Consider the following 57,671-nt stretch of genomic DNA (forward strand, 5'->3'; position numbering starts at 1 on the left):
CTCGCGCACGTCACCTGATCCGCACCCGGGCCGGCGACACCGACGATGGACACGACGGGGCCGAACCGCACCTGATCCGCAGCCGGCACTACAAGAACGCCACCGACGAGGACGGCAACCACCTGTCCGCCGGCGTCGAACGCGACGTCCCCTGGGTCGCCATCGCACCCGTGGTCCATGCAATCCGCATCCTGGAACGGATCGTCCCCGACGGCCACCTTCTGTTCGACCTCAACGACCACCAGTTCCAGTCCAAGCACCGCAAGACCGGCTCCCTGAAGGCACCGGCGATGCGCATCCGGATCGAGGACTTCGTGGCCTGGGCCAACACCGAGGCACTCGCGCAGGGGCTGCCCGACGAGGTCGTCCCGCCCGACCCCCACGGCAAGATCGGCACCGCCCGGTTCCGCAGATCCCTGGCCTGGCACATCGCTCGCCGCCCCGGCGGCCTGGTCGCCCTCGCCATCCAGTACGGCCACATACGCACTGCCCTGGCCACCGAGGTCTCCGAGGGATACGCCTCCCGCAGCCGAGGCGGCATCCACCGCATCATCGACATCGAGACCGCACTGGCCGTCGCGGAAACAGCCGCCGACCTGCGTGAGCACTTCGAAGCCGGCGGCGGTCTCTCCGGTCCCGCCGCCCGACGCGCACTCACCCAGGCCGCGAGCACCCCGCGGTTCGAAGGACGCGAGGTCAAAGCCGACTTCGCCCGCAAGTTCCTCGCCCGCGACGGCGCCGTCCTCTACGACAACCCCCACGCACTCCTGCTCTGCCTCTACAAGCGCGACCGAGCTCTGTGCGCCAAGGGCGAGGCCAGGGAGGCGCCCACCCTGGACCAGTGCGTCGCCGGCTGCGGCAACATCGTCCGCACCGACCACCACGCCGCCCAGCTCCGCGAGCACGCCGACATCCTCGACAAGAAGGCCGCCCACACACCCCAGCCCGTCGGCGACCGCCTACGCGCGAACGCGACCCGGCTTCGCTCCTACGCCGACAACCACGACCGCACCCGCATCACCCGCCAGGAGACCTCGGCATGAGCCCCGCCCCCGACGAACGCGACCGCATCCGCGCCGCGATGGACCGCATCCTCGCCGACACCCCGCACAACTCCGACGGAGCCCTCACCATCGTCGCTCTCGCCCACGAAGCCGGCGTTCCCAGAAACGCCCTGACCCAGCGGCACCCCGACCTGAGGAACGAATTCTACGAACACGTCCGGCAGCGCGGCGCCGCCCCGGACGTCGAAATCCGGCTCCGCAAGACCATCGTGGACCTGAAAAAGACCATCGCCAACAAAAACAAGGAACTCGACCAGCTGCGGGGCGACGTCCCGAACCTCATCCGAGTCATCAACCAACTCACCCTGGAAAACCAGCAACTGCGCGAGGCTCTCGCTCATCCCAGTCCGAACGTCATCCCGCTCCACACCCGCCGGCCGATCCAACCCAGCGAGTGACACCAGAGCTTCCGCACTGCATGACCGTGGTCCGCGCAGGGCCCGGCCGACCGTTGCATCAGACTGATCCCAGGCCCTCAGAATCTCAACACGCCGACTTGACAGGGAAGGCCAGGGAGCCGAGTACGGCACCAAGTGCCCGCACAGGAGGCTGGGTTGGGTCGTCTCCCAGACACCACGGGCAGAATTCCACGTCGCCAGGGGAACCGGCCGGCGAGGTGAGGAGACCTCGGACATTCTCGATCACCACCAAGCAGGGGCGGAGGGCTTCGACCGCACGGGCGACGTGCAGCCACAGCCCCGAGCGGGTGTGGGGGTTGAGTCCGGCTCGGCGACCGGCGACGGAGACGTCTTTGACAGGGAAAACCGGCCGTCAGGACGCACACCCGAGGCACATCGGCCCAGTTGACGGCGGTGATGTCCCCCAGATTGGGCACGCCGGGCCAGTGCCGGGCCAGGATGCGCGCGGCGTCAGGGTTGATCTCGGCGTGCCAGGCCACGGTGCCGCCGAGCGCGGCCTGGACCCCGAGGTCCAGACCGCCGTAACCCGAGCAGAGCGAGCCGATCAACGGCATTCGCGCGGTGGCGGTTTCCATGTCACCGGCCACGTGCGATTCGGTCCGAGGGGGCCGCCACCGCCGTGGCGACGTTGGGCGGCGGCGAACCCGGAGAACGCGCGGTGGTCGCGGACCGGCTGCGGGCAGCCTGGAACCGCGCGGACGGGGGAGAGACCGTTGCCGATGCGGCATGTAGGGAGTTGGCTCCGTCGAGCAGTGCCGCGCCGGCGGTGGCGAGCGCTTCCTCCATCACCCGTACTGCTGCCTCCCGGGCATCCCTGGCGTCGGGCTGGTCGCGCAGACTCTCGGTCTGGTTCAGGAAGGCGAGCTGATGGGCCACTGCTCCCAGGGCGGAAGCCGCTTCGCCGGCGGGCTCGACGGCGGCGGCGAAGTTGGTGATCACACGAGCGGTGTGGGGCGCCTGCTCCTGGTCGGCGGCACGGAAGAGGACCTCGTCGCCCAGATCGCTGACCAGCTTTCCGAGCTCGGAGATCTGGCGTGCGACGGCGACGACATCGGGTGAGCGGTGGGGGTCTCCCGGCACCGGCAGCTTGCCGCGCTGGGCGTCGAAGGCGGAGGCCGTGGCGCGCAGAGCCAGGGCGTCGGAGAGTGGGGTGTTGTCCACGGGGCGTTCCAAGGTGGGGACGGTCGGATGGGCTGGGTTGGTGGGTGAGGACGGCTTAGCCGTGGGTGCGCGAGGGCGGTCGTGCGGCTGATGATGTGGAGGCAGAGCCTGGGCATTCCGAGGGCCGTGCGGCCGGTCGCGCCGTGCTGCGGGCGAGGGCGGCGTGGACCTGCGCCGTCGGGGGCCCCTCGCTCGGCGGCGCGGGGGGCGGCGCCGGAGCGGGGTGGCCGTTCGCGGTCTGCCAGCGGGCGCGCACTTCGTCGAGCGGCCCGAGCGCGTGCAGGGCGTGGCTGATGAGCCGTCCGGGGGCCAGGGTCTCGTTCTCAGCCAGGGCGCGGATGGCGCGGGCGGAGGCGGCGGCAGTACGGGCGACGGAGGAGCGCATGATCTGCTCGCCGAGCCACTCGGCGCTGCCGGCGCCGACGCCGTTGCAGATGGCGGTGAGCTGTTCGGTGGTCAGCGTGCCGTCGGCGAGCAGACCGCGCCGCTGGGCTTCCCACAGCACGGTGATCCGGTCGATGGGTTCGCCACGGTGGTGCAGCGCTCCCAGGCAGCGATAGAGCTGGCCGTGGGCGGGGTCGGCGAAGTCGCCGGGGCGCAGCCAGCCGACGACTTCGTCCATCGCCTTCGGCCGCTCGACCAGAACCGCCAGCAGGAACTGCTCGTCCTCGGCGACATGGTCCGCTCGTACCGGCGGCGGCGCGACGGGAGCTGTGGGGGGCTGTGTCGCCAGGGCGACCGGGCGCGGTTCGGACCCCCAACGGCGCGCGAGGTCTTCGAGCACCCCGGCCAGGACGTCCGCATGGTGCAGCGCTCCTTCCACCTCACCCTGGAGGGCGGCGGCGCGGGCTGCCTGGTGGAGGCGGATCGCGTGCGCGGTCACGCTGCGGTGGATCGCTCCCTCCAGCACCATCCGGCCGTACACCGGGGCGTGCTCGGGTCGCGGGCAGGCCGAGATCAGGATGTGGGGATACACCTCGGTCAGCCCCCGGACATGGTTGCTGGCCTCGGCGACGGCGTCCGTCACCCAGGACAGCGGCACGCGTTCTCCGGTCGCCACGGCGGGATGGTTCTCGGTCCGGAGCTTGCGCAAGGCGGCGAACAGCGCCTGGTGGATGGGCCGGTAGAAGTGATCGGGCGCGAGCCAGTCCAGGTGCGCGAGCTGGCCGGGATCGAGCAGCACCGAGCCGAGCACCGCCTGCTCGGCACTCAGCAGCGGGTTCATCGTCGCCACCCGGGGGTCGGCGGGTCGTTCTGCTGCGAGCGGAGATCGGCGACGGCCTGGTCGGCGGCGGTCATCGCGTCGGCGAAGCGGTCCAGCTCGCCGGTGAACGTCGGATCGGTGGCGAGGATCCATTCGGAACCGGTGACCAGCCACCACTGGCCACCGCGTCGGACGACCGGTGACCAGGCGAGGCGTTCGGAACACGTCGGAGGAGGGGACGGAGTGCGCGAGGACATGAGGGGACTCCTGAGCAGGTAGAGGGGAGGGGCAGGCCGTGAGGTCGACGTCGGCCTGGACGGGGGTGCCGGAGCGGCAGGACCAGGGCAGGCAGCCGTCCGGATCGCCGTTCTCCGGTTCGGCGTCCGCGAGCGCGTCGAAGATGTCGCCCTGACGTCCGGACCACTCGTGGGCGGTGACCCGGTCGATCGGTGCCTGGTCCAGAGGCCGGCGACTGCAGTGCGGATACGCCTGGCCGAGCAGCGGCGTGCCCTCCGTCAGCGGCGACGGCCGCGGTCGAGGGCCGTCTGCGCGGACGCCGGGAGGGACGACGTGGTGGGCGGTGGGGTGTGCGGTGTGGGGCGGTGGGGAGTCGTGGTGCGTGTGGTGGCGGCTCGGACTCGTGGGGAGGCGTCGTCGGTGTGCCGGAGGGCGTTGGCGGTGTCGGTGAAGCGGCGCCAGGCGTAGTCGGAGCGGTCCGCGGTCCAGGCCGGGGCCCGGGCGACGAGGGCTTCGGCGAGGGCGGCGACGTCGTTCTCGGGTGCGGTGCCGCGTGCGAGGAGGGGGCCGGCGGGGGACCACAGGTCGATGCGCCATTCGTCGCCGAGCCGGACGGCGGTGACGAAGCCGTCGTCGGGTGCCGGCTGGTAGGTCCACATGTGGGCGTGGACTGTCCAGCCGGGTCCGGCGAAGGCGGGTGGGGCGGGCTCGGGCAGCGGTTCGGGTGTGCCGACCTCGAACAGGTCGAGCAGCGGTCCGTCGTTGAGAGCCGCGTCCATGAGCCGCAGTGCGTCGTCCGTGGAGACGTCCCGGCGTCCCTTGAGCGCGGCGAGGACGGTGCGCAGAGTGCTGAGGTGTTCCCGGGCGTCGCCGGGGTCGAGCCGGTCCTCGGCGGGCCCGTCCTGGCGTAGCCAGTGCCGCACCGACGCCGCCTGGGACCGCAGCGATTCGATTTCCCTGGCGGAGAGCCGTTCCGGCAGGTGTTCGACGCGGTGGACCAACTGCCAGTAGGGCTTGAGGTGTTCGTTGACGACGTGGCGGGCGATGCGGTCGATCTGGGGGCGGAAGCCGGCCACGGCCCCGGCGCGGACCTGGTCGTCGTGGTGGCGTAGATCGGTGAGCAGGCGCATGTAGGCGTCGTGGGTGTCGATCCGGTCGCGGACGACGGACTCGTAGGCCCGGTTGAGGAGTTCCAGATCCGACAGTTCCTGCGCTCCGGACTCGGGGTGGTGGGCTGCTTCGCGCCGGAGGGCGGCGACGCGTTCGGCGGCGGGGACGTCCCAGACCCCGCTCATGCCGCACGCCCGAAGCCGGAGTTGTTCGCCTTCGCGAGTGCGCGGTCGGTGATGGTGGCCGTGGCGGCGGCGGAGGCAGGTGCGATGGTCTTCGCTGACGGCTCCTTGTACCAGGGCTTGAGGTCGAGCAGCGCGATGCGCAGGCCGGTGGCCAGGAGGAGCGCCTTGCCCTTGGGCAGCGCACGGATCGCGTCGGGGGCGAGGATCCGCTCGGTGCGCATGGACACGGACGTCGACTTGCCGCTGTCGGAGCGGGAGACGGAGACGGTCCGTACCTCGTGCTCCCCGATCGCGCGGCTCAGCTTGTCGGCGAAGTCGATGTCGTCGATCCCGGAGCCGACGATCTTGACCGTGGCGGCGCTCCACAGTGCGTCCATGCCGGCCTCGCCCCAGCACCGCTGGCCCTGCCGGTAGGACTGCAGGATCGTCATCGGGATCACGCCCCGTGAGCCCAGGTGGCTGTACAGGTCGGGGAGATCGGAGATCTTGCACACGTTGGCGGCCTCGTCGAGGACGCACAGGGCGGGCGGGTCGAGCCGCCCGCCGGAGCGCTCGGCGACGACCACGGCCGCGCGCATCACCGCGTCGGCCGCCGCCGCGATGATCGCCGATGCCGAGCCGCCGCCGTCCTTGCTGAGCAGGTACAGCGTGTCGCGGGAGGTGGCGAACGCGGAGGGCTTGAACTCGGGAAGGTGCTTGTCGGGTGTGACCCAGGCGGCGATCTCCGGGTCGAGCAGGCAACTCGCGTACTGCCGCGCGGTCTCATAGATGCCGTCCCGCGTTTCCGTGGCCCCGCTGACGGTGCCCTGGAGCTGGGCGGCGACCGCCTCGTGGCCGGCGTCGGTGAGCAGGTCCACCGGAGTGCGGTCAGCGGGGGAGGCAAGCCAGGCCAGGACATCGGTGATCGGGCGCCGATGGCTCGCGGCGCCCAGGAAGAGCGCGCCCAGCGTGTTGCTCGCGGCGGTTGACCAGAAGTCGGCACCGCTGGACTCGTCGACGCTGGCGGCGACGAAGTGCCCGGCCAAACGTTTCGCCCCGGCCAGGTCGCGGGCGTCGGCCAGGACGTCCCACCACATCTCGCGCGGGTGGTGGGCGATCTGCTGCGGGTCGAGCGTCCAGATCGTGCCGACCTCGGCGCGGGCGTCCACCGTCGCGGTGAAGGCGTCGTTCGCCGCCTTGTTCGAGGTCAGCAGTACCGGGCCGGGAGCGGCGAGGATCGCGGGGATCGCCAGCCCGGACGTCTTGCCGGAGCGCGGGGCCATGATCGCGACGATCACGTCCTCCCAGGAGGCGCGGACCTCGGCCCGGCCCGGGGAGTGCGTGCCGACGAGGATCCCGCGGTCCGCGGGAGCGACCTCCTTCGGTTTGAGGCCGGACAGGCTCGGCCGCAGGCTCTTCGCCTTGGCGGCGATCTCCCTGTTCATCAGAGGGGCGAGATCCCGCCTACGGGCGAGGCCGTTCTTCGCACCGCCGCGCAGCCGCAGCCACACAACCAGGCCAGTGACGGTGAGGCAGACGGAGAGCAGCCCGGGAACGAGCCGCGCGCCGACCAGCAGAGCGGTGGGACTCAGGTGCGGCCACAGCACGTCGGGGTGCAACAGCGCGTTGGTGGCCTCGAACGGCGCCCAGGGGCCGGTGCCGACAAGAGCGTTGGTGAGGTTGCCGGTCAGCCAGGCGAGGGAACCGAAGGCGATGCCGACGCCGAGGACGCCGAACAGGAGGTAGAGGAGCGCGTCGGAACCGGTGGTGGTCGAGGGCGCGCTGGTACGCGATGCGGGCATGGCGGGTCCAAGGAGGGAGAGCGGACAAGGCGAGGCGGGGCGCGCGGCGCTCTTCTGGTGGTCATAGGGGCAGCTCCTGTCGGGGCAAGGGACGGCGGTTGGGGGTCAAGCCGAGGTCATCGGGTGCGTGGCGACCGGGGCGGTAGGCCGCTGGTGGGTGGTTCGGATGCCGCACCGGCGGAGGGCACGGTCCGTTGAGTGCCAGCGTGCGGGGAGGAGGCGCGGGCGGCTCGGCGTCGGTCCGCTTCCGGGTTCCGGGAGGCGGGCGGCTCGTTGTCCGCGACCGCGTCGTTGCCGACGACATCGCTGAGCGGCTCCCTGGTCCGCAGTGCAGGCACCTCGTCGCGGTACTTCGGGTCGCTGAGTTGCACAGGGCACGCGGCGATCATGTCCCCGGCGACCGCCAGCTCCTCCTGGACGTCCCGCAGCATGCGGGTGGCGGCGGCCAGCCGTGTCCACGTCTCGAAGGCCGGGTTGTGGTGCGGGTTCTCGAAGGTCAGACGGGCTCGGGTCCAGTCGGCCGCTGCGGCCATGAGTTCGGTCAGCTGGGGGAGTGCCCCGAACGCTCCGTTGACCTCCTCGATGATTCCGGCGACCTCATGGGGAGTCGCTGTCTCCGTGAGCCGGGCGATCATCCCCGGGACGGAGTACGGGTCGGCCGACGGGTGGGGCAGGTGTCGGACCTGCGGGGGCGTGTCGGAGCCGGGCGCCTTGCCGCCGTAGGCAAGCCGGATGTTGTGCTGCATCGCGGCGCCTACGGCCTCGCCGATGCTCGGGTGGAACTCGGGCACTATTCCTCCTTGGGTGGGGTGTCGGGTCGGTGCCGGGTGGGTTGGACAGATCTTTCGGACCTTGGCCGGTCTAACGGGTCCGAGGGCTTGTGACCTGCGGCGCACCTACGGCTGTACCGACCTCCGGAGACGGAGTTCCGAGCGCCGAAGACGCCTTGGCCCTGTCCGCCGCGGGTGATGTGGCGAGAGCCACGTTTCGTGCGTCGGGCGGGGCTGGGGACTGCGTCTGCGCCCCGGCGTGGTCCTGCCGCGAGTCGTTGACGCGGTGCAGTTCGCGTCCCGCTCCGACGAGTTCTGATTGCGCCGCGCTAACGAACTCCGCGGCGAAGCCGAACCGGTCGGCGAGCGCGTACGCCTCGTCGTCGAGGTCGGTGATCTGTTCGCCTGCCGTCTCCAGAGCTTCCCGAAGGCGTTCCAGGACGCCGTGCTCGGGATGAAGGAGGTGATCGACCGCCTGGGCAAGGCCGGCACCGTTCTCGGCGGCCCTGATCTGGTCGGTCAGCCGCAGGACTTCGGCTCCGGCGGTGTAGAGCCCGAGAGGGTTGGCCGGGCTGGTCAACCGGCTCGTGTCGAGGTCCGGGTCCAGATCGACGCTGTACCGGGCGGCGCGGAGCATCTCGGCTGCGTGGGAGGCGATGGCGACGCGTTCAGCCTGCGGGGTGGTGGTCGCCAGGCGGTGACGGCGGCCGTACCAGTCCTCGATCTGCTGGAAACCGGCGTGCTTGAGGAGCGTGGCGGACAGGTCGTCGCTGGCGCCCTTCGCCGAGACACTGCCGCTGGGCTCTGCGCTGATGGTGATGTAGGGGGCAGGCACGGGGGTCTCCTGGGCACGGGGTGTCGGGCGCGGGGCTGCAGGCAGGTGGCCGAGTTCGGTGGCGATGCGGTGGCACTCGGTCTGGAGACGGAAGGCGTCGCGGTAGGTGTTGTGGAGGCTGCCGTCCTCGCGGGCGAGGGTGGCCACGACGTGCACTTGCCGTGCCTGGTTGCGCACGGCGATCCACCGGCAGGCGTCCGGATCGCCCTCCGGGGCGATGCCGGTGGCCGCCACCACCCGGCGGGCCACCCAGGCCCACTGCGAGTCGGTCAGGTCGGGGTGCCGGGGATCGGAGCGGACCGAGCAGACCCACACTGGCCGCTCGGGAGCTCGGGCCCCGAGGCGCTCGACGGGTGCGTCGAGGGCGTGGGCCAGGTACGCCAGCGCGTCGGTCTGGGTGAGCATCTCGATCGGGGCGCCGTGGCCGTCCCCCGCGATCAGGCGGGGGTTGGTGTGGTTGCCGCGCTCGCCTGGCCCGTACAGGTACTCAAGGAGGCCGACGGTATGGCTGGCACGCTGCAGGTGGGCGATCACGGCGTCTACCTCGAAGGGGAGTGGTGAACGGGAGCCCGGGTGGTCGGGCCGTCGGGGAGAGAGGATCCGCGGAATCCGCGATTTGGCCTGGCCGGAGATGGGTGGTAGACGGCTGCGGTCACCCCGGTGGACCTCCCCCCGAGTGGTGGACACTTGACCGCAGGCCCCGGCTCATCGAGTCCGTAGTCGCAGGCAAAGTGCGCCAGACGGAGCGGGCGAAGTGGGCGTCGTTGTGCGGGCGGGCCAAGCAGCCGTCCTGGCGGAGGAGGGGGCCCCGACCGGATGGACGCCGCCATCCACGGACTGACCGAACTCGCCGACTCCGAACGGCTCGCCATCGTGGCCGGACCCCATAAAGGCCAACGTCCCCGGCAACCTCGGGGACCGTGCGTGCAGGAGGTGAAGCAGCGCCGTCTCTGGGAATGCTGAGCCCCGGTACGACCCTCGCGCCCGAAGTGCGAAAGGGGTCGGCTGCGGGTACGGCGGAACGCACTGGCGAAAGCCTCGGTGTGCATGGCGCAGCGCGCGTAGTCTGTGCGCACATCGTGAAGGGGGGCGCGTTGTCGAGACAGTCTTCGCCACTGCTGACGCAGCAGTCGGTCGGCCTGCTGCTTTCGAAGACCTCGAAGGCGACGACCGTCGGGGCGATCGCTTGGAAGTCTCAGCGGTCTGTGACTGTGGGACTGCTCCAGGTTCGGACGGTTCTCCCGGAGCTGGAGCAGGGGATCATCCGGATCCATATCCGCTGGCCAGCGCCTTCGCAACCGCGCTACCAGTACCTCATCGGGGGAGCTTCAGTGCGCCGTCTGTGCGTCAACGATCCGCATCCCCCGTATGACGGAACCCACAAGCACATGATCAACCCGCTGGGCAGCGAGGAAGACGCCTACCAGCCCACCGACATTCCCGCGGTGCCACTTGCGCCGCGAGTCGCTCCTGGGACCTACCGTGCCATCCTGGAAGCGTTCGCGGGCGAGTGCGAAGTGAGCCTCGGGGAAGACTTCGTCTGGACTGAGCCGGGAAGGAGGGCGTGACAATGGACCGGAACAGTGTCGTTGCGGCGCTCCTGAGCTTCATCAATGACCGGATCGTGACCCACAAATACGGTGACGGCCTCCTTGCGGACCTGCCCATCACCTACAGCGATGGCGACAGCGTCCGCCTCCTCCTAGAGCCCCTGGGCGCAGGTGTCCGGGTATCCGACCAGGCCTCCGCATACGAACGGCTGCTCCTCGCGGACGTAAACACGGATACCGGCCGGGTCGCCGAGGCCATCGCCACCACGATCCGGGTGGCTGGTCTCGCCAACATCGGCAGTGAGGACGATGAGATCGCGACCTTCGGCCCGCTTGAAGACTTGGGCACGATGATGCTCGCCGTCGCACAGGCCAGCATCCGGGTTGAGCAGCTTCGCTGGCTCGCCGTTCGCCGCGCTCCTGTGCGTTTCGCGGACAGGGTTGTCGAGCGTGTGCAGTCGGTTGCAAAGCGTGACTGGAAGGTTGAGCGGAACGCGTCCCTGCGGTTGCGCTCCGGTCGGGAGCGGGCCGTGACCGTCGCCGTCGAGACACCAACCGCGGCCGCGTATGTGCAGGCCCTCAGCGCCAAGGACAAGGACCAGGCAGCCGAGCACTGCTATTACCTGTTCAGCTGGGCTGATGTACCGCAGCAGAGCCGGGTCGCTGCTCTGGACGGCCAGCGGTCTGAGTGGCCGAGCGAGCTCCTGAGCGAGCTTGGCAGTGTCGCCGATGTCGAGTTCTTCGAGAACCAGGGTGCCGTGGAGTCCGCGATCCAAAGGGCTCTCCGGGAAACTGCAACCGCGCACTGATATACGGGCCCAAAGGACCCGTTGCCTTTGGCCCACGTGACAGAAGGGACGCCCCAGCCACCTGCACGAAGCAGAGGGCGGGCCGTCTCAGGCGGCGTAGGGGGCGACGAGGAGGGTCTCGTGCTGCATACCTCTATGGTGCGGCTACGCGCGGGTTAATTCGTACTGGCGTTGCGCAGATGTGCGCCGAGGTAGCCGATGACGACCATGCCAGACTTGTCGGTGTCGTCGAAGAAATGCATGCGGGGTGCAGGAGGCTTGCCCGAGCCGATCCGTATGTGCGCGGCCATCACGACGCGTCTTGCAGGATCGACCTCCTTGGGCACGCGGAATGTCCGCTCCGCCAGCAGCCGCTTGTTATTGCTGACGTGTTGCGATTCGGAGAGGGCCACATCGCCCACCGCCAGCAGAGCACCGCTGGTTGCATCACGGCAGTAGGCCTGCAGGTTCATCAGCGATGGCCCGGCCACGCCGTGAAGGGCAACGGCCGCCTGCTTGGCTCCGGCGTAGGCCTGGATCGTGGCAAGGGCGTCGGCAAGGCGGGCCCGCCATGGATGTGCCGAGACATGGTGTTCCAGGGCTGCGGCCTCATCCGGGTCGCAGGTCATGCGCAGTAGCGTGCACACCTGTTCGGCTTGCTCGAGGATGCCGTGGATGGTGGAGGCGGTCAGGAGTGCCCGTACCCCGACCGGGCCGTCGGGTTGGCCTTCTTGAGAACGCACGATGGTGCGTGCTCGGGCGGCGTCCCGCGCGCGGAGAGCCGCGTCGCGCTGCTGTTCTGCTTCGCTCAACAGTTGGAGCGCCGTGTCGCGCTCCTTGATCGCGGCCGCGAGTTCCGCTCGTAGCGCCTCGATATCGGGCGGTGCCTGCAGTTCTTGGAACATTTGAGTGAGTTCCTGTTGCTTTGCGGTGATCTCTTGGGCGAAACGCTGCTGCGTTGCCCGTTCTGCCCGGAGTTTCGCCTCGGCCTCATTCGCCCGAGCTCGCTCCATCTCGGCCCGCTGCTCTGCTCGTTCGGCTACCTCCAGGGCCTCTCTGACCATCCTCTGGGACTTGAGAGCGAGGCGGTCCAGTTCCTGCTTCGCGTGCTCGAACTGGCCTTTGCCAACACCCCTGCCGAACGGGCTCCCCGTGGAACTCATCATGCCGACCCACTCATGAGTGAGGCGCCTCGGCACTTTGTGCAGGCCTCCGCCTTGCCCCGCTGTCGGGCTTCGGACAGCGGGACTTCCTCGACGGGGTGCGCCGTCCAACTGTGGACGTCCGCGGTCTTCTGTCCCCCAGTGATGCCTGGACAGTCAGGGCGAGCGTGGTGGTAGTCCCCGCCCCCTGTGATGTAGACGATTGTCATGGGCCCCTCCCGGTCAGCGGACTTATCATCCACCCATCTGCGGTCACTTGCGGTCGGCGTCTTGGATTCGTATCCATGCCTTCTGGCAGGGAGAGAGATCCGGTGCCCCGCCGAAGCGAGGCACCGGGCGTCAGAAGTGGGGGTTTTCGGTGGGCCGGTCGGCGCCGGTGGCCGCTTCGAGCAGCTCGGTCAGGTCGCCGGGCTCGGAGGAGCGTTGATCAATCCACCAGCCGGCGCGGGTGATCGTGCGAGCCGCCTCCTCGATCTCCTCCCACTCCGCCTCACTGGTCTCGCCTTCGAGGACCAGAGCGGTGTACGCGGCAGCCAGGACCTGGTGGCGGCAGCGCACGCCCCAGGCGACGGCGCGCTCGCGGCCTTCGAGGGGCGGCATTCGGTACTGTTCCGACCAGGCTTCGGACGCGGCCTGCTCTTCGGTGCGCTTGGCCTCCAGCCAGGCGGCCTTTTCCTGCTCGTGGCCATCCTTCGCGGCCCGCCAGCAATCGGTGCACTCCTGCTTGGAGAGCCACTCGGCGAACCCCGCGCGACGGTCGGCCGCCCGGTCGGACAGGTCTCGCTCAGCCTGGTGCCCACAGGAATGGGTGATCTGCCAAGAGTTTTCACGGCCATGGGAACTGCTCCTTACGGGAGTTGGGTCAGCGGTTGCGGGAGAACGCGATGCGCGGGTCCACCGGGCGGGCCGCCGGGCCGGAGGCGGCGGGCGCGGCCACCGGCGCCTTACCCGGCAGTCCGGCGCGGGCGGGACTGGCGGCGAGCGCGGCGGCGCTCATGGGGAGCTTCTGAGTGGTGAAGCCCTGATCGCGCTGGTGGCGCGCTGCCGTCGTGGGCGCGGGTGAGTGGCGCGCGGCTATGTCCTGGGCGAGGAGGGGCTGCACGGCTACCTGGAGGTCGGCCTGGTGCATCGCCAGCGTGGCAGTGGCGACCTTGTCGAGCGCCTCGCTGCGGTGCGTGGTGATGGGCAGCATGTAGATGTCCAGGCCCGGGTTGTGCCGCCAGCCGTGCTCTTCCAGGATGAGCGGGCTGCCGAGAGCGGAGGAACCGTCGGCGGTGGCGGCGACCACACCGAGCTGCGGATGTTCGGCGAACGCGACGTCCGGCTCGACGCGCGGGGGCCGGTCGAGGGCGGGCGCTGGTCCGGAGGTCAGCGAGGGGTCGAACGCGGCGTCCACGTCGACCCGGTAGCCGGCCTTGCGTAGTAGCGCGACGGCCCGGGTGGTGCGGCCCTGCCCGTCACGCTGCTGGTCGGCCAGCGCGTACAGGTTGGGGCGGTCGGGGACGGGGTGGAAGTCGAATCCCTTCAACATCCAGGTGCTTGCCGCCAGTTGCTTGGGGTTGGCGGCGACGATGCCGAAGTCGGGGTGGCGGCCGACCGCGATGTCGGGAAGCGGGTCGTGCTCGGGGGTGGGCATGGCGGATCCATCCGATGGGCGCAGGGGGTGCGGGGCGGTCGAGGGCGGGGACGGTTCTGCTGGTGCGGGACATGGCGGGCTCCAAACTGGGCGGCGGTCAGCGACCGGGCGCGGACGAGGGTCGGGCGGGAGGCAGGGTGGGAGGTGCGGCTGAAGCTGACGGCGGCGCGGCTGGGGTCGTGCGCTGTGCGGTCGGCGAGACCGCGAGAGCGGCGGTGACCCGGGACGCCGCCGGTTCCTCCGGGGCGACTTGGCCCACCCGGGCCTGGAGCCTGCCGGGGTGGTCGGTGTGCCGGTCGGCCAGTTCGCCGCGCATGGACCGAATGTCCAACGCGTAGGAGTCGAGCTTCTGGGCGATGTAACGCAGCCGGTTCGCGTAGTGGGGATCGGCGGGTTCGCCTAGGTCCTCCCACCAGTCGGCCGTCGTGTTGAGGGACTCCACGACGCGCTGGAGAACGCCGTCACCGGGAGCGGTCAGCTCGCTCAGCGCGGCGACGACTTCGCCCGTGTGCGACGCCGATTGGATGGAATGGGTCAGGTGGCCGAGCCGGTCGCCAAGGCTGAGCCCTTGATGGGCAGGGGGCGGCAGGCTGGGGTCGAGCAGGCCGGGATCGCACGAGACGTCGAAGCCCTCGGCCTGCAGCATGTCGACGGCCCGGGTCACCATCTGTCGCTGCTCGACCGGGTCGGTCATGGCGGAGGGCAGCCGGTGGAAGCGCTCGCGGAACAGCACGACGGGGACGAAGCCCGCACGGTGGAGCACCGCGTCGGCACCGCTCTCCTGGGCAGGTCGCCGCGGTTCCGGCCGGGGCGGCAGGCCGAGCTGGTCCAGGCGAGTGTCGATGGCGGCGAGCAGGCGAGGGATGCTGCCGCCGTGTCGGGCGTGGGGACCGTCGGGCTCCGAGTCGTAGATCACTTCGTGGAGCGTGGAGTCGTCGGGATGCCCGCGCGTCACCAACCAGCTCCCCGGATACCCGGGTGGGTGGTCGGTGGGCGGTTCCTGTGGCGGAGAGATGATCAAGGCGCTGCCGTCGGGAAGTTCGGCATGGACGATGTGGTCGCTGAGGCCGTACTCGACGGTGCAGGACAGTCCGCGTTGCCGAAGCGGCGTGGTCAGGTGGCTGTACGGGTGGTCATGCTCCGACGTGCCAGCGGCGGCTTCCTCGATGAAGGGTTCGCTGGTGCGCGCCGTAATGCGTGTGCCCTCCCGCTGGAGGGTGACCAGGGTCTGATCGGGGCGCATGTGGGCTTCTCCGTGGCAGCCGTCCCCAGCGGTCGACGGCGGCGGGAAGCCGCAGCCGGGCGGGGACTGCAGGGGTGGTGGCGTTCGTCGAGGATCCGGCGATCGGGCGGTTTGGCCTCGCCGGAAGTCGGTGCTAGAGGCTTCAGCGCGAGCGGCGCACGGCAGGGGGCTCTGACGCTGCCGAAGTGGGCGGCGAAGCGGCAGAGGCACCGTGCCGGCCGGTAGCGGATCGGGCCAGGGCCGCCTGGACACGCCCGGTGTGCGCGGACCGGTCATCGCCGATCCGGTCGGCCAGGTGATCGGCAGCCCGGGCCAACGCCGCTCCGCTGTAGCTGAGTTCGTCGGCGTAGTGCCAGCCTTCGGAGTTGCGGATCTCGCGGGCTCGTTCCTCGTAGAGCTCCCGCGACCCAGGCATCGACCCCTCCATGAGCGCGATGACCTGATCCCACTCGCGGCGGATCTCGCCCGCTCGCTCCAGTACGGAGTCGATCCCCCGCAGGCGCAGCAGGTCGGCGCTGATCGGGCCGTCAAGGTAGTCGGCCGGTTGCGCGGCGGCCCGGACACCGGAGAGGACTTCGGGGCCGTGGGCCAGGAAGGTCTCGACGTGCTCCCAGGCGGCGGCGTCCCGGGCCACCATGCCGTCGGCGTAGCCGGTCTCGTCGACGGGCCAGCCGTCCTCGTCGCAGTACGAGTCGGAGACCGCGTCCCACTTGTCCGAAGCCTGCCTGATGCCGTCAGCGGCGGAGGCCAGGGCTTGGACACGCGCCCGCCATGTCGCCCGTTCGTCGGCATCTTGCGGCTGGCAGTCAGGGGTGGCGGAGGAGTCGGGAGAGGTAGGCATGGTCGTTACTCGTTCTTGTACGGGTCCCTCACCGCGAACGCGGCAGCGAGCGCGTGACGGAAGGTGGGACCGTGCCGGAGCGTCGTTCCGCTGGCCGGGGGAGGTTCCCCGGGCCGACGCCGCTGGCGAGAGACGGGCTGCTGCTGCCGCTTGGTGCGCCCGGGAGCGGATCTCGTGGTCGACGTTCTCCGCGACGAGATGCAGCTCCTCGCCGAGATCGGTCAACCGGGAGGCGATGGCGTCCAACTCGGACGCGCTGCTTCGGGCACCGTGGACGCGACACCACTCGGAGGCGGTCTCGAGCATCTGGTGCAGGCGGGCCACCGCGCCGAAGTCCTCCGTGACGGCCCCGCGGAACAGGTCGGTGAACTCCTCGGTCCGGGCTGCGGCGAGGCGGTCGCTCCCGTCAGTTGCCGGTGAGACGCCGCCCGGACTCGTGGCCGGGCTGGCCGTCAGGTGGCGCTGGAGCGGGGCGGCGTCCCCGATCGCACCGAACCGGAGACCAGGGACGAGCCCGGACCGGGAACCCGAGACCTCACGGGGGCTCACTGCCGCGCCTCCCTGATCAGTCCAGGAACTGAGGCCGCGTCAGTTGCGGTGAACTCGCGGGGGTCTGCATGCATCCGGGCGTCCGTGTCGAACAGTTCGCGCTCGGCCGGATGCAGGATGTGCTGGGTGATGAAGCTCCGGCCTGCGACTTTCCACAGGCCCCGGCCCTTGGTCAGGGCGGACACGGCCTGGGTTTCGATACCGGTCAGGCCGAGCAGCGACGCGGCTGCGGCGAGCTGGTCGGGCTCCTGGCGGTAGATGATGCGGGTGGAGCAGTCGGCAAGGAGGCCCTCGGCCAGCACCCGGCCGCGTGAGCCGGCATCGCCCGCGCTCAGGAGATCGCTGAGGCGGTGGATGACCATCAGGTTGGCGATGCCGAGCCCTCGGCTGAGCTTCCACTGGCTCTGCATGCGCTCCAGCAGGCCGACGTGCCTCATCACGCGCCACGCCTCGTCGTAGATCACCCAGCGTCGGCCGCCGTCCGGGTCGGCGAGCGCGGACTCCATCCAGGCGCTCGCGCAGGTCATCGCGAGGACCAGCGCGGTGTCGTCGCCCGAGCCGCCCAGGCGGGAGAGGTCGATGGACAGCATCGGGGTGGTTGGGTCGAAGGCCACGGTCGAGGGCGCGTCGAACATGCCGCTCAAGTCGCCGTGGACCAGACGGCGCAGGGCATGTGCGAGGTCCTGCGCTGCGGCCCCCATACGCCCGGCCTGGTCGCCGAGAGCCCGGTCAAGGTGCTCGGGTGAGCCGAGGGTGTGCGCGATCTCGCCGAGCAGGGGCACAGTGCCGCCTGCCTCGGCTTCGGTGACGACCAGGTCCAGCGCGAGATCGAGAGCCGTGTGTTCCATCGGCTGGAGATCGCGCTTGAGCACGGTGCGCGCGAGGCCGGCCAGGAGCAGGAGACGGCGCTTGCGGACCTCGGTCGACCAGTCGTCCTCGCTCACCGAGGCGGGCCGGGCCGGGGCATCCAGGGGGTTCAGCCTGCCCGGGAGCCCCGGCCCCAGCGCGATGCTGTAGCCGCCGAGAGCCTGCGCGACGGCCGTCCACTCGCCCTTGGGGTCGCAGGGCACGTAGACCCGGTAACCGTGGGCGATCGCCCGGGTGGCGATGGACTTGGCCAGCGCGGACTTGCCCATGCCGATGATCCCGGCCAGGACTGCGTTGGGGTTGGTGAAGCCCTCGATCCGGCCGCTGCTGTAGAGCGAGAACGGGTCGTAGCAGAACGCGGCCTCCGCGTGGACGTCGCGGCCGATGAAGATGCCCTCGGCGCCCAGTCCGCCCTCGGCGAGGAAGGGATAGGCCCCGGACACGGTGGCGGTGGTCATCCGGTGGGCGGGCAGGCGGAGCTTGCCGCCGCGTGCCGAGGAGGAGCCGGGGCGTCCGGACGGCGGATAGGCCGGCCGCAGCTCCGGGTCGAGGGCCTCCTCGTCGCGGCGCTTGGGCGGGGCTCCGGCGAGGCGGGCCTGGCGCCGGGCCTCGGCGAAACCGGCGCGGGCGGCGCGCTGCTCGGCGCGCGATGCCTTGCGGGGGACGAACAGGGGGGAGGCGCTGGCGCGGGTGCGGGGCATGAACGATTCTCCAGACGGGAGGCAGAGTCAGTGGCGGACGAGGCCGGTGAACGGGGCGTGGAGGTCGGCCGGGGTGGTACGGCGTCGGACCAGGTGCGCGGTGCGCTGGTGGCGCTGGCAGATGGTCAGTTCCGGTGCGTCTTCTGGCAGGCCGGCCTGGCACGCCTCGCGGTCGGGGACCTCGCCGGAGTCCGGCCGGGGGGCCGCGTGGTAGGCGGCGTGGACGTGGTCGGCGGCCTGCCAGATCCGGGTGCGGGCGGCGCTGAGCTGGTCGCCCTCGATCGGCACGAGACGGCCTGTGCGGGCGGCGTGGGCATCGAGCAGGCCGAGCAGCGAGATGAGGTGGGCGTGCAGGGCGTCGAGCTCGGCGCGGGTGGTGACGAGAGGACCGCCTGGCACGTTGAGCGCGCGGTGGAAGTCGAGCGCGGCGGTGGCGAAGGGCACGAAGTCCTGCGCGGTCGGGCTGGCGGTGCGGGACATGGGGGTGCTCTTTCGGAAGGGAGGAGGGCCGGCATCAGACGGCGAGGGCGAGCGGCATGGCGGCGGCGGTGAACGCTTCGGCCTGCTGCCAGGTCAGCGGCCGGAGGTCGAGCTGGGCGCCGACCGCCGCGGTCTCCACGACCGCGCAGGCGGAACGAAGCTCCTCCTCGGAGTCGGCCGAGACGGTCAGCAGGCCGGTCAGGGCGACATCCGCGTGGCCCGCGATGAGCTGGCGCTCCCGGGACTTGATGTCCTGGTACTCGATGGAGTCCGCTTCGGAGTCGACCTGGCCGCGCCGCGCTCGCTCGGCAGCGTCCGCGATCACGCTGGCCTTCTTGCGCTGGACATCGCGCAGCGCGGCGTCCAGCCCCTTCGGCTCGTACGACAGCGACAGGGTCCGCCGTACCCCGGCGGTGAACAGGAGCTGGTGCAGGAAGCCCGCCGACGTCTCGGTGCGGGGCCAGTTCTCCACCCAGTACGTGCAGTGGACGGCGGAGTCGGTCGCGATGTGGTCCGACTTCTCGACGACCACGACCGGGCCGGCCGCGCCTGCGTCGGCCTCGGGGCGCCCGGAAGAGGACCAACGGTCCAGTGCGGCAAGGGCCTTGGGGTCGTACGCCGTTCGTACGACTGCCGCGATCTCGCGGGCGGTGAGCCAGCCGGTGGGGTTGAGCCCGGCGGTGCGCGCGGCCTGGTCGAAGGTCGAGGTCAACTGCGCCAGGACGCTGAAGGACCCGGTCAGACCGCCACCGGCCTGGTTGATCAGGCGTCGCGCGGCCTTGGCGTCCAGCGAGACCGCGACGTACGCCTCGTGCGGAGCAGCGGCCGGGCCAGCGCTCTGGATCAGCTCGCTGTAGACCTGGCCGGCCACCGGGGCATCGGGTCGGCCGTGCTCCTCCCAGTACCGGCGGAGGGCGTCGCCGGAGTCCGGCACGGTGCGCTCGATCACCTGGATCCGGGCGACCTGGCCGGTGCGGGCCAGTGCGGCGAGGGCACGGCCCCAGCCGTTGACGTTGGCGTTCTGGGTGCCCGGGTCGAGCAGCGCGTAGGCGCGCGAGGACACCTTGACGACGGCGGTCAGCGTGCCGGCGTGGGGATCGTGGACCGCGCCGTACCGGCGGTCGGGTGCGGTGGCCACGCGCAGGCTGGCGGCGGTTCCGGGCAGGTGGAGGAGTCCTTCGCGGCCCGGTCGGCGGGAGGGTCGGACGAGCCAGACCAACTGGCCCCGCATCCGGCGGAGCGCATACCGGGTGAAGATCGGCGCCCAGTCGGCCAGGGCCCGGCCTCGGTAGCGGACGAAGACGAGCAGGGCGATGGCGGCCCACAGCGGGATGAGTTCGAGAGCGCCGACCACGCCACGGGCGAGGATCACGGCGAGCAGGAGCAGGCCGGTGAGGCTCACGACGATCAGCTGTGGGGCGGTGAGGCCGAGCAGGATGCCGCGCCTGCTGCGGTGCGGGAACTTCACGGTGGCCGTGGTGGCTTCGGCCTGGCGGTTGTCAGACATGGCGGTTCCAGACAGTGGGAGCGGGCGGGACGAGGCGGAGGCGTGGCGCTCTTCTGGAGGTCATCGCAGGACTCCACCCGTGGGGTCGGGGAAGGGGGCGGGCTGGAGGGAAGCAGCCCGCCCCCGAGTGGTGGGTCAGGACCCCGACGGCGGCTGGTCGGGGTAGACCCAGCTCGTCGGAGTCGGGGAGCCGGTCGCCGACGGACCGGTGGAGGGCGGCGATGGTGCGGCGGGACCGCCGGGCGGAGCGGCACCTACGCGGGTCAAGCTGCTGCCCGGAATCGACGCGCCAGCGGGCTGAGGGGCGGAGGGAGCGCCCTCGGAGCCTCCTGCTTCGCTGTCGGCAGGTCGTGTGATCAGCGCGGGGATGCCGGGGCGCTGGATCAGGGCGCGGCCCTTGTCGCCGGAGGCGTTCGGGTCCTCGCCGTACCGGAAGCGGGTCTGCGGCTTCGGAGGTCCGGCGTCGATGCCCTCCTTGCTCAGGTTTCCGCCGGTGGGGTTGATGCCGGAGGCGACACCGTCGCTGCCCGCGCCGGGGACCTTGCTCGGCCCCTGCGGAGCGGGAGTGCCGGTGCTGGCCTGCATCGCGAGGCTACCCGCGGTCTTCGCCGCGCCTGCGGCGACCGCCATGCCGGCGACGCCGGTACGGTGCAGATCGTCGTGTCCGCCGCCGTCACTCGCCCAGTGGACGAACTTGTAGGTGGCGTACGGGCAGAGCAGGACCAGGACCATCACGACGATGCCGGCCATCGCGTCGGAGAGGGCGGCCATGCCGTCCGTGGCGTCGGACTTGCCCATGGCCGAGACGCCGATCAGGAAGACCACGGTCATCAGCAGTTTTGACACGACCAGGGTGGCGGTTGCCTCGATCCAACCCCGCCGCCAGCGCTTGGCGACCTCCCAGCCACCACCGGCTCCGGCGAAGACGGCGAGGGCGACCATGATCAGGACGCCGACCTTGCGGGCGACCATCACTCCCCAGTACATGAACGCGCCGATCGCGCAGCCGAAGGCGACCAGGGATGGGATGGTCCAGCCGAGGGCGTACATCGGCCCCAGCTGGTTGACCTTGATGACGCGGCGGATCGCGTCGTCCACCGAGCTGTTGGCTGCTTGGAACAGGCCGTCGGACAGGGCGTCGACCACCGTGATGGCGACGGAGGTGAAGGCGACGGCGCAGAAGGAGAAGAGGACGCCGGTCATCGTGCCGATCGCGGCTTGGGCGAGTGCGCGTTCGTCCCGTCGCCAGGCCGCGAGCATCAACTGGATGCAGAACGTGCCGACGGTCAGGGCGAGACCGATGGGCAACAGCAGCTCGTAGTTGTCCCGGAACCAACCGGCGTTGAGATCGATGGCGGTGGTCTCGTTGACGGCCCTGGCGGCGAGATCGGCCGCGCTGGCGGCCAGCTCGCCCGCTGACTTCGCGATCCACGCCCCGATGCCGTCGGTGACGGTCCCGGCGGGGTTGGTGGCGAAGTCAACGGCGCCGCAGACCTTGTCCATCAGCGGAAAGTCGCAGACTCCCATGGCGGTACCTCCTTTCTGGGTTGGGGGTCAGGGAGCGACGGCCGACAGAACACCGGCCAGGGCGCAGGGCTGGGAGGGGCGGCACTGGACCGCGAGGGTCGTGACGCGGTTCTCGGCGCCGCCGTGCGACGAGCCCTTCCACGCGATCGACTGTTTGCCGGAGACCGTCACCGCGTAGACGTACGCGGTGGTGATCGCCCCGGGGTCCGCCTGCAGGGCCTGGGTGAACGAGTCGGGGAAGTGCGCCTCGTTCACCTTGGCGGTGGCGAACTGGCCGTTGGCGGCCAACTCCTTCCACAGCGCGCGCGAGGGGACGAGCGCGTCGACCGAGGCGGTGTCGGCGTACTTCTTCTCGCTCGTCAGCCACCCGCGCAGGGCAGCCAGCAGCTCGCGCTGGGAGTAGGCGCGGGTGTCGTACGACCACAGCGCCACGGCTGCCGCCTTGCCGAAGGCGATCGGGTCGTGCGTGGACGGGGGAACGGGCAGGTCGCCGAGGCTGCCGTGCGGTCGTGACGAAGCGGAAGCAGAAGAGGTCGAGGAGGGGGAAGCTGAACTCGCCTGCGGTGCGGGAGCCTTGGAGGAGGTCCTGCCGTCGCGGGTGAGGTAGGCGGCCAGGCCGGCGAGGGCGACGAGCACCATCAGGACAGCGGTGCCGAGCAGCGCCCGGCGGCGCACGCGAGAAGCGCCGCCGGGGTTCGTGGAGCGGGAAGACATCAGCGGACCTGGCTCCCCAGCGTGCTGAAGAACGCCACCACGCCGTTCGCGGCACCCAGCAGGAGGGCCGCGCCGGCGCTGACCAGCACGCCCTTCTTGCCGTTGGCCTCGGCCTGGTGGCCGCCGGAGTGGTGGCCCCAGGCCCACACGCCCGCACTGACGGCGAGCGCGCCGACCACGGCGATGATCCCGAAGAGGTTGATCGATCCCATCACCTGCTTGAGGACCGACAGACCCGGCAGCCCGCCCTCGTTCGGCTTGATCCCGGGGTCGTAGGCGAGCTGGACGACCGTGTCGACGAGGTACATAGTTGTGAACTCCAGTTCGATTTGGTGCACGCCAAAGCCCCGAGGGGGCGAAGCGCCAGTGCAGGAGGGGGAGGGGGAGAAGCGCCGGTCAGACGACTCGGCGGGCCGCGAGAATCTGCGGCTTCCAGGACGCGACAGTCGCGAGGCGGACCACGTCCCCGGTGCGCGGGGCGTGCACGATCAGGCCTTGGCCGACGACCATCCCGACGTGTTCCGGGACTTCGGCAGTCCCTTCGGTGAAGACGAGGTCACCGGGCCGGAGAGCGTCGACCGATACCGGCTTGCCCTCCTTGACCTGCGTGTACGTCGTCCGCGTGAGGGTGACGCCGGCGGCCCTGTACGCCTGCTGCATCAGCGAGGAGCAGTCGCAGCGGCCCATGGGGTCGCTCCCGTGGGAGTCGGTGCAGCTCCCGCCCCACTGGTACGGGGTGCCGAGTTGGCCGAGCGCCCAGCGGATCGCCGTCTGGACCTTGAGCGGAGCGTCTGCCGGAATCTTGTATCCGGTCGGCACCGCGCCGGGCGGGATGGTTCCGAAATCGGTGCCGTCCCCGCCGGCCGTACAACCGCCCGCGGTACTCGACGCAGCAGTGGCTGTGCTGTCCGAGCCGGACGGCGAAGGGCTCGGCGACGTGCCGCCGGCCTTCGACAGCAGCGGCTCGATCGCCTGCTGCAAGGCGGTGGCCAAGGGCTCCCACTTCGCGTAAGCCTCGGGGAAGCCGGACCTCTGCACCGCCTGGGCGGCCTGGGTGACGGACAGGGACTGCCAGCCCGAGACCTTTTCCAACGCCTCGTAGAACTTCGTCGAGGCGTGCACCGGGTCGAGGATCTCGTTCGCGGTGCCCCACCCCTGCGACGGCCGCTGCTGGAACAGGCCCAGCGAGTCGCGGTCGCCGTAGGTGAGGTTCCGCAGGCCGCTCTCCTGCAGGGCGGTCGCCAGAGCCACGATCTGGCCCCGGGCCGGGATGTTCATCGCGACGCCGGTGGCCTGGATGGTCTTGGCGTTGGGGATCTGCTCGGCCGGGTCTCCCAGGCCCGGCACGGAGACCGTGCCCTTGCCCCCGCCGTCCAGGATCGCCTTCACCTGAGCAGCAACGGCCGAGGTATCCACAGCCTGTGGACCGCCGGTCGAACAGGAGGCCGTAGCAGTCCCGGCCCCGACGGCGAGGACCGGAACGGCCAGCAGAAGCGGACCGGAGGCGAAGAGACCGACGACCGCTCCGGTGGTCTTCTTCATCGCCGCCACCGTTCGCCGGGGCGGACAGCCCGGCCGGGCAACGGTGTTGGGTCAGGGCGTGGGCGTATCAGGGCGTGCTGCATCGCAGCGGCTCCTCGCGGTTCGTAGGAGGCGCGGTGCCGACTTCTCGTGCAAAGCCGCCGGCACCGCGCCGATGTGAATCCGCCTCTCAGGGCGGGCCCGGGCCAGGGGAGTTGGTAGCTCCCGGACACCGGGTTCAGGTCATGCGCGGCAGCCAGCCGCGCTCGTAATCTCAGGCGGTGCACCGGGTCTCCTCACGGCTTCGGGAACGGGGAGTCAACGTGCCGTCCGGCCCGCGTCCTTGGACGCGGAAACACGGATCAGCACAGGTCAGCAGGGGTGGAGCCGGACTCCGCCTCGGTGACGTGGCGAGACAGTAGACCGGGATTCCGGCCGCACCAAGCGACCGCCGAACCGGGCCCGAACCACGGCACCGGCTCGTTAGGCGCGGCCGGAAATCGCGGCTAACCTCCGGCGCAATCCCGCTCCGAACGGCCGCCGTTGACCGCCGTCCGGGGCGGGCCCAGTCCCGTCGTGCCCTGAAAGAGGCCCCGCACATGAGCTACACGCTGCACCGAGGCGACGCCCTCACCGTGCTGAAGACCCTCCCGGACGAGAGCGTCAACGCCGTCATCACCGACCCCCCGTACAACTCCGGCGGACGCACCAGCTCGGACCGCACCGGCCGCACCGCCCGCGCCAAGTACGTCACGGCCGGATCGGCGCACGACCTGCAGAACTTCCCCGGCGAGAACCGCGACCAGCGGAGCTATCGAAGCTGGCTGACCGCACTGCTCACCGAGGCGTACCGGGCCGCGACCGAGCACTCCGTCGCCATGGTCTTCTCCGACTGGCGCCAGGAGCCGACGACGTCCGACGCCCTGCAGATGGCGGGCTGGACCTGGAGCGGCACGATCCCCTGGATCAAGCCCGCCAGCCGGACCCGCAAGGGCGGGTTCAAGCAGTCGGCGGAGTTCATCGTCTGGGGCGTCAAGGGCAGCCTCGAAAAGGACCGGGACCTCTACCTGCCCGGCCACTTCATCGCCTCCCAGCCCCGCAAGGACCGGGTCCACATCACTCAGAAGCCGGTCGAGATCATGCAGCAGCTCGTGCAGATCTGCCCCGAAGGCGGCACCGTCCTCGATCCCTTCACCGGCAGCGGTTCCACAGGCGTCGCCGCCTTGCGTGAGGGCCGGCAGTTCGTGGGGGTCGAGCTCTCCGCGCATTACGCCGACGTCGCCGAGGCCAGGCTCCGAGCGGAGCTGACCCAGGACGACTTCGTCCTGGCAGGGCCAGAGGCATGAGTATGAGAGCGACCGGGCCAGGGCCGACGGACTACAGACGCCGGGGCGGCTGGTGCATCGAGAAATCGATGCACCAGCCGCCCTTCCTCTTGCGTCAGGTTCTACCCGGCCTGCCTCGGCACCTCCGTTGCCAGGCCGCCTCTCATCCTGAAGACCTTCAGGTCGGTCACGAGCCCCGCCTTGATCGCTGGAAGTAACGATCGAGGTCAGGGAGGGCATCTATTCCAGCAGGGGACCCATGCCGAAGGGCGTCTTGGTCGAGATCACGCGAGGGCGCAGGCGGAAGCCCGCACCGACTGGCCCTTGCCAAGACGACCCTTCCACAATCCGCTGACCATGGTGTCCGCGAGTCCTGAGGACTTGCAGCGGGCCGTAGTCAGGTCGGAGATACTGGTAATTCTGTAACCTCCGCGGCCTGACGCTATCCATATGTGCCTAGGTGGTTACGCTCGGCAGTGACGGCGTTGGTGAAGGAGTCTGCCCAGGTGGCGACCGCGACGGAGTATCCGCAGGGATCGGCGAGCAGCACCCCGAATACGGCGGCCATTCCGCCGGTCCCAGAGCCGGGACAGGTCGTCAAGGTCCGGGGCTCCACCTGGGCCGTGTCCGACATCCAGAAGCAGGGCCTTCCTCGTAGCCCCGCAGACGAGGGCATGCCGGGACTTACACATGTGGTGAGCCTGCAGTCGCTGGATGAGGACCGGCTCGGGCAGGAACTGACGGTGGTCTGGGAGTTGGAGGTCGGGCACACCGTCGCCCCGAACCAGGGGCTGCCGGAGACTGTGCGGGCGGAGGCGTTCGACGATCCGAACACACTCGCCGCGTTCGTCGACGCGGTCCGCTGGGGTGCGGTCACCTCGGCGGACGCGAACTCCTATCAGGCTCCCTTCCGCAGCGGCGCGAACGTGGAGGCGTACCAGCTGGTGCCGCTCAGCCGGGCCCTTCAGTCGTCGCGTACGAACCTGCTGCTCGCCGACGACGTCGGCCTGGGCAAGACCATCGAGGCCGGACTCGTTGTGCAGGAGCTGCTGCTGCGGCACCGCGCGCGGTCCGTGGTGATCGTGTGCCCGCCGAGCCTGTCGCTGAAGTGGCAGGACGAGATGCGGGAGAAGTTCGGCCTCGACTTCGTCATCGTCAACAGCGAGCTGATGGCGAAGGTGCGGCGGAGCCACGGGCTGAACGCCAACCCGTTCCGGCTCTTCCCGCGCGTGATCGTGAGCATGGCGTGGCTGCCGTCGCTGCGGGCGCAGCGCCTGCTCCGTGACGTGCTGGCCGATGTGCGCAGCGCGGGGACGGCCAGGCGGTACGCGTTCGACGTGCTGGTGGTCGACGAGGCGCACCATGTGGCGCCGGCCAGCCCGACGACGGCGCCGGGGCAGCGTGGCTACGCGGTGGACAGCAAACGGACGACGGCGACGATGCGGCTCGCCGAGGCATGCGAGCACCGGCTGTTCCTGAGCGCGACGCCGCACAACGGCTATTCGGAGTCGTTCACCGCCCTGCTGGAAATGATCGACGGCCGCCGGTTCACCCGCGGCGCGAGCATCGACGAGCAGGCACTGAAGGAGGTGATGGTGCGGTGGCTGAAGACCGATCTGCCGGACAAGGGGTTCAAGACCCGGAAGCTGGGGACCCTCCCGTTCACGCCGTCGGAGGAGGAGCAGCAACAGTTCGCGCGGCTGGAGCGGCTGCTGGCGGACAGTGCCCGGGCGAACGGCAAGGGCTCGGGCGGCGACATCGTCGCGATGCTGCTGAAGAAGCGTTTCCTGTCCAGCCCGTGGTCGTTCGCCCGCACCCTTGAGCTGTACGAGGGCGCGGACGGGGGCGACCGGCAGCTTCGGATGGACGACGAAGACCAGTATTACACGGAGGTGCTGGGCAGCGGTCAGTCGGACGAGGAGGAGGGCGCGGCCGAGCACCCCGAGTTCACCGCGCTGCGTCACACCAAGGGCTCAGATCCCCTGGTCGCGGCCACCAGCAGCGAGATCGCCTCGCTCATCGAGTGGGGGCGCCGCTATGAGCACAAGCCGGACTCCCGCCTGGAAGAACTGCTGACCTTTCTCGCCGCGGTCTGCCGACCGGACGGCATCCACTGGACCAACGAACGCGTCGTGGTGTTCACGGAGTACGCGGCCACCCTCGAATGGATCGAGCGCGTCCTGCGGCAGCGCGGCTACAACGACGTACTGGAGGTCATCCAGGGCTCGACCCCGACCGAGGAGCGGGAGAAGATCCGCGCCCGGTTCACCGAGAGCCCGGACAAGCACCCGGTCCGCGTCCTGCTCGCCACCGACTCCGCCGGCGAGGGCATCGACCTGCAGACCCACTGCCACCGCCTGGTCAACTTCGACATCCCCTTCAACCCGTCCCGCCTGGAGCAGCGCATCGGCCGGATCGACCGGTACGGGCAGACGAAGAACCCGGAGATATTCCACTTCGTGCCGGTATCCGGCTCCACGACGTACGACGCGGACATGAAGTTCATGGGGATCATCGCGACCAAGGTCGGGCAGGCCACCGAGGATCTCGGCAAGGTCAACCAGGTCATCGACGCCGAGGTGCAGGAGCACTTCGCCCCCACCCGAACGACGCGTAAGGCCCGGCTGACCGCGCCGGACGACGGCAACGAGGTGATCACCCGCGTGCTGGCCGGCGGGATGGAGCTGAACCGCCAGCTCACTCGGCTGTCGGAGACGTACGACGAGCGCAAGGCTGCCATGCATCTCACGCCCGCGAACGCCCGCCGGGTCGTGGATACCGCGCTCACCCTGACCTCTCAGCCCCCGCTCGTAGAGATCGGCGACGACCGCACAGAGGCGCAGGTCTTCGAGATCCCGAACCTCGGCCGCTCCTGGCAGCCAGCCCTGCGCGGCCTGGACACCCGCCTGGAGCCGGGTGTCCCGCGTCCCATCACCTTCGATGACCAGGCCGCCCAGCAGCGCACCGACCTGGTCCACATCCACCTCGGGCACGCCCTTATGCAGCGCGCTACCCGCACCTTGCGCTCCGCGCTGTTCAGCACGGATTCCCCGGTACACCGGGTCACCGCCGTCATTGCCCCCGGCCTTCCCGAGTCCTGTGTGGCCGCCGTCTCCCGGCTTGTCCTGGTCGGACGCGGCGGGCTGCGGCTCCACGAGGAGGTGTTCCTCACCGGCGTCCGGCTACGCGGTCAGGCACTCGCCGAGTCCAAGGTCGAGCAGGTCCTCGACGAAACCCTCGACTCTGCGGATCTGCTCCTGGCTGATGAGAAGGTGCGTGCTCACCTCGCCGAGCAGTGGAACGACGACGGTTCCCGGCTGCGCACACGCCTGCTGACCGCGATGAAGCGCAAGAGCGCCAGCCGCCAGGAGAAGGTCACCGAGGCGCTCACACAGCGCCGGGACTCCGACATCAAGCGTGCTCATGAGATCTTCGACGCCTTCCGGCTCAACCTGCGCGAGTCCCGCGACCGCCTGGAGCAGGCCATCCGCGCCGAGGAAGAGCTGCTGTTCACCGACGACCAGCAGAAGCAGCGACGCCGGGACCTGCATCACATGAACGAGCGCCTCGACAGCCTGGACGACGAGGAAGCGCGCGAGATCGCCTCGATCCAGGAACGCTACAGCGACATCAGGCCCTATGTATCCGCCGCCGCGGTCGTGTTCGCCCTCACCCCCGAAGACGCGAAGAACGGAATGGTCAAGGCATGAGCCGCCGCTACCCCCAGACCGCCGCCGATCTGCACCGTGCCTGGCTCGAACTCGTCGACGCGGACGGCCCGTTCCTCGCTGTCCCCGCCTTGGAGCGCGTCTACCGCGAAGGCATTCCCCAGCCCGACTCCCGGGCGCTCGACGCCATCAAGGACGCCAAGCCGGCCTTCGAGAAGGCATGGGAGAACTGGGACGAGCACCCGGGTGACGAAGCCGCTCTCGACCTGTACCGCGAGGCCCGCGACACCTGGGTCGACCTCGTCCTGCGCCAGGGGCTGCGCTGGGGCGCCTCCTACACCGTGCCGGCCCCGGCCGCCGCCGAGGTCCGCTCGCCCGACTACGCCGTCACCGTGCGCGCCGACGGCGCCCTCGTCCACGGAGACACGACCGGGGCCCTTGTCCTGGTCACCGACCCCACCGACTCCCTGCGCGACCTGCTCACCGACGGCTGGTCGGCCAGCCCCATCGACCGCATGGAAGAGCTGCTGCGCGCCTCCGACGTCCCCATCGGCGTCGTCACCGACGGCCGCTGGTGGGCGATCGTCAGCGCCCGCCCGCAGACCATGGTCGCCTCCGGAATCGTCGACGCCCAGACCTGGATCGAAGAGCCCCAGACCCGCAACGCCTTCATCGAACTCCTCCAGCGCCGCCGCCTGGTCGGCGGCAAACAGCAGGACCGACTGACCGAGCTCTTCGGCGAGTCCGTCACCGCCGCCGAAAAGATCACCGAAGCGCTCGGCACCCAGGTCCGCCGAGCCGTCGAACTCATCGTCCAGGCCCTGTCCGAAGGCGCCCTGGACACACAGCGACGCGGCGAGCCCGACCCGCTCCCGGCGGCAAGGGGCGAGGTCTACGAGGCCGCCGTCACCGTCATGATGCGCGTCGTCTTCCTCCTCTTCGCCGAAGAACGCGGACTGCTACCCCAAAGCCGCCTCTTCGCCATGGGATACGGCATCAGCGACGAACTCGACCTCCTCGACAGCCGCGAGAAGGAGGAGGGCGAACAGGCCCTCGACGCCACGTTCCTGACCTGGCACCGGCTCCTGGCCACCTCCCAGGCCCTGTACCGGGGCGCGACCTTCGAGGACCTGCGCCTTCCCGAGTACGGCGGCTCCCTCTTCGACCCGTCCCGCTTCCCCTTCTTCACCGCCTGCGACTCCCAGGACACCCTGGCCATCACGGTCAGCGACCGCGTCATGCTCGAAGTCCTGCGCGCCGTCCAGATCGCCCAACTGCCCGGCGGAGCACGACGAATCTCCTTCCGCGACATCGACGTCGAACAGATCGGCTACATCTACGAGGGCCTGCTCGGCTACTCCTGCGAACCCGCCGAAGAGATCATCGTCGGTCTGAACGGCAGCGCGGGATCCGAACCCGAGATCCCCCTCGCCACCCTCGAAGAACTTAGCCAGGCCAAGCGCACCGAGACCGCGCTGGCCGACGCGATCCTCGCCTGGATCAAGCAGCACCAGCCGGCCGCGAAGCCGTCCAGCAAGGCCGCCCTCACCAAGGCGCTCAAGGCGGGCGACACCCTCGACGACACCGAGATCGCCCTGCGCGACGTCACCGACGACCCCGAACTGCGCGACCGGCTGCGCCCGTTCATCGGAATCATCCGCCGCGACCTGCGCAACCGACCGCTGGTGGTCGAGCCCGGCGGCGTCCTGCTGGTGGAAACCCCCTCGCGCGCCTCGGCCGGCGCGCACTACACGCCCCGCTCACTGGCCGAGGAAGTCGTCCGGTACGCGCTGGAACCTCTCGTCTACTTGCCCGGACCACACCAGACCGCCGACCAGGACGCCTGGCGGCCCATCGACTCCGACCAGATCCTCGACCTGCGCATCGCCGACATCGCCTGCGGCTCGGGCGCCTTCCTCGTGGCCGCAGCACGGTACCTCGCCGACCGGCTCGTCGAGGCATGGCAGCGCCAAGGCGAAGCACGTGGAAGGACACCGCACGACCTGCACGTCCACGCCATAAGGACCGTCGTCGCAACCTGCCTCTACGGCGCCGACATCAACGGCATGGCCGTGGAGATGTGCAAGCTGTCTCTGTGGCTGGTCTCCCTTGACCCGAAGCTCCCGTTCTCCTTCGTCGACGACAAGGTCCTGCACGGCAACGCCCTGCTCGGCCTGACCGACGCCGACCAGCTGCGCCGCCTCCACATCGACCCGGCCGCGGCCGGCAACCAGCTCAGCGTCTTCGCCCTGGACGTGGACGACATCCTGGAGCAGGCCAGCCGTCTGCGCCGCCAGCTCGCCACCGAGGTCGACGACAGCGACCCGCAGCGCTCGGCCGCTACGAAGCGGCGGCAGTGGCGCCGGTACCAGGAGCTGACTGCACAGCTCGCCGATGTCGCGGACGGGGTGATCGCGGCCGGGCTTCGGTGGGGCGGCAAGCCCGGCAAGCTGTTGAAGGCGGCGTACGAGAATCTGCGCATCGCGGTGGAGAGCGCGTACCCGGCCGATGGCGGGGAAGCGGACCGGACGATGCTCGACGGCATCCAGGAAGCCGGGCTCACTCCGACGGTGGCGACGGACTACGAGCGTTGGAAGCCGCTGCACTGGATTCTGGCCGTGCCAGATGTGATGGAACAGGGTGGGTTTGATGCAATCGTCGGTAACCCGCCGTTCCTGGGTGGTCACAAACTAACCGGCGCAATGGGCACCGATATTCGCGATTGGTTCGTCAACGAGCTAGCGCACGGCAGAAAGGGCGGCGCCGATCTGGTGGCGTACTTCATGCTGCGAGCCTACAGCCTCACTTCGAGGCGAGGGGGCCTAGGCTTGATTGCCACAAATACAGTTGCGCAAGGTGACACCCGACACGTGGGCCTTGACCAGTTGGCGACTCAAGGGTTCACAATTACTCGGGCAGTTCAGAGTCGATCCTGGCCCGCCGCCAGCGCGAATTTGGAGTACGCAGCAGTTTGGGGTACCCGCGACGAAGTAAGTCCTGGAGTGCCTCGAATCGCTGACGGTGTCGCAGCCGAACACATCTCTACATTGCTGGAGCCGAGCGGCCGTATGGATGGTGCGCCGGTACGACTCCTGGAGAATGACGAGGTTGCGTTCCAGGGGTGCGTCGTGGTGGGCATGGGGTTCGTCCTGGAAGCCGCCGAGGCGGCCGAATGGATCGCTGTCGACTCTCACAACAAGGACGTACTGTTCCCATACCTCAATGGAGAGGATCTCAACTCAAGCCCGAACACGTCAGCTTCGCGATGGGTTATTGACTTCAACGATCGCCCCAAGGTCGCTGCAGAGAGATACGAGCTTCCATATCAGCGGGTATTGAAAGAAGTTAGGCCGGAGCGAGAGAAGAAGAAGCGGAAAGCGCACAGGGATTACTGGTGGCACTTCGGAGATAAGCGTCCTGGCCTAAGGGCGGCTATTAGTGACCTACGCGAGGTGCTCACCATCGCGATGGTGAGCAATACAGTCATGCCTATGCGCGTGACTACCGGGCAAGTATTCAGCAACAAACTTGCCGTATTCGCGACGGACTCCTATGTTGACCAGGCCGCGCTGTCATCGAGCCTGCATCAGATGTGGGCTATCAAGTACGGCTCAACGATGCGATCAGATGTCAATTATTCACCGTCGGACGTATTCGTTACATTTCCACGGCCGCGGCCCACGGAGGGACTCGCCAGGGCTGGCCGCACGCTCGACACCGAGCGCCGCGAGATCATGCTCCGGCGCGGACTCGGCCTCACGAAGCTGTACAACCTGGTCAATGACCCCGGTATCAGCGACTCAGTTGATTCCGACGTAGCCTGTCTCCGTGAGATTCACGTGGAGCTCGACCGGGCAGTCATGGCTGCCTACGGCTGGAACGACGTCCCGCTGGACCACGGCTTCCACACCTACCGTCAGATGGAACGCTGGACGGTGAGCCCCGCCGCCCGGGTGGAGATCCTCGACCGCCTCCTTGAAGAGAACCATCGTCGCGCCGCCTCGCAGGGCGTTGTCAGTCCCACCGGCGACAATGAGGGCATCGAGGACGAGGAGGACGACGAGTGACCACCCCGCGGCGCAGCAGCGCCCAGCCCGCATCCGGCGGCCCTCAGGCCCTGGCCTACCGTCTCGCCTTCGAACCCGATGACCGTTCCTGGACGGCCCGCGAGAACCTGGTCGACATCCTGGAGCGTGAGCTCCTCGGCCCGGCCAACGGCCCGGACGAGATCCTCGACGGTGTCCCCGACTCGGCGTACCTGATCGGCCGGATCGCGCCCGTGCGCCTCACCGCCGGCCAGGACGACCCCGGCGAGGCGGGATCGGACGACGCCGCGACCGACGTGGGCGACGGTGTGGACGCCGCCGAGGGCCGGGGCGTGCCGCTCACCGCCGTCGACGACAGCAGCGCGAGTGCGGACGAGGACGAGGTCGAGGATCAGCCGCAGAAGCGTGGTCTGATGATCCCAGCGTCGATGGGGCTGCGTTTCCAGATCCCTGACGATCTGGACGAGTTCACGGTGACCGCCTCGTGGGGCACGTACGAGCCGGTGAAGGAGAAGCGTGGCGAGGGCACCGAAGACGGCGGGGGCGAGGGCGCGGCATCCGCTCCGGCTCTCCGTCGTTTCCAGCGCACCCTGCACGCCATAGCGAAGGCGATCAAGGTTGCCGACCTGAAGCCGTCCCGTACGACCGAGATCGTGCTCAAGGACAAGGTCCTGCTCCGGGTGGACCGGTACGACGACTCCGAGCGTGGCTGCCGGCTGATCGAGGTGGCGTTGTGCAATGACCGGGAGACGCCTCGCAAGATCCCGGTCGAGGCGTGGCTGTACCAGACCAAGCTGTCGGTGTCGGCCGGTGGCGCTGAGGTGTTCCTGCCGGTCAATGACGTACTCCTGGACACGCGCGAGGAGCCGGACGACGAGCTGCGGCGGCTGCGGCTTCAGTACCGCAACCGTCTGGAGTTCGCCCATGGCCGGACCTGCTCGGTGGACTGGGAGGTAGCCGAGGGAGCGCGCAGGGCCAGTGAGGTCTGGACGACGTGGCTGCCGGTGAGTGAGACGCCGCAGACGGCCGCCGAGGAGATCGGCGCGGCTCTGCTGGACATGCGCAGGCTCCAGGAGGCGTCGCCCGATGAGCTGCGTACGGGTCTTGAGCCGATCGTCGCGGGTTACACGGCCTGGCTGGACGGCGAGGAGCGGCGGGCCGAGGCTCTTCCGGAGCATCTGCGGTCCGAGGGTCTGGACGCGGTCACCGAGGCGCGCCGGGTGCAACGCCAGCTTGAGGAGGGTCTGGAGCATCTCCTCGGGGACGAGGAGGCGTTGCGCTGTTTCCGGTTCATGAACCGGGTGATGGCTGGTCAGCGTGTGCAGTCCCAGGTCGCGGAGCGGCGGGCGAGTCGGCCGGAGGAGAGCATCGACGAGGCTCGCGAGGCGGTCCTCGCGGAGAAGGGGGCCTTGGCGCATTCGTGGCGTACCTTCCAGCTCGCCTTCGTGCTGATGCAGTTGCCGTTGCTGTCCGACCCGGCGGCCGAGAAACGGTCGGGGGATCTGGCCAAGGCGCAGCTGCTGTTCTTCCCGACCGGTGGTGGCAAGACGGAGGCGTATCTGGGTCTGGCCGCGTACACGTTCGCCATCCGTCGCCGCCAGGGCGTGGTGGATGCCTTCGACGGTCCGCTGGACGGGCGGTCCGGGGTCGCCGTCCTCATGCGGTACACGCTGCGCCTGCTCACCGCCCAGCAGTTCCAGCGCGCCACCGCCCTGGTGTGCGCGGCGGAGCTGGCGCGGCGCGATGACGTGGCGACGTGGGGGGACGAGCCGTTCCGGATCGGGCTGTGGGTCGGTACCGATGTGAGCCCGAAGCGGTACGACGAGGCCGCCGAGCAGTTGCAGAAGGCCCATGGGGGCCGTGGCTATCGGCTGACGGTGCTGCAGATCCAGCGCTGCCCGTGGTGCGGGACGCGGGTCGAGGCGCGCGATGTGCGCACGGAGCCCGCGCTGCGCCGGGTGTACGTGTACTGCGGTGACGAGCTGGCCGACTGTCCGTTCGCCGACGGCGGTGAGGTCCCGGACGGGCTGCCGGTGCTCACAGTGGACGAGGAGATCTACCGGCTCGCGCCGGCGTTCGTCATCGCCACCGTGGACAAGTTCGCCCGCCTCGCGCGGGAGGGCGAGGCCGCCTCGCTGTTCGGGCACGTCTCGCGTCGCTGTGAACGGCACGGCTTCGTGCATCCCGACTATCAGCAGTGCGACATCAAGGACGGCAGCAAGCATCCCAAGAAGGACGGCTGGCCGGCGGCCCCCGTTCACGCGGCCACGCGGCTGCGGCCCCCGGACCTGGTCATCCAGGACGAGTTGCACCTGATCACCGGGGCACTCGGCACGACAGTGGGCCTGTTCGAGGTGGCCATCGACGTTATGACCGACTGGCGGACCAAGGACGGGCGCCCGGTGCGTCCGCTGCTCGTCGCCTCCACAGCCACCGCACGCAACGCGTCGGAGCAGGTGCGTGCGCTGTACGGGCGCGACGTCACCATCTTCCCGCCGCAGGTCCTGGACGCCGGGAACACCTACTTCTCCAAGGAGATCCCGGTCTCCGAGAAGAACCCTGGACGCCGGTACGTCGGGATCAGCACGACCGGGGTGCGCTTGACCACAGCGGAGATCCGGGTTGCCGAGGTGCTTCTAGCCGGCGGGCAACTGCTTATTGACCGCTCCGGCCGCGTGGCCGATCCGTACATGAGCCTGGTCGGCTACTTCAGCGCTACCCGTGAACTCGCCGGCATGGCTCGATACATGAGCGACGACATCCAGACCGCGCTCGCCAAGGGGCGCCCCTGGTCGAAGCTCCCCCGCCGCACCGGCACCGACTACGGTTCGCTGCACGTCGCCGAGCTGACCTCGCGTGTGGCCAGCGCGGACATCACCGCGACCCTGGACCAGATGGCGACGGCGTTCGACCCGGGCTTCGACTCCACCGCAGGGAAGCGGAACCGGCGCGCATTGCGAGAGGCGAAGAAGCCGGAACCCACGCGTGAGGTCAATCCGTACGACGTGGTCCTGGCCACCTCCATGCTCCAGGTGGGTGTGGACGTGACCCGTCTTGGGCTGATGCTCGTGGTCGGGCAGCCGAAGAACACCGCCGAGTACATCCAGGCGTCCTCCCGAGTCGGCCGTACCGCGGACCGGCCGGGTCTGGTGGTCGCGCTCGGGAACTGGGCGCGGCCGAGGGACCTCGCCCATTTCGAGCAGTTCCGCCACTACCACGAGACGTTCTACGCCCAAGTAGAGGCGCTGTCGGTGACCCCGTTCTCGGTGACCTCCCTGGAGCGCGGCCTGGACGGCGTGCTGGTCAGCGCCGCCCGCGTCCTCCAGGCCGCCAAAGCTGGCCACGGCCAAGGGCTGTCCCCGGAGGACGGGGCGGCCCGTATCGAGGCCGAGCAGCACTTCGCGGGCGAACTCGTCGACGCCCTCGTCCGTCGCGTCGCGCGAGCCGGCGACGAGGACGCCGCTAACCGTGCCCGGCTGCGCTTGGAGAACCGGCTCGACCAATGGGGCAAGCGACGCAAGAGCCTCATGGAGGACCGCAAGTCGCTGGTGTACGAGAGGGTTCTGGACGACGGTCGGCACGACGCGCTGATGATGAGCGCGGAGAACGCCAAGGCGGGCATCGACACCCGCGACGCCGCGCCGTTCATCGTGGCGAACTCGATGCGCGAGGTGCAGCCGGAGATCAACCTCCTGGTGAGCCCGATCAAGGAGCGACTGGTGTACCGGGCACCCGACCATGCCCCTCAGTGGAAGATGCCGGAGGACAACTCGTGAGTGACGAGACGCGCTTCGTCTACGACGTCGCCCGCGCCGTCGACCCTCTGGGCGACCTGGAACAGGAGGCGGAGAAGGCGACCAAGCACAACCGTGCCAAGGTCGGCTCGGCCCGCCCCTCCTCCCTGCTCTACACCTATGGCCCCGGCGCGATCATGGACCTGCCGCAGTTCACGATCATGCCTACCGGCCTGGACGACTGGGACCGCATCTGGCGGCGCCGCGACTCCGCGCCCCCGCAGATCCACGCCCCGCGCCTGCGCGACGTGGTCCGGATGATGCTGCGTTCCCCCGACGTGCAGCTGCGGCCGTACCCCTGGCAGCCGAAGAAGCACAGCAGGTCCGCCGAAGGCAACGACCTGGGAGTCCCCTCCCGGGTCTTCCCGCAATGGCTGCGGTGCACCGGCTGCGACATGCTCGGACTGCTTGCCCAGTTCGACTACCGCAACACGCATCCCTTCCGCACCGACCTGGCCGTCTTCGAGCACGCCAAGTGCACGGGCCGCGCGGGCGCCGGCTCCCGCAAGCCGATGCGCCGCACCGCCATCCCGGCCCGGTATCTCCTGGCCTGCGTCGATGGACACCTGGACGAGTTTCCGTACGACCTGTGGGTACACCGCGGACAGCCGTGCAGCCAAGCCGAGCTGCCCGCTCTGAAGATGGTCGACCGGACCGCCGGCAAGGGCGCCTCGGCCGTCATCCACTGCGCATCCTGCGACATGCGGCGGCCCATGAACGAGGCCCAGGGCGAGGCCGGCAGGGCGAAACTCCCGCAGTGCCGCGGACGCCACCCCCACCTGGACGCCTTCGAGCCCAAGGGCTGCCGCAACGAGACCCGGCTGATGCTCGTCGGCGCATCCAACCTCTGGTTCCCGGCCACCCAGTCGATCATCGTGATGCCGGAGTCCCAGGAGGAACAGGCCAGTGACCTGGCCGACCGGGTCCGCACCGCGCTGGGCGACAAACTCGCCAAGTACCGCGACAACCTGGACCTGATCCGGGACCTTCTCGGCATGGACGGCGGCGTCGACGTCACCGCCCTGTCCGACCACGACCTGGAGCAGGTCCTTCAAGCGGCCTCCGCCCCCACCGACACCCCGGAGGAACAGGAGGAGAAACTCCGCGACTGGGACCCCGTCGACCTCCTCGTCCCCGAATGGCGTTACCTGCTGCGTGACATCGTCGGCACCCGCGTCGAGGACCCCAAGAGCGGACTCACACTCGCCACCCGCAACCGGGGCGACGCCCTGCAACCGGAGATCACCCGTGTGCTCGCGGTCGAACGCCTCCGCAAGGTGAATGCCCTGGTCGGCTTCACCCGCATCGACGACATGGACCGCGTCGGCGACCTCCCGCGCCGCCTGGCCCCACTGACGCGTACGTCCCGGCCGAGCTGGACCGTGGCCACCGAGGACCGCGGCGAAGGCATCTTCCTCCAGCTCGACGAGAACGCCGTCGCCGCATGGGAGAAGCACGTCCTGGACACCGACCTGTGGACACTCCACCGCGAGGCACACCGCAGAAACTTCGAGCGCCGCTTCTCCGACACCGCCGGCCAGATCGACCCCGACAGCCGCCTGAAGCCCCCACGCTACTGGCTCGTCCACACCCTCGCCCACATCCTCATCCGCGAACTCGCCCTGACCTGCGGCTACTCGGCCGCCAGCCTCAGCGAACGCCTCTACGCATGGCCCACCGCCGAAGGCCGCGACCCCGCAGCCGGCCTTCTCATCTGCACCACCGCCTCCGACAGCGACGGCACCCTCGGCGGCCTCGTCCAGCTCAGCGAGCCAACACGCCTCCAGCGGGTCGTCAGCAGCGCGCTACGCAAGGCCACACGCTGCTCCTCCGACCCCATCTGCTCCAAGCGCACCCCACAGGATCCCGAGGACTTCCTCCACGGCGCCGCCTGCCACTGCTGCGTCATGGCCTCGGAGACCTCCTGCGAGCGCGCCAACCGCTTCCTCGACCGCCGCTTCCTCCTCGACCTGCCCGGCAGCGACCTCGGCTTCTTCCAGACCCATGAGTGACGCGAACGCGCCACGCCAGCTCGGCCGACTCCTGACCGGAACCGAGGCCAAGGACATAGCGGACCGCCTGGCCGACGGCGACACCTTGACCACCGCCCTCAAGGTCGTCGCCGTCGGCCAGCGGGCAGAAGTCCGCCAGCTGCTGGAGGCCGTCGGCGGCGGTCCCGGAGCGGCACCCCAACAGATCCTGGTCCTGAGAGCGATCGAGGGGGCACGGGCACTTCCGACCACGCTGTCACCGCTGTGGACCATGCCCGGACACCTCGCCCAGAGCGGACCCCTCACCACCTCGGTCACCCGCCTCGTCGACAGCGCCCGCCACGCGATCACCTGCTCCACCTTCAACTTCCAGCGCAGTTCGACACTCTGGACGTCACTTCGAACAGCCGCACAGCGCGACGGCGTCGCCGTCCGCGTCTACATGGACACCCGAGCCGCCGACGGCAGCGGACAACACTGGTCCCCGTCGACCACAGAGGTAGCCACGCACCTGGCTCCGGCCGAGGTATGGCGGACCAAGGAATTCGACGGCGGCTACGTCCGCAATCACGCCAAGTTCCTCGCCATCGACCACCACCTCCTCCTGGTCACCAGCGCGAACTTCTCATGGAGCGCAGAGAACAACAACGTCGAGTTCGGCGTCCTCATCGACAACCCGAACCTCACCGAAGCCGTCGAGCGCGAGCTGCGGGAGGCAGAGGGGACCCTATACGAACAGATCTCCTGACGGCCCCGGTCCTGGGCGCCCGCCGGCCGGGGTCGGGCACTTCGGCGTTACAGCGTCGACAACAAGCAGGACGACACCGATCCCTTCCGGGGTACCCCGTCCCTGCTCATACGAGAGCCGTACGAAGAAGAACCCGTCGTTGGGAGTGCCACTAACCACGGTTCGAGTCATAGCCCCACCGAGCCCGGCCGTCCCTGCCCATGAAGCACTTGGCGGGACGTCCGTCCTCGGCGACGCCGAGAGCCCCGACGGGAGAGCAGGCGTATCCGAACTGGATGCCCACCTGGCCATCGAAGCGCTGGCCGCCCGTCCCGTCGTTGTCGTCTGGCTCCGCTTCTTCCTCTGTCGGTGGGGCGTCGCGTTCGTCTGCTTCCTTCGTCTCTGGGACGTCAGGTGTTGTGATGGACTCGGTCACCGCTGCGGTGGGCTCTGTATCAGACGACAGAGAAGGGGCGGGCGACGCAGCTGGCGGCGTGGTCTCATCCTGGTTTGGAGGCTTGCTCGGTGCGAAAGCGCCGGCCGCGACGAAGTAGACCACCGTCAGAGCGCTGACCAGCCAGACCGCGGCCGGCTTGCCACCGGTGCGGACGCTCTCCGTGCGCGGAGTACGGACACCAGCCAGCACACCGCCCCCCAGCATCAATGTCAGCAGCACCATCCAGATGGCAACGCCATTCCCCCCGCTGTAGCCGTACGCCATCGTGCAGATCACGGCTACGAAGGAGACCGCCGCGAGAACGGCGTCAGCCGATGAACGCTGACGCACCGCCGACCAGGCAAAAGGCGCCCAGGAGAAGATCCCTAGCGATACCAGCGGCACAAGCACCCGGCCCACACAGCGGCGCGCGTAGCGCGGTATCGGCACATCTGTCAGTGGCGGTGGATTGAACACGTGTCTCTCCGAGGATCGCGGCGGTCGGGACACGCTCCCGCCAGCACTTTTGCCCGTCAACGTAACGAAGACGGCAGACCTCTCAAATGGCAGACACCAATCTGTTACTCACCATGGGAGCCCGGCGACCAGCCGGGCCCTGGACGAGGTCTGGGCAGGTTGGCAGACACAGTTCCTCAAGGACACGGGGTCAGGCGGCGGCTGTTGTCGGCCCGGACACCATCGGTGTCCCGGGTGACGTCGAAACACACCCTCCGGCCCGCGACCAGCTCGCGGTCCGCTGCGGCCAGGGGCGTGTGGCACTCCGTAACCGGGAGACGCAGCGGTCCAAGGTCGTCAGCTGACCTTTGGTGCCGCTGCGGCCGGGCCGGTATGCTGCCGGGCAGGCGGCCACGACCGCCGACCGCTGAAGGGGTCTTCCGCTCACGCCGGAGTCCTCGTTGGTAGGCCAAGCCGTCCTTCGACGCATCGTGCACCTGAACCCGCCTGCCTTCAGAGCGGCGTGTGCGTGGGGCGCGCTGCTGTACGGAGTCAGACATGCCTACGAGCCAGCCCAGGAAGTCGCGGAAGCGCACGCGGGAAATCCGGGAGCAGAGCCGGGCCACCGGCACGGGGTACACCGAGGCCATGCGGGCGAACGACCGGGCCCGAGCTGGCGGCCAGCAGTCGCCGCCGCGCCTCACCCCCACCCGCACCTTGCTGTTGCCCCTGGTCCAGGACGCCCTGCCCGGCCTGTACGAGCTGGCCGGGCTGCTCCTGAGGCTCCGAATGGACATGGTCTTGGACCATGAGGGGGTGCTGATGGGTTACCGGGACAGCCGGAGGGCGCCGATCCCGGGCGCGCCGATCGAGGACGTCGAAGACGCGTACTACCGGGTGCGCGACGCGCTGCCCGAGGGGACGGAGGAGTTCGCGGACGGGATGGTGGATGAGATCCTCCCGCCCACGCCCAACGTGCTGCTGCTGATCGGGCCCGACGGTGGGGACGTGGTGCACCTGACCACCATTGAAGTGGCCGAAGCCGACCTCGCGCTGCTCGCCGAATTCGCCGACGCACTCGACCGCGCGGCCGGCCCGCGTCCCGGCCCGGAGTTCGAAGGGCTCACGGATGCGCTGCGGGAAATCGGGCGAGTGCCCTACTACCCGTGGATGCCCGAGGGGGACGAGGCCACCGTCGCCCGCTGGGTGCGGCAGGCACTGTCGACGGTCCTGCACTCGCCCTTTGAGGGCCCGCGCGGCGCTGCCGACCACGAGACGCTGTCCAACGTGCTGCGGTATGCCCAGGGCTGGGAGAGCGTCGAGGTGGACCAGGACGAGGAGCAGGCAGCCGAGCGCGCGTTGGTGAGCATGATGCGCGCGGCAGGGTGGACCTGACGGGTCGCCCGTGGCGGGGCAGCCGTGAAGTCTCCTCCCACAGAAGCCTGCTCAGCGCCGCTGGGCTGCTGTTGCGTCAGGCTGGTACTGCGCGAAGCGGCCCCGCTCTTCACGGGGCGGGGCTTGCCGCGGGCCTTCGGCTGTTCCTCAACCGCCTGGCTGCGGTCGCACCGCTGTGCCGCAGTCCCGGAGCGCCACGCCGTTCCCCGCGCTCCTCGACCGGAGATGGGCCCGGGGGGTTCGCAGCGCTACATGTCCCCTTGCCGTAGCAATACGAGCGGCGGGCCAGGACTGTCAGATGCTTCTGGCACGATGCCTGGCATGAGCCCGACACCAGAGCTGACGCAGAGGAGCCTGACCGCACGCGGCTTCCGCGGCTTCGTGCCGTTCCGTGAACTGCCAGACAGGAACGTCCCCACCGGGCACGGAATCTACGTGGTGATCCGCACGGACACCTCGCCCCCGTCGTTCCTCCCCACCAGCCCTGCCGGACACCTCAAAGGCCGCGACCCATCCGTGACCGCCGACAAGCTCGGCGATGCCTGGGTGGACGGGGCAACGGTCGTGTACATCGGCAAGGCCGCGGGCCAGTACGGACTCAATCAGCGGCTTGCCGACTACCGCCGCCACGGCACTGGTCTGCTGGCCGGCCATTGGGGCGGTCGCTACATCTGGCAGTTGGCCGACTCGGGCGCACTGCTCGTCGCCTGGCGGCCGATGACCGAGGACGACGCGGGCGAGGCTGAGCAGGACCTGATCGACGAGTTCAAAGAACTCTACGGAGGAGCTCTGCCCTTCGCCAACCTCAGGAACAACGCCCGAAGGGCTCAGGAGACGGACACCAACATCGACTGAGCCCGGTCACCCTGCACCGCCCAGGGGCCGCGCGCCACCGGCCGCGGCCCCTGGGCCTTCAGGAAGACGAGCACGATCCTGCCGAGCTGCACTGCTGTTTCGCCAAGATCATCCCGTGGCGGCGCCCACGAGGCACATCTCTCTTGCGTCAGCGGCGTACCGCTCCAGGGGCTGGGTTGGGCGTGCGCGCGGTGAACACCCAGATGCCGTGCGATTGCGTTGCCCCCATTACCCGCCCCTTGGTCAGTAGCCACGGATTGTCCTTCTGGAACGGTGCGAAGTTGTCGTTGGAGACGATGACTCCACCCACTTCCTCGGCGATGCTGATGACGAGTGCGTCTCCTCGTCCTTCTGTGCCGGCCGGAGGCTGTACGACGTGGCCGTCCGCGATGGCCTGTTCCACGAGGGGGCGTTCCTCCGCGCTGACTTGGTGTCTCAGGGAGGCATCCACGACGACGTGGATATCGCGCTGTGGATGCTTGAAGCGCAGTGCGGTAACGGCAGCCTGGAGTGCCGCGAAGCTCGGCTGTCCGCCCTTGTGCCGTGGTGGCCTTCCGTTCCATGCCAGGTTGGATCCGTCCACGACGAGCGGTTCGGTGGGCCCGGCCGACCGAGCGGGGCGGGAGGACGGCTGCTGAGGGTGTGTCGGTTTCGGCGTAGGGCGTGTTGCAGGGGCGAGGGCGAGGAGCCGCTCAAGTTCCTTCCTGACCTCCGGCTCCACGGCTCCGTCACCGAACACCTTGACCTCGCCGTTGAGGACGGGCTCGCCGGTTCGCTGCAAGGTTGCCTTGACCGACAGCAGTCCTTCCTTGCTGTAGGTGAACTCGAGGTCGAAGACGCCCTCATTCCTGTCCTTGCAGGGTTCGGTGTAGCGCAGTTCGAGTTCGGTCAGTTTGACGTTGTCCGGGTGGTCGACCGGCCGATCGGGGGCTCCTTCCCATACCTCCACTGTCAGTTTGGAAACGTTGTCCCTGTTCGGCTCGTAGGACTTCACGCGCTGCTGTGGGAGCCGGAGATTGCGCGGGATCAGGGTGCTGAACTGCCTCTTACCGTCCGGCTCTGTGGTGACCGTTCCGAGCGCGTGCGTGTTGACGACGCGGATGATGCTGTTCAGTTCGCCCGCCATGGCGGCCGCGCAGATGGCCGCGCCCTCGGCGACGACGGTCATCGGGTCGAACGCGTCGACGGAAACCAGCTCGCGGTCGAGGGCCTCGGCGACGGCGGCACGGACGGCCGGAATCTGGCTGCTGCCTCCGATCATCAGGACGGCGGACAGGTCGTCCGGTTCGATGCGCGCCTGCGCCAGGCACTCTTCCACGGGTTCCAGTGCGCGAGTGATCAGGTCCTGGATCTCGTAGGAGAATTCGTGCTGGCCGATCTCGACCGGTACGCCGTCCGGAGTGATCACGTTGACGGACTCCTGCTGGGAGAGCAGGATCTTGCCGCGCTCGATGTCGAGCCGGAACTGACGTTTCTCCGAATCGGTCCAGGGCCGCTGGGCGGGTGCCCGGTCCAGGACCATGCGCCGCAGTCGTTCGTCGATCTCCAGGCCGCCGAGCCGGTTGACGCCGCGGCTGGCCTTCTCGTCGAAGAAGCCGTCGTCGTGGAGGAGGAGGGTGGCGTCCATGGTGCCGCCGCCCCAGTCGAAGACCAGGAACTCACCCTCTTTTTCCAAGTAATGAGCGTAGGCGATGGCCGCTGAGGTGGGCTCGTTGAGCAGGGTACGCATGGTGATTCCGGCGGCACGCGCCGCTTCCCGTGTGCGGAACCGGGCTGCGCCGGTAGCGTTGGCGGGTACGGTGATGACGGCTTCGTCGATGTCCGTGGCCGCTTCGTCCTGTGCGGCGAGAGCCATCGACCGGAAGACAGCCGCCGCTGCCGTGGTGGCGGCGAAGCGTTCGCCTCCGATGGTGACGAGGGGTTCCTCGCGCAGCATGCGCTTGCACGCCTCGACGGCGCGCTCGGAGCGGAGCTTGGCCTCCCAGCCGAACAACGTGCCGGCGCGCAGGGAGCTGGTTCCCACCACCGATGGGTACAGGCGCTCGAAGCCCGGCCGTCTCCAGTTGGCGTCCAGGCCCTGGCTGCCGATCTCGAGGACCTCGGCGAACTCGCCGCCATTCCACTGTGCGGCGACCGAGTTCGTGGTTCCGAAGTCGATCCCGGTGGCCGTCATACTTCTTCTCCCGTGTGGTTCTGTGCGGCATCGGCGACGATCCGGCGGAGCTGCCCGGCCAGGATGACCTTGCCCGTGAGGTCGTCGACGTAGGCGGGGCTGAGCAGTTCGAACGCCTCGCCGACGCCTTCGGTGACGACGAACGCATCGGCGTTCGCGGGCGTTTCGAGGCGGCGGATGCCAAGTGCGCTCAGATGGTCCGCCATGGCGGTGTGTACGGCTGGCCCACCGCGGTCCTTCTGTGTCCACAGCAAGGCATCGATCTCGGCGAGTCGGCCGGCGAAAGCGGCGCGAGTCCGGAACTCCTCCAGCACCGCCTTCCGCACGGCGGCGGTGAACTGGGCGGGCGAAGCCGGGCTGTCATCGCGGGGCTCACCGAGTGAGGCGGGGAGGCGCTCCACGATTCCCTTGATCAGGGTTGGGGCATCCACTGGCTCTCGCGCAAGTGCCGACGTGGCATCGGCTGTTGCTGAGCGTTCCTCGCCGTCCGCAGCACGAGCGGCGGCTGCGCGTGCTGCCCCTTGACGTGTACGCAGGCCGGTGGGCCTGTGTGTCTTGGCGCGCTTCTGCGCCCCGGGCTGGACACCACCGCATGCCGGGCAGATTCGGCCGGGACGATCTGCTTTCGCCACCTTTTTCCTGGCGTCGGCTTTCTTCGACGACGCCCTCTTGCCAGGCGACCAACCTTCGGAGCTGGATGATCGCGCGGGCTGCATTCTGGGAGACATGGCAGACGGTTACCTATGGGGAGAAGGAGGGACAGGACAGAGGCGTCAGGCCCGTTGGCCGTGGCGGTCGAGGCGTGGGGGAGTGGTCCGCAGGTCGTCGAGAAGTTCGACGGCGGCGCGCGCCCGGATCTGCTCCAACTGCTCGCCGCTGAGGGAGGGAGTGCGGCGAGCCAGTCCTTTGACGGGCGGCACGAGCGTCGTGGGAACCGTGTCCGGCATCAGATACCGCTCCGGCTCCAGAGGGATGCGGAAGAACACCGAGAAGCCCGCGTCACCGCCCTGCGCCGCGCGGATTCGCTCCTCAGCTTCGTTGATCCAGGCCTGCAGTGCGTGATCGCCCTCTGCCTGGCGGAATAGTTCTCTGCAGTGCTTCTCCCAGCGGAACGAGCCATGGTCCAGGCCGAGTTCGATGAACGGATTAGTGGCCCGGTCGCGCCGGTTCTTCGGCGTGGCCTTCCAGGATCGCACCAGCGCGACGTTGGGGGCGGCCTGCTCTCCGAATCCGACGGCAGTTCGTGCGTGGGTCTCCGCGGTGTCGAGGTTGCCCTCTACCGCGGCGACGTAGGCCCGTATGGTGAGCGCCTCCTGGCGGATTCCCGCGTCGGCCCGCCTGCCGGTCGCGCCCTTCTCGAACCGCTCCGCCTGCTTGGCCGCTTGCTCCAGTCGGCCGGCCTTGAGCAGGTCGTACGCCCGGTTGAGCGCCACCAGCGCGTGAAAGGAGCTGAGCTGTGGATTCACGCTCTGCTGTGGCTGCCAGAGGCTGGCCATCAGCAGCCACAGTCCGCTGTCCACGACGGTTTCACGAGGCCACTCGCCGTTGACAGCGCCGGACCTGATGTCCCGGAGCTGGATCTGCTGAGTGCGGGGTAGGAGAGTGTCCAACTCGTTGATGCGCGTAACATCCCCGTCCGCGACGACGTCATACAACAGGTCCCACACGTCTACGGGCTCCAGCCGTTCGAGACGCGCGCCGTTCAGGAAAGCCTCGCGTCGAAGGTAGTCGGCCCACTCCAACGTGGCCGCTTCCTCGGACGAGATTGTTTCCGGCGCGAGGCGTGCGCGCAGATACAGGGCCTCGTCCTTGTCCCGCCGTTCCCAAGGGGTGTCCTCGGGCAATAGGCCACCGTGGTCGACGAGATCGTCGAGGGCAGGCATCGGTGCCCAGCGCAGGATGTCAGGCAGGTGGCGTGTGGGCACGGGCACGGCGCCTTGCGTAGCTGCAGCAGCGAAGAGAGAGAAGGCGGGGCCACCGGACACGCCCCGCGACCTGCCGCTGACGAGCAGGAGACTTGGTGCGCTGGAACAGATCACCCGGCAGCGCTCCGCGCCGGCGGCCGTCAGCCAGGGAATCTCGGCCTTCCACAGGCTCCGTATCTGCGCGAGAACCTCCTCGGGAGTCACGCTCTCCAGAGCGGCCCGCACAGCTGGCAGCAGCGCCTCGCGATCGGGGGTGCCGGCCGCGGCCGCCCGTAGAACGGCCCGCGGCTCCTCGGCGAGACCGTCGGAGCGGGAGAGTTCGTCGAGGATGCCGTGGACGGCGGTAACGGCGTCGTCGCCGTCCACTCCCAGCCAGCCCCACTTCCGGCGGAGGAAGCCACTGACAGCCGTGAGGCCTCGGGACTCGCGCCGCTCACGGTCGCGCGCCAGACGATCCTTTTCCGCGGCGATTGCGGCGCGCCTGCGCGCCGCGGGGTCCTCAAGCTCGAACTCCTCGTACACCCCGGCAGAGTAACCGTGAGCACTGACAACAGCCACAAGTCCTCCATATTCCTCATCACTCCGGTCCTTTGCGGGGCTCCTGCGTCCGGCCGCCTGCTGCGGAAGAGACGGACTTGTGCGCACCGGGCTGAACGCCTCCTCCTGATGCTCTGTCAGCGGCAGGTGGGTGCGTCTGGGGCCTCGTAGGGTGGCGTTGGCGAAGGATGTGAACGAGGCCGCAGGCGTGGCCGCCGATGCCCGAGTGCTGGTTGAGCTCCTTGTCGGGGTTCTCGATTGGACTGCACCAGTTGAGCGAAGGCGTCGAGTGGAGCTCACCCTGGACGACCTTTGTCCTGGGCAGGACCAGCGGCATGAGCGTGAAGCGAACAGACCGGGGCTGACGGACTGCAGCCGTCTTCCTCTTGCGTCAGGCCGCCTCGAACGCCCGTCGTATCAGCGATCCCGCCTTCTCCAGGTCGGCTGCCGAGGCGATCCGCAGCTCCAGGTCGCCCGTCCCGAGGTGGCCGATGCCGCGCATGTCGCGGGAGAAGCCCTCCTCCAGCTCGACCGTGTCCGGGTCGACTCTGAGGTAGACCAGGATCACCTCGTGCTTCGGGCGGAAGACTACCGAGGCGAGGTTCACCATGCGCCGGTAGGCGATGTAGTGCCGAAGCTGAGCCACCTCGACCTCGCCCCAGGCGGTGAGGGCCTCGTCCAGCTCGGCGTACAGGTCTCGCAGGCAAGCCGGGGGTGCGCCCAGGATCGCCTGGACTGACGGCTGCCCGTCCCCGCCGGCGGCACCAGCTGCAATGTCCCGCTCCCGATGCTGCCGCCGAGCCGGAGCCTGACCCGGTGAGCTGGGCGCGGACTCGATCAGCAACAGGCTCAGCAGCCCGCCATCGAAGATGCGGTAGCGCACCAGATCGATCCGCTCGCGAAGTCGCTGCACCGCGACCCGGTCATGGTGGGAGAAGTTGGCCGCGATACAGACCATCCGCGGGTTTCGCCAGTCGATCGACTCGGCTGCCTTAGCACCCAACTTCACCTTGACCAGGGCCTCGAACTCGTGATGCGCCGACTCCAACCACGACAGGTAGGAGACGGCCTGAGACAGGACCCCGCTGTCGGAACCCTTCTTGTACTCGATCAGCGCCGGCATGTTGTTCTCGTCCAGACCGAGCGTGTCGATCCGGCCCCGGTGCCACGGCCCCGTCGGGTACTCCGACGAGAGGAACCGGATCCCGAGCATCGTTTCCATGTTCTGCTCGATCAGCGTCTGCAAGTGTCGCTCCAGCGCCACCGTCGCTCCTGGGATCTCGGCCGCCTGGCCGTCAGCAATCCGAAACAGCTTCAGATCGTTCACGGCTTCCCCCGTTCACCTCGATGGCCTCGCACAGAACAATCGATTTCGGGCAGCCGCGTATTCCGGACCGCACGTACCGTCTCCTTGCGTCGGTTCTCGGCGAGACTGTCGTGCTCCTCGGGGGCTGGCGGTCTCCGCGCGGGGCGAGCCGGTGTCAGCGGATCGGTTAGGACTCTCCCAGAATCCGCATCAGGTGACTCTTCTGGCGGCGAAGCTGCTCCACTGTCGCCTTCGAGCGGGTGGGCCAGCCTTCACGGATCAGCTGCAGGTTGACATCCTTCTTCGGCATTCCCCGCCTGTAGGCCAACTTGCCCACCAGAGTGTCAATCTCCCCGCGGAGCATGCGCTCCGCGCGGTGACGGGGCGGGGCGGGCGCAGGGGTCGGCTTTGGGTTCTCCACCACGGCTACCGCGCCGACGGGCGCGGACCGCAGACCGCGGGCAGCGTTCACCGCGTAGGTCGAGGGGATGCCGTTCGCTCGCAGCCACGCCGCTGCCTTGGCGACCTCAACGGGTGTCACCTCATCGCCATCGACGATTGCCCTATCGAAGACTGCCTCGGTCGCGTCAAGCGGGATGCGGAGGTCGAGCATCCCTCCCCCAGAATCGCCACTATCGCGCACACGCTCGACACGCTCGGCCTCGATCTCCAATTGGTGACGGAGCTCCTCCTCGATGGCTCGTCCATGCTCCATGATCGACGGAATCGCGGGGATGAAGAGGCGGGCGTTGAACTCCTCGTCTTCACGGATACGCACGAAGCGTCCGACAACCTGGCGGAAGAACAGGGGCGTGCGGATCTTTGTGGCGTATACGCCGACCGCCAGGCGCGGGATGTCAACGCCTTCAGAAACCATCCGCACAGCGACCAACCACTTGCTTCGCGCTTCCCGGAACCGGTCGATGTTGTCCTTCGCCTCGGGGTCGTCTGAGAGCACCACAATCGGCGACTCACCGGTGAGTTGACGGAGGAGGTTCGCGTATGCCCGGGCATGCCACTTTTCATGCGCGACCACCAAGCCGCCCGCATCTGGCACCTCGGTGCGCAGCTCGTCGAGCGCGGTGTTCGCCTGAGCCAGCAGCGCCGGAATCCACTTGTGGGTGGGCTCCAATACGGCGTCGAGCGCTGCTGCTATGTCATCGTCGGCGAGCTCACCACCCAGAGCGGCGGTGCTGACCTTCCCGCAGTCGGTCCACTTGGCCTCGCCGTCGTAGGCGTGAAATTCGATGCGCCGGCATACGCCGTCGGCGACGGCAGTTCCGTACTCGTAGGCGTAGTCGACCTCGACCTTGCCGTCTCGGTCATAGCGCACGAACGGGATCGGGCTCGCGCCATCTTTGCGCCACGGCGTGCCCGTGAGCGCGATCCGGTGGACAGCGTGCTCGAGCGCCTGGGTCAGACCTTCACCCCACGACTTGTTCTCGCCTGCGTGGTGGATCTCGTCAAGGAGCGCGACCGTGGGACGCCTCGTCAGGTACCGCACTTTCTCGGATCCGATTCCCCTCGCGACCTGGGCGTAGGTTACGACGTAACCCTGGTAGCCAGGCTTGCCGTAGTCCTCTGGGTCGGTAACCGGCATGAGGTTCAGTCCGACGTTTCCTGCGGAGTCAGCCCACTGGAGACGCAGCGCGTCGGTGGGGACGACGACGATGATGCGCTCTGCGGTGTGCTCCTGTATGAGGCGCTTTGCCAGCTTCAGCGCGAAGTAGGTCTTTCCCGCTCCGGGGGTAGCCGAGACGAGATAGTCCTTCGTCGCGTTGGCAAAGAACTTGTCGTGTGCTTGGTTCTGCCATTCGCGGGCGCCTTTGACCACGGAGCGGCCTTTCTTGAGGTTGCAGGTGGGGCAGAGGGCCTGCCCGTTGATGATGTCGGTGGGTCCCCCCGCCGAGTACGGGTTGACGTGGTCGCCGTGCCAGCTCGGCTGTAGCTCGGTACCGCAGTGGGAACAGCGGCCGTCAGCTGCGAGGAAGAGCACGGTCCGCTCGGTGGCGTTGAAGCGGCGGCGTGGCGGGCTGGCCGTCACCGAAGACGTCCTACTGAGAAAGGCAACCCTCGGTTGTTGACCGGCGAGTAGGAGGCGATAGGGTGGAACAGATTCAAGGCTTGCTCCTTGAGTCCATTGCCCTCGACGGACCGTATATCCGTGCGAGGGCACAGTTGTCCCTGCCGATCGGCTGAGTGCCGATGAGATAGCGGCTGAGCCTACCCCCTAGTTGCGACACTCAGTAATCAAAGAGCAGGCGCCCAGGGCGCAAGCATGGGGCGTGCGATTCGGTGCGCGCGCCCCAGTTCTCCCGAAAGGGCAGGTCAGTGGCGCCGGTTGTGCCCCTTCGGTGCGGAATGGGTCGTTCCGTGTGACCTATCTGACTCTCCGTGAAGTCCTGCTGCAGTGGAACTGCTCGATGTGACCATGGGGGTTGTGCATCACGGGCGCCCCAGGACGATGAGCACTCGCCTCGGACTATCGGCGAGCGGCCGCCCGAAGGCCCCCTGGGACGTTGAGGGAGGTGTCCGAAGTCTCAACTCGCTGGCATTGGAGACTTGTTGTTCCCCCATCCTGCCGCACTCAACCTGCCCCGCTTAGTTGGGTCAACCTGCTCATCGAAGGAGAAGGGGCAGGGGAGACAGAGTCCCCGTGATGCCTCCGTGCTTGCTGCGGCCCCTGTTGAGGCCGAGGTGCGCGGTGACGTCCATGAGCGCGTCGTTGGTGGGTTTCCAGCCTCAGCAGGACCTTGCCGGGGTACGCGGTCGGGTTGGTCGGTGGTCATTCAGCGAAGGTGAAAGGCCCCGGTGAGGGTGGGTAGGTCGCGGACCTGCGCTCCTCGTGCGTCGGCCGGCATCGGTCGGGAGACGAGTGACCGGAGGCCGACGATGTGTGAGTGGGCAGGGGCGGAAGCAGCAGATGACGGCCGCATACCTTGCTCTATCACCACGGGACAGCTGCACCAAATCGCTGATCCTCCGGATTCTGATCCTGCTCGCCAGCAACTTTCCGTGCGGCTTCGCCGCGCGGTAGGCGGGAAGACGGACCGTCCGCTGCTTTGGCAGCGCTTATCCCGGAGACACGCGATGCGTAAACAGTCCAAGCCTGCCGTTGAGGCTGCCTTCCTTAGCGTTCAGGACACTGCGAAGTACATGGGCATCTCGGTGAACACCCTCTACGTCTGGCGGCACCGCCGGCAAGGGCCGCCCAGCTTCCGGATGGGGCCAGGCGGGAGGGTCATGTACCGCCGGGACCTGCTTGATGCGTGGCTCAACGAACAGCAGCAGGCGGACTCGCGGTCGAACCCGGCTCTCAATCCGCTGAGCAAGGCGCCGCAGCAGCGCGAACGACGCCGGGCTGTTTGACCTGGGAGAACGGTTCCGAGGAGTTCAGCAGCACTCGGAATTTCATGCGCACGGAGATCGTCTGTGTGTCTGATCGCGACGCAGGTCGTGCCGAGAGAACCATGACCAGGCCAAGGAGAAGACGCGCATGGCGGGCTACATCGAGGACCGATGGCTCAAGAAGCGGCCGAACAAGGAGACGGGCAAGCGCGAACGCACTGCGCTCTGGGGCAAGTGCACGCGTTACCGTGTCAAAGGGATACCGGGGGTCCGTGACCGGTCCTTCGATACGGTCGCGGACGCCAAGGCGTGGCTGGCCGAGGCACAGACCGACACGCGTCGAGGAGATTTCGTCGACGCGCGAGACGGCGCGATCAGTCTCCGTGAGTACGTCGAGAAGCACTGGTGGCCGTCCCAGGTCCATCCCGCCCAGACGCTGGAAAGCATGAGGCACCGGATCTGGGGGCAGGTGCTGCCGCAGCTTGGAGATCTGGCGCTCAGGGACATCGGCGTCGCGGAGCTGCGCAAGTGGTCGGCCGACGTGCAGAGGGCGGTGGCGTCGAGTACCGCCTATGTCGCGTGGGTGTACCTCAAGGCGATCATGCAGGCCGCGGTTGAGGACAAGCGGCTCTACCGCAACCCGTGCAAGGGCAACAGCTCGATCAAGCCGCCGAAGAAGCCGGAGCGCAAGGCTCGCGCCTGGGAGCAGGACCGTGTCGACGCGGTGCGGGAGGCGCTGGCCGACCGCTACCAGATCGCGCTCGACCTCGGCGTCGGATGCGGACTTCGACAGGGTGAGACGTTCGGCTTCAGCCCAGGTGATATCCGTGGCGACTTCGTCCACGTGGAGCGGCAGATCCTCATGTACAAGTCACGGCTGTACTTCGGTCCGCCCAAAGGCGGTAAGGAACGCGATGTGCCGCTGCCGAAGACGCTCGCGAAGCGACTCCTCACTCATCAAGAACGCTTCGAACCAATCGACGTCACCCTGCCGTGGCTGGACCCCGAGGAGCCTGACCTCGCGCGCGAGGACCGGCGGAAGGTCACCGTCCCGTTGCTCGTGTACACCGGCCGGCGCGGCGCGATCAACCGCACCACCTGGAACACTAAGGCCTGGAAGCCCGCGCTCGCCGAAGTGGGCGTCATCCCGCCGCTGCCCGAGCGTCAGCCGGGCGAGAAGCCGTCGCGCGTATGGGAGCCGAGCCGCGAGCACGGCTTCCACGTCTTGCGCCACACGTACGCATCCGTGATGCTCGAAGCCGGTGAGTCGATCGTCTCGCTTGCGAAGTGGATGGGGCACTCCGACCCGGCGTTCACGCTCCGGACGTACACGCACTTCATGCCGCAGGCTGGCGCGCGGGGACTGTCCGCCATCGAGGCGTGGTTCACGGACTCGGCCGAAAGTCCCTGAGAAGTCCCAGAGGGCGAAACCAGCCGCCGGAGACCCGTAAACATGCAGGTCAGAGCGTGATCGTTCCCTAAGCGGAACAGAACCCGGCGTACAGCCCGACTCGTCTGCTTTTATGGCTCTGACCTGGGAGTTCACCCGGGGCAGAGCCATTTTTTGCTGGAAGGAGGTTCCCGCTTCTACCTGCGGGTTCCCGGGAGTTCCCGCGTGATTGTGCAACGGTTGTGAAATGGGGGAGCGGCTGGCGGGGCGTGACTTGGCTCGTCAGGCGGGGTGCCGAGCGAGCGGTGGCAGGTTCGAATTCCTGGCGGCGGACCCAGAACATGGGAGCAGGGAAGCAGTCGGTCGGGGGCGGGCAGCTGGTGATCCAGACGGTCGTCCGGTTGAGTCGGTAGGCCTACGGTGCTTGGCCGCAGGTTCGAGTCCCCGGCAGGAGCCACCAAACATGGCTGGTCATGCCCACGGCGCTGACCTGCGCATTTACGCCACCGTGGCGGTTGAGGGGCGGGCGCGGCTGGTGCCGGTCCCACCGGGGACGTGTCTCGCCTGCTGTGCCGGGCGTACGGCCGTAAGCTCCGGTGTTTTCGCTCGTTGGGGGTGAGGAGAATCCTTCAAGCGCGCGACAGGCCGCTGTCCTGAGACGCATGCTGGCCGTGCCGCACCCCGGCGACATCATGTGATCCATAGCCGTACGCACTGCTGGAGATGATGCGCGTGCCCGACCAAGTACCGCTGGACGCCCCGGATGTGATCGAGGGCGTGGTCGATCATCTGCTGCACATCAGTTACGACGAGCGCACAGTACTGCGGCTGGCCACCACCCTCGACGGCGAGGAGAACGTCACCGCGATCGGCAAGGCGCTCTTCGGGGCGCGGCCCGGGGAGAGCCTGCGGGTGCACGGCGGGTGGACCTGCCATCCGCGCCATGGGCGGCAGTTCAGGGCCGAGCGGTGCGAGCGGACGATGCCGGCCGACGAGCGGGCGATCCGCCTCTACCTCGCCTCGGGCATGATCCGTGGGATCGGGGCGATTCTCGCGTCCGCGATCGTGGACGCGTTCGGCGAGCAGACCCTGAAGGTCATCGACGCCGAACCGCAGCGGCTCCTGGAGGTCCACGGGATCGGCCAGGTCCGCCTGGGCCGGATCACGGCGGCCTGGCAGGAGCAGAAGGCCATCGCCGGGATCATGGTGTTCCTGCAGGGGCTTGAGATCACCCCGGCGCTCGCCGTGAAGGTCTACACCGCGTACGCCGACACCGACGACGACCCGATGCGCATCGTCCGCCGCACCCCCTACCAGCTGTGCCGGGACGTACAAGGCGTCGGCTTCCACAATGCCGACAGGATCGCCCTCGCCGTCGGCATCCCCAAGCACAGCGACGCCCGCCTTGAGGCCGCCCTGCTGCACGAACTCGACCAGGCAGGCGCAAGCGGTCACTGCCATCTGCCGGTGCGCGTCCTGATCGCCTGCTGACCGATGACGACCCGGCGACCGCGGAGATCCTCGACGACGCGGTACTGCGCCACGCTCTGGAGGCCTTGCGCGGCCGGGGCGAGGTGGTTACCGAGACGCTGCCGCTGCCCGTGCTGGACGGTACCGGGGCACTGGCCGACACCGAGATCGCCATGCTGCCGGGCAGGCACCGGGACGAGACGCAACTCGCCTTCCACGTACGGCGCCTGCTCACATCCACGCCGGCGCTGGCCGACCTGGCCCCATGGACGGAGCGCGTGTCCGCGCTGACCGGGCAGGAGACCTCCGGGCTGACCGACGAGCAGCACCAGGCGATTATCGCCGCCCTGACCCGCCCACTGTCCATGCTGACCGGCGGCCCCGGCTGCGGCAAGACGCACACCCTGCGCACCCTGGTCGAACTCGCCGACGAGGCCGGTGCGGTCGTCGCCCTGGCCGCCCCGACCGGGAAGGCCGCCAAACGACTGGAAGAGACCTGCGGCCAGGCGGCCATGACCGTGCACCGGTTGATCAGACCGCCCGACGGCGACTCACGCAGGCGTCCTGGAGAGTGCGGATCTCGTGGTCATCGACGAGGCGTCGATGCTCGACCTCGCCCTGGCCCGCAGACTCTTCGCCGCCGTCCGCGACGGCTGCCACCTCCTGCTCGTCGGCGACATCGACCAGCTGCCCAGCGTCGGACCCGGCCGGGTCCTGCGCGACCTCCTCGACGTCGAGGACATCCCGCGCACCCGGCTCACCAAGGTCTTCCGCCAGCACGACGACAGCGCCGCGATCGTCCTCAACGCCCACCGCATCCTGCGCGGCGAACTCCCGCGAGACGACCCCAAGGCTTTCTGGAACCGGCCCGTACCCACCGCCGAGGACATCGCGCAGCGCGTGGTGGACCTGGTCATCCACCGGATGCCGCAGCACTTCGCCATCCGCCCGCAGGACATCCAGGTCCTGTGCCCCGGCAAGAAGAACATCGCCGGCATGACCGACCTCAACCTGCGCTTGCAGCAGGCTCTCAACCCGCCCGCCGAGGACAAGCCCCAGTACTTTCACGGCGGAACTGCCTTCCGCCTCGGCGACCGGGTGCAGCAGGTCCGTAACAGTCCCCGCCGTGGCGAAACCGGGGTCTTCAACGGCAGCAGCGGCACCGTCACCGCCATCGACACCGAGACACACCAGCTGACGGTCACCTTCCAGGACGGCGAGGCGGCCACTTACCCCTTCACCGACCTCGACGAGCTCGTCCATGCCTACGCGCTGACCGTCCATCGTTCCCAGGGCAGCGAATATCCCTACGTCATCGTCCCCATGGTCAGCGCCGCCGGAGTGATGCTGCTCCAGCGCAACCTGCTCTACACCGCCGTCACCCGCGCCCGCAACGGTGTCATGCTCATCGGCCAGAGCGAGGCCGTCGAGCGCGCGGTGGCCAACAATCGCACCCAGCGCCGCAACACCGCCCTCACCCACCGCATCACCCACGCATCACCTGCGGTACCGGCCCCGCGAGACCGGACGCCCACCGGCCAACTCGCCCGGGACTGAAGCCGCGATGTCGTGGGCGGGGCTCGGGCCGGCAGCCCACTGCGCGACTGTTATGCGGCCGCCCGGAACTCCGGCCGGGCGTCGGCTGCCGATGCCTCCTCCGGGATCCCGACGACTTCCACCGTCACGCCCCAGGACTCCAGCGTCTTGGCAGTCTGCGCGAGCGTGACCTGGGAGAAGGGGAAGAGCGTCTCGGGCGTCAGCGTGGTGCCGTGCTTGAGCAGGATGGCGAACACGACGCGCTTGGGCATGAAGTCGTCCGGAAGAACGTGCTTCCCCTTGCTCTCCTCGAAGACCCGCTGGGCGAACTCGGCACGTACCTCGGCCGACTTCTGCAGCAACTGCACAGCGACGAGTCCCTGGCTGAAGAGATGGCTGAGAGGGCCCGACCCGCCGTGCGCGTGCTTGACCATCACCAACGTGCCGTCGGAAGTGAGCAGGTCGCAGACCTCGAACTCGGTAGTGGGCCTGAGCGGGTTCCTGGCGTTCTTGCGGTCCATGCAGACGTAGTCATCGATCTGGTCGGGGACATGGGCGTTGTACGTGCGCTCGGTGTCGCCCGCCCGCCACGGAGGCAGGTTGACCGACGACACGGGGGCGAAGAGCCGCGCCACGCTGCTCCTGACCGCGTCCAGGTAGGTCGCGCCGATTTCGTACCACTCGCCGTCCAGGAGGCAGAAGCGGCGGGAGCCGAGCGAGAGGTTGGCCTCGATCCAGCGCAGGGCGGTGGTTGAGGTGAGCAGGTCCTGCGCCGTGGCCCGGTGGTGACGGTAGAGGCTGACCGTGCCCTGCTTCAGGGCCTCCAAGCGCTGGCCTGCCCGCTGGATGCAAGCCCGGCGCAGCACGTACTCCAGGTCGAACTGGTCGAAGCGCCCTGCTTCGGAACTGTTGATCTTGATGTGGACGGCGTGAGCGGCGGTGCAGTCCTCCCAGTGGTCCATGGGGATCGTGCTGGCGATCCGGCCGTCGGCAGGCTCACCGAGGGCCTGGTCGAGGGCCTGCTCCAAGCGGGTCACGGTGGGGTCGTCCTTCAGGGGCACGATGTGCTCGACGAACTCCAGGGCAGGCTGGGGAGCCACCTCGCGGCACACGCGAGCGATCTCGCGGATATCGGCTACCAGGTCCTCCGCCTCGATCCCGAGAGGGAGACGGAGACCGCAGCCACCGTCCGCGCTGAAGATCTCTCCGCGGCCGGTGCGAGCCCGAGTGAGCGCCCGGCCGTCGAGATAGCCGCCCAGGCGACGCACGATCTGGGAGTGCTCCTGGACGCCGAGGCTGAGTACGGGCACGCCGCCAGGAGCGATCGTGATGTCGGTCCTGGCTACCCCAAGGGCCTGTGCGGCGAGGTCCTGGACCTGCATCGGGTCCACCTGACGGATGGCGAAGGAGAGCCCGAAGCGCTTGTCCTTCAGCCGGTTG

44 protein-coding genes and 2 pseudogenes (2 of these 46 cut by a window edge) are annotated in these 57,671 nt (G+C 69.0%); 18 read left to right on the forward strand and 28 right to left on the reverse strand.

All coding sequences use genetic code 11. From position 1 onward, the window contains the following. Together AQJ91_RS55500 and AQJ91_RS13040 are read left to right on the forward strand one after the other, a co-directional pair. On the forward strand, positions 1–1,043 hold the 3' portion of the coding sequence (locus AQJ91_RS55500) for a hypothetical protein (protein WP_159054545.1). Its footprint begins 166 nt before the window's first position; the window shows 1,043 of its 1,209 coding nt (coding positions 167–1,209); the start codon falls outside the window, past its left edge; the stop codon is at positions 1,041–1,043. Beyond that, positions 1,040–1,462: a hypothetical protein gene (locus AQJ91_RS13040; RefSeq protein WP_067020022.1), complete on the forward strand. Its 423-nt coding sequence runs from the start codon at positions 1,040–1,042 to the stop codon at positions 1,460–1,462. The genes AQJ91_RS55500 and AQJ91_RS13040 overlap by 4 nt, the downstream gene beginning before the upstream one ends. An 85-nt stretch (positions 1,463–1,547) precedes the next feature. Here AQJ91_RS13040 and AQJ91_RS58200 read toward each other — a convergent pair whose 3' ends face one another. The 9 genes and pseudogenes from AQJ91_RS58200 to AQJ91_RS55505 form a co-directional block, all read right to left on the reverse strand. Then, positions 1,548–1,760, reverse strand: a complete 213-nt coding sequence (locus tag AQJ91_RS58200; RefSeq protein ID WP_407696849.1) for a hypothetical protein — start codon at positions 1,758–1,760, stop codon at positions 1,548–1,550. A gap of 115 nt (positions 1,761–1,875) precedes the next feature. Beyond that, a pseudogene (locus AQJ91_RS58205) lies at positions 1,876–2,058 on the reverse strand (hypothetical protein); the annotation flags it as partial. Between the two features lies 1 nt (position 2,059). Further along, on the reverse strand, positions 2,060–2,656 hold the full coding sequence (locus AQJ91_RS13045) for a hypothetical protein (RefSeq protein ID WP_159054546.1): 597 nt from the start codon (positions 2,654–2,656) through the stop codon (positions 2,060–2,062). A 43-nt stretch (positions 2,657–2,699) separates the two neighbouring features. Next, positions 2,700–3,869 (reverse strand): DnaB-like helicase N-terminal domain-containing protein, encoded by a 1,170-nt coding sequence (locus tag AQJ91_RS13050; RefSeq protein WP_067020213.1) that lies wholly within the window; start codon positions 3,867–3,869, stop codon positions 2,700–2,702. Continuing rightward, on the reverse strand, positions 3,866–4,105 hold the full coding sequence (locus AQJ91_RS13055) for a hypothetical protein (protein WP_067020027.1): 240 nt from the start codon (positions 4,103–4,105) through the stop codon (positions 3,866–3,868). Before AQJ91_RS13055 ends, AQJ91_RS13050 begins: the two co-directional genes overlap by 4 nt. A gap of 258 nt (positions 4,106–4,363) precedes the next feature. Then, complete coding sequence (locus AQJ91_RS13060) at positions 4,364–5,380, reverse strand: hypothetical protein (protein WP_067020030.1); 1,017 nt, start codon at positions 5,378–5,380, stop codon at positions 4,364–4,366. After that, on the reverse strand, positions 5,377–7,161 hold the full coding sequence (locus AQJ91_RS13065; RefSeq protein WP_067020033.1) for a type IV secretory system conjugative DNA transfer family protein: 1,785 nt from the start codon (positions 7,159–7,161) through the stop codon (positions 5,377–5,379). The genes AQJ91_RS13060 and AQJ91_RS13065 overlap by 4 nt, the downstream gene beginning before the upstream one ends. 116 nt (positions 7,162–7,277) lie before the next feature. After that, positions 7,278–7,952: a hypothetical protein gene (locus AQJ91_RS13070; protein ID WP_067020036.1), complete on the reverse strand. Its 675-nt coding sequence runs from the start codon at positions 7,950–7,952 to the stop codon at positions 7,278–7,280. Positions 7,953–8,022: 70 nt separating this feature from the next. Beyond that, on the reverse strand, positions 8,023–9,300 hold the full coding sequence (locus AQJ91_RS55505) for a hypothetical protein (RefSeq protein WP_234382178.1): 1,278 nt from the start codon (positions 9,298–9,300) through the stop codon (positions 8,023–8,025). Positions 9,301–9,860: 560 nt separating this feature from the next. On the opposite strand from AQJ91_RS55505, the gene AQJ91_RS13080 reads away from it, so the two are divergent. Both AQJ91_RS13080 and AQJ91_RS13085 read left to right on the forward strand, forming a co-directional pair. Then, complete coding sequence (locus tag AQJ91_RS13080) at positions 9,861–10,334, forward strand: hypothetical protein (RefSeq protein ID WP_159054547.1); 474 nt, start codon at positions 9,861–9,863, stop codon at positions 10,332–10,334. 2 nt (positions 10,335–10,336) lie between these two features. Then, a complete protein-coding gene (locus tag AQJ91_RS13085) occupies positions 10,337–11,125 on the forward strand; it encodes a hypothetical protein (RefSeq protein WP_067020042.1) in 789 nt (262 codons plus the stop codon). A 155-nt stretch (positions 11,126–11,280) separates the two neighbouring features. On the opposite strand, the gene AQJ91_RS13090 is transcribed toward AQJ91_RS13085, so the two are convergent. The 5 genes from AQJ91_RS13090 to AQJ91_RS13110 all read right to left on the reverse strand — a co-directional run bounded on the left by AQJ91_RS13090 (position 11,281) and on the right by AQJ91_RS13110 (position 15,987). Then, a complete protein-coding gene (locus tag AQJ91_RS13090; protein WP_159054548.1) occupies positions 11,281–12,270 on the reverse strand; it encodes an OmpH/Skp family outer membrane protein in 990 nt (329 codons plus the stop codon). A 336-nt stretch (positions 12,271–12,606) separates the two neighbouring features. Next, positions 12,607–12,867, reverse strand: coding sequence for a hypothetical protein (locus AQJ91_RS58210; protein ID WP_407696847.1), 261 nt, complete (start codon positions 12,865–12,867; stop codon positions 12,607–12,609). Between the two features lie 262 nt (positions 12,868–13,129). After that, positions 13,130–13,903 carry a hypothetical protein gene (locus AQJ91_RS13100; protein WP_067020048.1) on the reverse strand — a complete coding sequence of 258 codons (774 nt, stop codon included), beginning with the start codon at positions 13,901–13,903 and terminating at the stop codon, positions 13,130–13,132. A 97-nt stretch (positions 13,904–14,000) separates the two neighbouring features. Further along, the gene (locus AQJ91_RS54415; RefSeq protein WP_079084866.1) at positions 14,001–15,146 is read right to left on the reverse strand and encodes a hypothetical protein; all 1,146 of its coding nucleotides are present in this window, start codon (positions 15,144–15,146) and stop codon (positions 14,001–14,003) included. 142 nt (positions 15,147–15,288) lie between these two features. Beyond that, positions 15,289–15,987 (reverse strand): hypothetical protein, encoded by a 699-nt coding sequence (locus tag AQJ91_RS13110; RefSeq protein ID WP_234382181.1) that lies wholly within the window; start codon positions 15,985–15,987, stop codon positions 15,289–15,291. Positions 15,988–16,161: 174 nt separating this feature from the next. Between AQJ91_RS13110 and AQJ91_RS53535 the strand changes: the two genes are divergently transcribed. Further along, positions 16,162–16,407 (forward strand): hypothetical protein, encoded by a 246-nt coding sequence (locus tag AQJ91_RS53535; RefSeq protein ID WP_159054549.1) that lies wholly within the window; start codon positions 16,162–16,164, stop codon positions 16,405–16,407. Between the two features lie 125 nt (positions 16,408–16,532). Here AQJ91_RS53535 and AQJ91_RS13115 read toward each other — a convergent pair whose 3' ends face one another. From AQJ91_RS13115 to AQJ91_RS13145, 7 genes are all read right to left on the reverse strand, one after another. Then, the gene (locus AQJ91_RS13115) at positions 16,533–18,104 is read right to left on the reverse strand and encodes an ATP-binding protein (RefSeq protein WP_067020051.1); all 1,572 of its coding nucleotides are present in this window, start codon (positions 18,102–18,104) and stop codon (positions 16,533–16,535) included. A 27-nt stretch (positions 18,105–18,131) separates the two neighbouring features. Further along, the gene (locus AQJ91_RS13120) at positions 18,132–18,584 is read right to left on the reverse strand and encodes a DUF6238 family protein (RefSeq protein WP_067020054.1); all 453 of its coding nucleotides are present in this window, start codon (positions 18,582–18,584) and stop codon (positions 18,132–18,134) included. A gap of 34 nt (positions 18,585–18,618) precedes the next feature. Next, entirely contained in the window at positions 18,619–20,091 is a 1,473-nt protein-coding gene (locus AQJ91_RS13125; protein WP_067020056.1) for an SCO6880 family protein, read from the reverse strand. A 135-nt stretch (positions 20,092–20,226) separates the two neighbouring features. Next, on the reverse strand, positions 20,227–21,618 hold the full coding sequence (locus tag AQJ91_RS13130; protein ID WP_067020059.1) for an SCO6881 family protein: 1,392 nt from the start codon (positions 21,616–21,618) through the stop codon (positions 20,227–20,229). A gap of 27 nt (positions 21,619–21,645) precedes the next feature. After that, complete coding sequence (locus tag AQJ91_RS13135; protein WP_067020062.1) at positions 21,646–22,332, reverse strand: hypothetical protein; 687 nt, start codon at positions 22,330–22,332, stop codon at positions 21,646–21,648. After that, positions 22,332–22,640 (reverse strand): DUF6112 family protein, encoded by a 309-nt coding sequence (locus AQJ91_RS13140; protein ID WP_067020063.1) that lies wholly within the window; start codon positions 22,638–22,640, stop codon positions 22,332–22,334. Before AQJ91_RS13140 ends, AQJ91_RS13135 begins: the two co-directional genes overlap by 1 nt. 88 nt (positions 22,641–22,728) lie before the next feature. Continuing rightward, entirely contained in the window at positions 22,729–23,874 is a 1,146-nt protein-coding gene (locus AQJ91_RS13145; RefSeq protein ID WP_067020066.1) for a C40 family peptidase, read from the reverse strand. 578 nt (positions 23,875–24,452) lie between these two features. On the opposite strand from AQJ91_RS13145, the gene AQJ91_RS13150 reads away from it, so the two are divergent. The 6 genes from AQJ91_RS13150 to drmC all read left to right on the forward strand — a co-directional run bounded on the left by AQJ91_RS13150 (position 24,453) and on the right by drmC (position 39,425). Then, on the forward strand, positions 24,453–25,199 hold the full coding sequence (locus AQJ91_RS13150; RefSeq protein ID WP_067020069.1) for a DNA-methyltransferase: 747 nt from the start codon (positions 24,453–24,455) through the stop codon (positions 25,197–25,199). A 485-nt stretch (positions 25,200–25,684) separates the two neighbouring features. Beyond that, positions 25,685–28,888, forward strand: coding sequence for a DISARM system SNF2-like helicase DrmD (gene drmD, locus AQJ91_RS13155; protein ID WP_067020072.1), 3,204 nt, complete (start codon positions 25,685–25,687; stop codon positions 28,886–28,888). Beyond that, complete coding sequence (locus AQJ91_RS13160; RefSeq protein ID WP_067020075.1) at positions 28,885–32,913, forward strand: Eco57I restriction-modification methylase domain-containing protein; 4,029 nt, start codon at positions 28,885–28,887, stop codon at positions 32,911–32,913. The genes drmD and AQJ91_RS13160 overlap by 4 nt, the downstream gene beginning before the upstream one ends. Then, the gene (gene drmA, locus AQJ91_RS13165; RefSeq protein WP_067020078.1) at positions 32,910–36,668 is read left to right on the forward strand and encodes a DISARM system helicase DrmA; all 3,759 of its coding nucleotides are present in this window, start codon (positions 32,910–32,912) and stop codon (positions 36,666–36,668) included. Before AQJ91_RS13160 ends, drmA begins: the two co-directional genes overlap by 4 nt. Then, positions 36,665–38,698 carry a DUF1998 domain-containing protein gene (gene drmB / locus AQJ91_RS13170; protein ID WP_067020080.1) on the forward strand — a complete coding sequence of 678 codons (2,034 nt, stop codon included), beginning with the start codon at positions 36,665–36,667 and terminating at the stop codon, positions 38,696–38,698. Before drmA ends, drmB begins: the two co-directional genes overlap by 4 nt. Further along, positions 38,691–39,425 carry a DISARM system phospholipase D-like protein DrmC gene (drmC, locus tag AQJ91_RS13175; RefSeq protein ID WP_067020083.1) on the forward strand — a complete coding sequence of 245 codons (735 nt, stop codon included), beginning with the start codon at positions 38,691–38,693 and terminating at the stop codon, positions 39,423–39,425. The genes drmB and drmC overlap by 8 nt, the downstream gene beginning before the upstream one ends. A gap of 151 nt (positions 39,426–39,576) precedes the next feature. On the opposite strand, the gene AQJ91_RS13180 is transcribed toward drmC, so the two are convergent. Then, positions 39,577–40,317, reverse strand: coding sequence for a hypothetical protein (locus AQJ91_RS13180; protein ID WP_159054550.1), 741 nt, complete (start codon positions 40,315–40,317; stop codon positions 39,577–39,579). 537 nt (positions 40,318–40,854) lie between these two features. Here AQJ91_RS13180 and AQJ91_RS55515 point away from each other — a divergent pair. Together AQJ91_RS55515 and AQJ91_RS13190 are read left to right on the forward strand one after the other, a co-directional pair. Then, positions 40,855–41,691: a hypothetical protein gene (locus AQJ91_RS55515; protein ID WP_234382184.1), complete on the forward strand. Its 837-nt coding sequence runs from the start codon at positions 40,855–40,857 to the stop codon at positions 41,689–41,691. A gap of 321 nt (positions 41,692–42,012) precedes the next feature. Next, entirely contained in the window at positions 42,013–42,546 is a 534-nt protein-coding gene (locus AQJ91_RS13190; RefSeq protein ID WP_234382186.1) for a hypothetical protein, read from the forward strand. A 148-nt stretch (positions 42,547–42,694) separates the two neighbouring features. Here AQJ91_RS13190 and AQJ91_RS13195 read toward each other — a convergent pair whose 3' ends face one another. From AQJ91_RS13195 to AQJ91_RS13215, 5 genes are all read right to left on the reverse strand, one after another. Further along, complete coding sequence (locus tag AQJ91_RS13195; protein WP_067020092.1) at positions 42,695–44,719, reverse strand: Hsp70 family protein; 2,025 nt, start codon at positions 44,717–44,719, stop codon at positions 42,695–42,697. Continuing rightward, positions 44,716–45,120: a hypothetical protein gene (locus AQJ91_RS55520; protein ID WP_234382188.1), complete on the reverse strand. Its 405-nt coding sequence runs from the start codon at positions 45,118–45,120 to the stop codon at positions 44,716–44,718. Before AQJ91_RS55520 ends, AQJ91_RS13195 begins: the two co-directional genes overlap by 4 nt. 372 nt (positions 45,121–45,492) lie before the next feature. Further along, on the reverse strand, positions 45,493–47,166 hold the full coding sequence (locus AQJ91_RS13205) for a hypothetical protein (protein ID WP_067020097.1): 1,674 nt from the start codon (positions 47,164–47,166) through the stop codon (positions 45,493–45,495). Between the two features lie 406 nt (positions 47,167–47,572). Further along, positions 47,573–48,508: a DUF5655 domain-containing protein gene (locus AQJ91_RS13210; RefSeq protein WP_067020100.1), complete on the reverse strand. Its 936-nt coding sequence runs from the start codon at positions 48,506–48,508 to the stop codon at positions 47,573–47,575. A gap of 166 nt (positions 48,509–48,674) precedes the next feature. Continuing rightward, positions 48,675–50,531 carry a DEAD/DEAH box helicase family protein gene (locus AQJ91_RS13215; RefSeq protein ID WP_159054551.1) on the reverse strand — a complete coding sequence of 619 codons (1,857 nt, stop codon included), beginning with the start codon at positions 50,529–50,531 and terminating at the stop codon, positions 48,675–48,677. Positions 50,532–51,577: 1,046 nt separating this feature from the next. Here AQJ91_RS13215 and AQJ91_RS13220 point away from each other — a divergent pair. The 5 genes and pseudogenes from AQJ91_RS13220 to AQJ91_RS57340 all read left to right on the forward strand — a co-directional run bounded on the left by AQJ91_RS13220 (position 51,578) and on the right by AQJ91_RS57340 (position 56,252). Continuing rightward, the gene (locus AQJ91_RS13220) at positions 51,578–51,856 is read left to right on the forward strand and encodes a helix-turn-helix domain-containing protein (protein WP_067020103.1); all 279 of its coding nucleotides are present in this window, start codon (positions 51,578–51,580) and stop codon (positions 51,854–51,856) included. A gap of 127 nt (positions 51,857–51,983) precedes the next feature. Further along, positions 51,984–53,246, forward strand: coding sequence for a tyrosine-type recombinase/integrase (locus AQJ91_RS13225; RefSeq protein WP_067020106.1), 1,263 nt, complete (start codon positions 51,984–51,986; stop codon positions 53,244–53,246). A gap of 711 nt (positions 53,247–53,957) precedes the next feature. Continuing rightward, positions 53,958–54,716 (forward strand): helix-hairpin-helix domain-containing protein, encoded by a 759-nt coding sequence (locus tag AQJ91_RS49255; protein ID WP_159054552.1) that lies wholly within the window; start codon positions 53,958–53,960, stop codon positions 54,714–54,716. A 344-nt stretch (positions 54,717–55,060) separates the two neighbouring features. Further along, a pseudogene (locus AQJ91_RS58215) lies at positions 55,061–55,174 on the forward strand (AAA family ATPase); the annotation flags it as partial. Positions 55,175–55,259: 85 nt separating this feature from the next. Further along, the gene (locus tag AQJ91_RS57340; protein WP_267891188.1) at positions 55,260–56,252 is read left to right on the forward strand and encodes an ATP-dependent DNA helicase; all 993 of its coding nucleotides are present in this window, start codon (positions 55,260–55,262) and stop codon (positions 56,250–56,252) included. A gap of 50 nt (positions 56,253–56,302) precedes the next feature. On the opposite strand, the gene AQJ91_RS13235 is transcribed toward AQJ91_RS57340, so the two are convergent. Continuing rightward, positions 56,303–57,671, reverse strand: partial view of a DUF6119 family protein gene (locus tag AQJ91_RS13235; RefSeq protein ID WP_067020109.1) — the 3' portion only. 323 nt of this gene lie beyond the right edge of the window; only the last 1,369 of its 1,692 coding nucleotides appear in the window; its start codon lies off the right edge, out of view — the gene reads right to left on this strand; it ends in the stop codon at positions 56,303–56,305.

It is taken from the genome of Streptomyces dysideae (genome assembly GCF_001514305.1).
GTDB lineage: Bacteria > Actinomycetota > Actinomycetes > Streptomycetales > Streptomycetaceae > Streptomyces > Streptomyces dysideae.

What these genes read in the sequence shown, in the direction of transcription:
- AQJ91_RS13040 (WP_067020022.1), top strand. Translation starts at nt 1,040, where the DNA reads ATGAGCCCCGCCCCCGACGAACGCGACCGCATCCGCGCCGCGATGGAC.
- AQJ91_RS13050 (WP_067020213.1), bottom strand. Translation starts at nt 3,869, where the DNA reads ATGAACCCGCTGCTGAGTGCCGAGCAGGCGGTGCTCGGCTCGGTGCTG.
- AQJ91_RS13055 (WP_067020027.1), bottom strand. Translation starts at nt 4,105, where the DNA reads ATGTCCTCGCGCACTCCGTCCCCTCCTCCGACGTGTTCCGAACGCCTC.
- AQJ91_RS13060 (WP_067020030.1), bottom strand. Translation starts at nt 5,380, where the DNA reads ATGAGCGGGGTCTGGGACGTCCCCGCCGCCGAACGCGTCGCCGCCCTC.
- AQJ91_RS13065 (WP_067020033.1), bottom strand. Translation starts at nt 7,161, where the DNA reads ATGCCCGCATCGCGTACCAGCGCGCCCTCGACCACCACCGGTTCCGAC.
- AQJ91_RS13085 (WP_067020042.1), top strand. Translation starts at nt 10,337, where the DNA reads ATGGACCGGAACAGTGTCGTTGCGGCGCTCCTGAGCTTCATCAATGAC.
- AQJ91_RS13090 (WP_159054548.1), bottom strand. Translation starts at nt 12,270, where the DNA reads ATGATGAGTTCCACGGGGAGCCCGTTCGGCAGGGGTGTTGGCAAAGGC.
- AQJ91_RS58210 (WP_407696847.1), bottom strand. Translation starts at nt 12,867, where the DNA reads ATGCCGCCCCTCGAAGGCCGCGAGCGCGCCGTCGCCTGGGGCGTGCGC.
- AQJ91_RS13100 (WP_067020048.1), bottom strand. Translation starts at nt 13,903, where the DNA reads ATGCCCACCCCCGAGCACGACCCGCTTCCCGACATCGCGGTCGGCCGC.
- AQJ91_RS54415 (WP_079084866.1), bottom strand. Translation starts at nt 15,146, where the DNA reads ATGCGCCCCGATCAGACCCTGGTCACCCTCCAGCGGGAGGGCACACGC.
- AQJ91_RS13110 (WP_234382181.1), bottom strand. Translation starts at nt 15,987, where the DNA reads ATGCCTACCTCTCCCGACTCCTCCGCCACCCCTGACTGCCAGCCGCAA.
- AQJ91_RS13115 (WP_067020051.1), bottom strand. Translation starts at nt 18,104, where the DNA reads ATGCCCCGCACCCGCGCCAGCGCCTCCCCCCTGTTCGTCCCCCGCAAG.
- AQJ91_RS13120 (WP_067020054.1), bottom strand. Translation starts at nt 18,584, where the DNA reads ATGTCCCGCACCGCCAGCCCGACCGCGCAGGACTTCGTGCCCTTCGCC.
- AQJ91_RS13125 (WP_067020056.1), bottom strand. Translation starts at nt 20,091, where the DNA reads ATGTCTGACAACCGCCAGGCCGAAGCCACCACGGCCACCGTGAAGTTC.
- AQJ91_RS13130 (WP_067020059.1), bottom strand. Translation starts at nt 21,618, where the DNA reads ATGGGAGTCTGCGACTTTCCGCTGATGGACAAGGTCTGCGGCGCCGTT.
- AQJ91_RS13135 (WP_067020062.1), bottom strand. Translation starts at nt 22,332, where the DNA reads ATGTCTTCCCGCTCCACGAACCCCGGCGGCGCTTCTCGCGTGCGCCGC.
- AQJ91_RS13140 (WP_067020063.1), bottom strand. Translation starts at nt 22,640, where the DNA reads ATGTACCTCGTCGACACGGTCGTCCAGCTCGCCTACGACCCCGGGATC.
- AQJ91_RS13145 (WP_067020066.1), bottom strand. Translation starts at nt 23,874, where the DNA reads ATGAAGAAGACCACCGGAGCGGTCGTCGGTCTCTTCGCCTCCGGTCCG.
- AQJ91_RS13150 (WP_067020069.1), top strand. Translation starts at nt 24,453, where the DNA reads ATGAGCTACACGCTGCACCGAGGCGACGCCCTCACCGTGCTGAAGACC.
- AQJ91_RS13160 (WP_067020075.1), top strand. Translation starts at nt 28,885, where the DNA reads ATGAGCCGCCGCTACCCCCAGACCGCCGCCGATCTGCACCGTGCCTGG.
- drmC (WP_067020083.1), top strand. Translation starts at nt 38,691, where the DNA reads ATGAGTGACGCGAACGCGCCACGCCAGCTCGGCCGACTCCTGACCGGA.
- AQJ91_RS55515 (WP_234382184.1), top strand. Translation starts at nt 40,855, where the DNA reads ATGCCTACGAGCCAGCCCAGGAAGTCGCGGAAGCGCACGCGGGAAATC.
- AQJ91_RS13190 (WP_234382186.1), top strand. Translation starts at nt 42,013, where the DNA reads ATGAGCCCGACACCAGAGCTGACGCAGAGGAGCCTGACCGCACGCGGC.
- AQJ91_RS13195 (WP_067020092.1), bottom strand. Translation starts at nt 44,719, where the DNA reads ATGACGGCCACCGGGATCGACTTCGGAACCACGAACTCGGTCGCCGCA.
- AQJ91_RS13220 (WP_067020103.1), top strand. Translation starts at nt 51,578, where the DNA reads ATGCGTAAACAGTCCAAGCCTGCCGTTGAGGCTGCCTTCCTTAGCGTT.
- AQJ91_RS13225 (WP_067020106.1), top strand. Translation starts at nt 51,984, where the DNA reads ATGGCGGGCTACATCGAGGACCGATGGCTCAAGAAGCGGCCGAACAAG.